This window comes from Shewanella sp. SG41-3 (assembly GCF_014164545.1).
GTDB lineage: Bacteria > Pseudomonadota > Gammaproteobacteria > Enterobacterales > Shewanellaceae > Shewanella > Shewanella vesiculosa.
In genome coordinates this window covers 386,425-444,095 of record NZ_JACJFJ010000004.1, presented here as the reverse complement: position 1 = coordinate 444,095, position 57,671 = coordinate 386,425, and the positions used below count along the sequence as shown (strand labels likewise).

At 42.7% G+C, this 57,671-nt stretch carries 57 protein-coding genes (2 of these 57 only partly in view); 26 read left to right on the top strand and 31 right to left on the bottom strand.

Annotated features, from left to right (window positions below; translation table 11 throughout):
- Positions 1-164: the 5' end (the start) of an Lrp/AsnC family transcriptional regulator gene (locus H5164_RS10360; RefSeq protein WP_124017408.1), read on the bottom strand. Its footprint begins 265 nt before the window's first position; only the first 164 of its 429 coding nucleotides appear in the window; it begins with the start codon at positions 162-164; its stop codon lies off the left edge, out of view.
- Between the two features lie 173 nt (positions 165-337).
- Here H5164_RS10360 and yjeH point away from each other — a divergent pair, with 173 nt between their 5' ends.
- Positions 338-1,621, top strand: a complete 1,284-nt coding sequence (yjeH, locus tag H5164_RS10355) for an L-methionine/branched-chain amino acid transporter (RefSeq protein ID WP_182755951.1) — start codon at positions 338-340, stop codon at positions 1,619-1,621.
- Between the two features lie 11 nt (positions 1,622-1,632).
- On the opposite strand, the gene H5164_RS10350 is transcribed toward yjeH, so the two are convergent.
- Positions 1,633-2,082: a TerB family tellurite resistance protein gene (locus H5164_RS10350; RefSeq protein WP_124017410.1), complete on the bottom strand. Its 450-nt coding sequence runs from the start codon at positions 2,080-2,082 to the stop codon at positions 1,633-1,635.
- 130 nt (positions 2,083-2,212) lie between these two features.
- Complete coding sequence (locus H5164_RS10345; protein ID WP_124017411.1) at positions 2,213-2,758, bottom strand: DUF2780 domain-containing protein; 546 nt, start codon at positions 2,756-2,758, stop codon at positions 2,213-2,215.
- Between the two features lie 169 nt (positions 2,759-2,927).
- Between H5164_RS10345 and H5164_RS10340 the strand changes: the two genes are divergently transcribed.
- The 4 genes from H5164_RS10340 (at position 2,928) to H5164_RS10325 (ending at position 8,105) form a co-directional block, all read left to right on the top strand.
- Positions 2,928-3,650, top strand: coding sequence for a hypothetical protein (locus tag H5164_RS10340; protein WP_124017412.1), 723 nt, complete (start codon positions 2,928-2,930; stop codon positions 3,648-3,650).
- A 31-nt stretch (positions 3,651-3,681) separates the two neighbouring features.
- Positions 3,682-5,130: a DUF4145 domain-containing protein gene (locus tag H5164_RS10335; protein WP_124017413.1), complete on the top strand. Its 1,449-nt coding sequence runs from the start codon at positions 3,682-3,684 to the stop codon at positions 5,128-5,130.
- A gap of 358 nt (positions 5,131-5,488) precedes the next feature.
- Positions 5,489-5,773 carry a hypothetical protein gene (locus H5164_RS10330; RefSeq protein ID WP_259395618.1) on the top strand — a complete coding sequence of 95 codons (285 nt, stop codon included), beginning with the start codon at positions 5,489-5,491 and terminating at the stop codon, positions 5,771-5,773.
- A gap of 55 nt (positions 5,774-5,828) precedes the next feature.
- Positions 5,829-8,105: a TonB-dependent receptor gene (locus H5164_RS10325; RefSeq protein WP_182755949.1), complete on the top strand. Its 2,277-nt coding sequence runs from the start codon at positions 5,829-5,831 to the stop codon at positions 8,103-8,105.
- 272 nt (positions 8,106-8,377) lie between these two features.
- On the opposite strand, the gene H5164_RS10320 is transcribed toward H5164_RS10325, so the two are convergent.
- Together H5164_RS10320 and H5164_RS10315 are read right to left on the bottom strand one after the other, a co-directional pair.
- On the bottom strand, positions 8,378-8,716 hold the full coding sequence (locus H5164_RS10320; RefSeq protein ID WP_182723052.1) for a hypothetical protein: 339 nt from the start codon (positions 8,714-8,716) through the stop codon (positions 8,378-8,380).
- A gap of 200 nt (positions 8,717-8,916) precedes the next feature.
- On the bottom strand, positions 8,917-9,900 hold the full coding sequence (locus H5164_RS10315; protein WP_182697706.1) for a LysR family transcriptional regulator: 984 nt from the start codon (positions 9,898-9,900) through the stop codon (positions 8,917-8,919).
- Positions 9,901-10,026: 126 nt separating this feature from the next.
- Here H5164_RS10315 and H5164_RS10310 point away from each other — a divergent pair, with 126 nt between their 5' ends.
- On the top strand, positions 10,027-11,232 hold the full coding sequence (locus H5164_RS10310; protein ID WP_182723054.1) for a multidrug effflux MFS transporter: 1,206 nt from the start codon (positions 10,027-10,029) through the stop codon (positions 11,230-11,232).
- Positions 11,233-11,314: 82 nt separating this feature from the next.
- Here the strand turns inward: H5164_RS10310 and H5164_RS10305 are convergent, their stop codons facing one another.
- Entirely contained in the window at positions 11,315-12,274 is a 960-nt protein-coding gene (locus tag H5164_RS10305) for a putative porin (protein ID WP_182755947.1), read from the bottom strand.
- Positions 12,275-12,385: 111 nt separating this feature from the next.
- On the opposite strand from H5164_RS10305, the gene H5164_RS10300 reads away from it, so the two are divergent.
- The 7 genes from H5164_RS10300 to H5164_RS10270 all read left to right on the top strand — a co-directional run bounded on the left by H5164_RS10300 (position 12,386) and on the right by H5164_RS10270 (position 19,384).
- Positions 12,386-12,997, top strand: a complete 612-nt coding sequence (locus tag H5164_RS10300) for a tRNA-uridine aminocarboxypropyltransferase (protein WP_182755945.1) — start codon at positions 12,386-12,388, stop codon at positions 12,995-12,997.
- Positions 12,998-13,002: 5 nt separating this feature from the next.
- Positions 13,003-13,386 carry a hypothetical protein gene (locus tag H5164_RS10295; protein ID WP_124017421.1) on the top strand — a complete coding sequence of 128 codons (384 nt, stop codon included), beginning with the start codon at positions 13,003-13,005 and terminating at the stop codon, positions 13,384-13,386.
- 47 nt (positions 13,387-13,433) lie between these two features.
- Positions 13,434-14,072: a class I SAM-dependent methyltransferase gene (locus H5164_RS10290; RefSeq protein WP_182755943.1), complete on the top strand. Its 639-nt coding sequence runs from the start codon at positions 13,434-13,436 to the stop codon at positions 14,070-14,072.
- A gap of 339 nt (positions 14,073-14,411) precedes the next feature.
- On the top strand, positions 14,412-15,719 hold the full coding sequence (locus tag H5164_RS10285; protein WP_259396787.1) for an amidohydrolase: 1,308 nt from the start codon (positions 14,412-14,414) through the stop codon (positions 15,717-15,719).
- 63 nt (positions 15,720-15,782) lie between these two features.
- Entirely contained in the window at positions 15,783-17,096 is a 1,314-nt protein-coding gene (locus H5164_RS10280; RefSeq protein WP_404948423.1) for a M16 family metallopeptidase, read from the top strand.
- Positions 17,093-18,556 carry a pitrilysin family protein gene (locus tag H5164_RS10275; protein ID WP_182755937.1) on the top strand — a complete coding sequence of 488 codons (1,464 nt, stop codon included), beginning with the start codon at positions 17,093-17,095 and terminating at the stop codon, positions 18,554-18,556. The genes H5164_RS10280 and H5164_RS10275 overlap by 4 nt, the downstream gene beginning before the upstream one ends.
- A 264-nt stretch (positions 18,557-18,820) precedes the next feature.
- Positions 18,821-19,384 (top strand): hypothetical protein, encoded by a 564-nt coding sequence (locus H5164_RS10270; protein ID WP_259396786.1) that lies wholly within the window; start codon positions 18,821-18,823, stop codon positions 19,382-19,384.
- 21 nt (positions 19,385-19,405) lie between these two features.
- Here H5164_RS10270 and H5164_RS10265 read toward each other — a convergent pair whose 3' ends face one another.
- From H5164_RS10265 to H5164_RS10255, 3 genes are all read right to left on the bottom strand, one after another.
- A complete protein-coding gene (locus H5164_RS10265) occupies positions 19,406-19,741 on the bottom strand; it encodes a DUF2956 domain-containing protein (RefSeq protein WP_182755935.1) in 336 nt (111 codons plus the stop codon).
- Positions 19,741-20,205, bottom strand: coding sequence for a tRNA (uridine(34)/cytosine(34)/5-carboxymethylaminomethyluridine(34)-2'-O)-methyltransferase TrmL (trmL, locus tag H5164_RS10260; RefSeq protein ID WP_124017428.1), 465 nt, complete (start codon positions 20,203-20,205; stop codon positions 19,741-19,743). Before trmL ends, H5164_RS10265 begins: the two co-directional genes overlap by 1 nt.
- 256 nt (positions 20,206-20,461) lie before the next feature.
- Positions 20,462-21,853, bottom strand: coding sequence for a mechanosensitive ion channel family protein (locus H5164_RS10255; protein WP_182755933.1), 1,392 nt, complete (start codon positions 21,851-21,853; stop codon positions 20,462-20,464).
- A gap of 314 nt (positions 21,854-22,167) precedes the next feature.
- On the opposite strand from H5164_RS10255, the gene H5164_RS10250 reads away from it, so the two are divergent.
- Entirely contained in the window at positions 22,168-22,326 is a 159-nt protein-coding gene (locus tag H5164_RS10250) for a YqaE/Pmp3 family membrane protein (RefSeq protein WP_124017430.1), read from the top strand.
- Positions 22,327-22,604: 278 nt separating this feature from the next.
- Here the strand turns inward: H5164_RS10250 and H5164_RS10245 are convergent, their stop codons facing one another.
- From H5164_RS10245 to H5164_RS10235, 3 genes are all read right to left on the bottom strand, one after another.
- On the bottom strand, positions 22,605-23,999 hold the full coding sequence (locus H5164_RS10245) for an ATP-binding protein (RefSeq protein ID WP_182755931.1): 1,395 nt from the start codon (positions 23,997-23,999) through the stop codon (positions 22,605-22,607).
- On the bottom strand, positions 23,999-24,685 hold the full coding sequence (locus tag H5164_RS10240; RefSeq protein WP_124017432.1) for a response regulator: 687 nt from the start codon (positions 24,683-24,685) through the stop codon (positions 23,999-24,001). The genes H5164_RS10245 and H5164_RS10240 overlap by 1 nt, the downstream gene beginning before the upstream one ends.
- Positions 24,686-24,801: 116 nt before the next feature.
- On the bottom strand, positions 24,802-26,229 hold the full coding sequence (locus tag H5164_RS10235) for a thioredoxin family protein (protein WP_182697717.1): 1,428 nt from the start codon (positions 26,227-26,229) through the stop codon (positions 24,802-24,804).
- 276 nt (positions 26,230-26,505) lie between these two features.
- Between H5164_RS10235 and H5164_RS10230 the strand changes: the two genes are divergently transcribed.
- Positions 26,506-26,997 carry a Spy/CpxP family protein refolding chaperone gene (locus H5164_RS10230; RefSeq protein WP_182755929.1) on the top strand — a complete coding sequence of 164 codons (492 nt, stop codon included), beginning with the start codon at positions 26,506-26,508 and terminating at the stop codon, positions 26,995-26,997.
- A gap of 223 nt (positions 26,998-27,220) precedes the next feature.
- A complete protein-coding gene (locus H5164_RS10225; RefSeq protein WP_182697718.1) occupies positions 27,221-28,090 on the top strand; it encodes a cation diffusion facilitator family transporter in 870 nt (289 codons plus the stop codon).
- Positions 28,091-28,172: 82 nt separating this feature from the next.
- Here H5164_RS10225 and H5164_RS10220 read toward each other — a convergent pair whose 3' ends face one another.
- Positions 28,173-28,685 carry a gluconokinase gene (locus H5164_RS10220; protein WP_182755927.1) on the bottom strand — a complete coding sequence of 171 codons (513 nt, stop codon included), beginning with the start codon at positions 28,683-28,685 and terminating at the stop codon, positions 28,173-28,175.
- 137 nt (positions 28,686-28,822) lie between these two features.
- Between H5164_RS10220 and H5164_RS10215 the strand changes: the two genes are divergently transcribed.
- Entirely contained in the window at positions 28,823-30,199 is a 1,377-nt protein-coding gene (locus H5164_RS10215) for a GntP family permease (protein ID WP_182697720.1), read from the top strand.
- A 94-nt stretch (positions 30,200-30,293) separates the two neighbouring features.
- Here H5164_RS10215 and H5164_RS20155 read toward each other — a convergent pair whose 3' ends face one another.
- From H5164_RS20155 to typA, 6 genes are all read right to left on the bottom strand, one after another.
- Positions 30,294-31,523 (bottom strand): sensor domain-containing diguanylate cyclase, encoded by a 1,230-nt coding sequence (locus H5164_RS20155; RefSeq protein ID WP_182755925.1) that lies wholly within the window; start codon positions 31,521-31,523, stop codon positions 30,294-30,296.
- Between the two features lie 214 nt (positions 31,524-31,737).
- Entirely contained in the window at positions 31,738-33,150 is a 1,413-nt protein-coding gene (gene glnG / locus H5164_RS10205; protein WP_124017439.1) for a nitrogen regulation protein NR(I), read from the bottom strand.
- A gap of 36 nt (positions 33,151-33,186) precedes the next feature.
- Positions 33,187-34,224, bottom strand: a complete 1,038-nt coding sequence (glnL, locus tag H5164_RS10200; protein ID WP_182755923.1) for a nitrogen regulation protein NR(II) — start codon at positions 34,222-34,224, stop codon at positions 33,187-33,189.
- Between the two features lie 139 nt (positions 34,225-34,363).
- Complete coding sequence (locus tag H5164_RS10195) at positions 34,364-34,888, bottom strand: DUF4124 domain-containing protein (RefSeq protein ID WP_182755921.1); 525 nt, start codon at positions 34,886-34,888, stop codon at positions 34,364-34,366.
- A gap of 133 nt (positions 34,889-35,021) precedes the next feature.
- Complete coding sequence (locus H5164_RS10190) at positions 35,022-35,333, bottom strand: pyrimidine/purine nucleoside phosphorylase (protein WP_124017442.1); 312 nt, start codon at positions 35,331-35,333, stop codon at positions 35,022-35,024.
- A 377-nt stretch (positions 35,334-35,710) separates the two neighbouring features.
- A complete protein-coding gene (typA, locus tag H5164_RS10185) occupies positions 35,711-37,522 on the bottom strand; it encodes a translational GTPase TypA (protein WP_124017443.1) in 1,812 nt (603 codons plus the stop codon).
- Between the two features lie 480 nt (positions 37,523-38,002).
- Here typA and glnA point away from each other — a divergent pair, with 480 nt between their 5' ends.
- On the top strand, positions 38,003-39,412 hold the full coding sequence (gene glnA, locus H5164_RS10180) for a glutamate--ammonia ligase (protein ID WP_124017444.1): 1,410 nt from the start codon (positions 38,003-38,005) through the stop codon (positions 39,410-39,412).
- Positions 39,413-39,623: 211 nt separating this feature from the next.
- A complete protein-coding gene (locus H5164_RS10175) occupies positions 39,624-40,094 on the top strand; it encodes an Lrp/AsnC family transcriptional regulator (protein WP_124017445.1) in 471 nt (156 codons plus the stop codon).
- A gap of 114 nt (positions 40,095-40,208) precedes the next feature.
- On the opposite strand, the gene H5164_RS10170 is transcribed toward H5164_RS10175, so the two are convergent.
- Positions 40,209-40,856 carry a DUF2959 domain-containing protein gene (locus H5164_RS10170; RefSeq protein ID WP_124017446.1) on the bottom strand — a complete coding sequence of 216 codons (648 nt, stop codon included), beginning with the start codon at positions 40,854-40,856 and terminating at the stop codon, positions 40,209-40,211.
- A gap of 58 nt (positions 40,857-40,914) precedes the next feature.
- A complete protein-coding gene (locus H5164_RS10165) occupies positions 40,915-41,139 on the bottom strand; it encodes a hypothetical protein (protein WP_011635820.1) in 225 nt (74 codons plus the stop codon).
- Between the two features lie 105 nt (positions 41,140-41,244).
- Here H5164_RS10165 and H5164_RS10160 point away from each other — a divergent pair, with 105 nt between their 5' ends.
- The 7 genes from H5164_RS10160 (at position 41,245) to H5164_RS10130 (ending at position 47,726) form a co-directional block, all read left to right on the top strand.
- Positions 41,245-42,222 (top strand): virulence factor BrkB family protein, encoded by a 978-nt coding sequence (locus H5164_RS10160; RefSeq protein WP_124017447.1) that lies wholly within the window; start codon positions 41,245-41,247, stop codon positions 42,220-42,222.
- A 5-nt stretch (positions 42,223-42,227) separates the two neighbouring features.
- Positions 42,228-43,211 carry an alpha/beta fold hydrolase gene (locus H5164_RS10155; protein ID WP_124017448.1) on the top strand — a complete coding sequence of 328 codons (984 nt, stop codon included), beginning with the start codon at positions 42,228-42,230 and terminating at the stop codon, positions 43,209-43,211.
- Positions 43,212-43,307: 96 nt separating this feature from the next.
- On the top strand, positions 43,308-43,745 hold the full coding sequence (gene dtd, locus H5164_RS10150) for a D-aminoacyl-tRNA deacylase (RefSeq protein ID WP_124017449.1): 438 nt from the start codon (positions 43,308-43,310) through the stop codon (positions 43,743-43,745).
- Between the two features lie 46 nt (positions 43,746-43,791).
- Positions 43,792-44,286, top strand: a complete 495-nt coding sequence (locus H5164_RS10145; RefSeq protein ID WP_124017450.1) for a thioesterase domain-containing protein — start codon at positions 43,792-43,794, stop codon at positions 44,284-44,286.
- A gap of 136 nt (positions 44,287-44,422) precedes the next feature.
- The gene (locus H5164_RS10140; RefSeq protein WP_124017451.1) at positions 44,423-45,016 is read left to right on the top strand and encodes an FMN-dependent NADH-azoreductase; all 594 of its coding nucleotides are present in this window, start codon (positions 44,423-44,425) and stop codon (positions 45,014-45,016) included.
- Positions 45,017-45,603: 587 nt separating this feature from the next.
- Entirely contained in the window at positions 45,604-46,215 is a 612-nt protein-coding gene (locus tag H5164_RS10135; RefSeq protein ID WP_182697726.1) for an SCO family protein, read from the top strand.
- A gap of 8 nt (positions 46,216-46,223) precedes the next feature.
- A complete protein-coding gene (locus tag H5164_RS10130) occupies positions 46,224-47,726 on the top strand; it encodes a methyl-accepting chemotaxis protein (protein WP_182697727.1) in 1,503 nt (500 codons plus the stop codon).
- A 91-nt stretch (positions 47,727-47,817) separates the two neighbouring features.
- Here H5164_RS10130 and H5164_RS10125 read toward each other — a convergent pair whose 3' ends face one another.
- The 10 genes in view from H5164_RS10125 to hutH are tightly spaced (at most 51 nt apart) and all read right to left on the bottom strand, a layout consistent with a single transcriptional unit that may run on beyond the window.
- Entirely contained in the window at positions 47,818-49,044 is a 1,227-nt protein-coding gene (locus tag H5164_RS10125; RefSeq protein WP_182755919.1) for a beta-ketoacyl-ACP synthase, read from the bottom strand.
- Positions 49,041-49,766 (bottom strand): 3-ketoacyl-ACP reductase FabG2, encoded by a 726-nt coding sequence (locus H5164_RS10120; protein WP_124017455.1) that lies wholly within the window; start codon positions 49,764-49,766, stop codon positions 49,041-49,043. Before H5164_RS10120 ends, H5164_RS10125 begins: the two co-directional genes overlap by 4 nt.
- Positions 49,767-49,816: 50 nt before the next feature.
- Positions 49,817-50,320: a hotdog family protein gene (locus H5164_RS10115; protein ID WP_182755917.1), complete on the bottom strand. Its 504-nt coding sequence runs from the start codon at positions 50,318-50,320 to the stop codon at positions 49,817-49,819.
- A 4-nt stretch (positions 50,321-50,324) separates the two neighbouring features.
- Positions 50,325-51,527, bottom strand: coding sequence for a beta-ketoacyl-[acyl-carrier-protein] synthase family protein (locus H5164_RS10110; protein ID WP_182755915.1), 1,203 nt, complete (start codon positions 51,525-51,527; stop codon positions 50,325-50,327).
- 51 nt (positions 51,528-51,578) lie between these two features.
- A complete protein-coding gene (locus H5164_RS10105; protein WP_182755913.1) occupies positions 51,579-52,199 on the bottom strand; it encodes a DUF3261 domain-containing protein in 621 nt (206 codons plus the stop codon).
- On the bottom strand, positions 52,189-53,451 hold the full coding sequence (locus H5164_RS10100; protein ID WP_182723079.1) for an NAD(P)/FAD-dependent oxidoreductase: 1,263 nt from the start codon (positions 53,449-53,451) through the stop codon (positions 52,189-52,191). Before H5164_RS10100 ends, H5164_RS10105 begins: the two co-directional genes overlap by 11 nt.
- Positions 53,452-55,851, bottom strand: coding sequence for an MMPL family transporter (locus H5164_RS10095; RefSeq protein WP_182755911.1), 2,400 nt, complete (start codon positions 55,849-55,851; stop codon positions 53,452-53,454).
- A complete protein-coding gene (locus tag H5164_RS10090; protein ID WP_182755909.1) occupies positions 55,851-56,603 on the bottom strand; it encodes an outer membrane lipoprotein carrier protein LolA in 753 nt (250 codons plus the stop codon). The genes H5164_RS10095 and H5164_RS10090 overlap by 1 nt, the downstream gene beginning before the upstream one ends.
- Entirely contained in the window at positions 56,603-57,034 is a 432-nt protein-coding gene (locus tag H5164_RS10085) for a thioesterase family protein (RefSeq protein ID WP_124017462.1), read from the bottom strand. The genes H5164_RS10090 and H5164_RS10085 overlap by 1 nt, the downstream gene beginning before the upstream one ends.
- On the bottom strand, positions 57,035-57,671 hold the end of the coding sequence (gene hutH / locus H5164_RS10080) for a histidine ammonia-lyase (protein WP_182755907.1). It continues 926 nt past the right edge of the window; only the last 637 of its 1,563 coding nucleotides appear in the window; the start codon falls outside the window, past its right edge — the gene reads right to left on this strand; its stop codon occupies positions 57,035-57,037.

The window sequence follows — 57,671 nt, the reverse complement described above, 5'->3', positions numbered from 1 at the left end:
CTCAGTAAAACCTGATAACCACGGATAACACCCGTTTGCTCCAACTTCTTGATTCGTTCTGTCACAGCGCTGCGCGATAAACTCACTTTTTCGGCAATAAACGAAATGCTCTGCCGAGCATTGAGGCGTAATTCGCTTACAATCGCTTTATCAAATTTATCCAATGATTTATATCTCAGTAATTGAGTACTATCGTTCTATTCTGTCATTATGATGGAAAGTTGTCACTTTTCCGTCATTATGTCGGTTTAGTAAAGCAACTTGAGCCAATTAACCCGCAGAATGTTTTGCTGTTTGGCCTTATAATGTCGCCACCTATTTCAGTAAGAATAAAATAATGAATCAAATGAATGCAACAATAGGCCGCTGGCAAGGTGCAGGCTTAATGGCCACCACTTTGTTAGGTACCGGGGTATTTATTTTGCCGCAAATGACCATAGAGGTAGCGGGTTCAGCCTCGTTATTAGCATGGTTACTCTTAACGGTAGCAATTATCCCTGTCGCATTAGTATTTGGTTTGTTAGCCAGTCGTTTTCCTCATGCTTCTGGTCCTGCTTACTTTATTGAAAAGGCATTTGGCGCAACCGCAGGGAGAACCATTGGACTGATCTTTTTATTAGTCATCCCCATTGGGGCACCTGCTGCAATTTTGATGACCTTTCAATTTTTAGAAGCACTGATATCAATATCAGGGCTAGGTCAATTAGCCGCAGAGTTATTGATTGTTGCTGTGTTATTGCTGCTCAATATTAAAGGTATTCAAGTGTCGGCAAAGTTACAGTTTATGCTGACACTATTGATTGTTGCGGTTGTGGCAATATTATTTGGAGCCAGTGGCTTAAATGTTGGGCAGCTAGAAAACTTTGCCCACAGTAGCCATCCGCAATTTAGTGGGGTGATGTTAGCCATGGGCATTGGTTTTTGGAGCTTTTTAGGCATCGAAGCCATGACGCATTTGGCCAGTGATTTTCGTCAGCCGGATAAAGATTTGCTGCCTGCCATGATGATGGGCACGGTATTGGTAGGGGTTATCTACTTAGCCTGCACGTTTTTACTTCTCATGGTGCCAACAGAGGGTGCCGGCTTAGCCATGATATCGGCATTTGATTATTTATTATCAAACACTTTTCTCAGTGGATATGGCGCCTATATTATTGGTATTTTAGGCATAGCCAGCGGTTTAGCCACGGTCAATGTCTATGCTGCCAGTGCCGCCCGTTTATTGTGGAGTTTTAGTAAAGAAGGTATTTTGCCGCGCTATTTCGACAAGTTAAACCCACATGGAGTCCCTTTTAGAGCCTTGTTTGCGATTTTGGGCTCAATGGCGGTGGTGATTGTTGTTACCTATTTTAGCTCGCAAGAATTAGAAGACTTAATTGCATGGAGCAATGGCGTTTTTGTGATTATTTACTTACTGGCGATGTTGTCAGCGGCTAAATTACTCAGTAAACGATATTTGCCATTAGTTATTGCAGGTTGTGTGTTTTGTATTGGTTTGGGCATTGCCCTTGGCAGTAATATGATTTACGCCACGGTATTGGTGTTAGTGATTGCGCCGTTTATGTTTTGGCAAAAAGCCCATCTTACGCGTAAGTATTTAATGAGTAATACCCAAGGCTAATTGGCCATGACTTAACGTATTTCCATGGCGATATTGCGCATTTGAATCAGTTCACTGTGTTTTAAATACAGTAAATCAGCTGTGCGGCGAATAATTTGGTCTTCATATTGCGACAATTCACCATCGGCATAGGCTAATTTCCACATCGCAAGCAGTAGTTTCTGCTTATCTTCAACGCTAAATTGACTATTGATCTCAGTGGTAAACTCAAATAATGAGGTGGCATTATGGCGGCTGAGTTTAGCTTCATTGATCAGTTCAGAGGCTTCATCTGCACTAATATGTAGTGTATTAACCAGCATTGCGGGTAGCAAAGCGGCTTCCGACGATGCCAAGTGTTCATCTGCATAGACAACTTCAAGCAACAGCGTTGCTGCAGCAAGATTGAGGTGTTTTACCTTGTCTTCTGGGCTACTTTCTTGAGTATGGGATTGGATAAAGTGCTTTAGTTTTGCGATCATAATTAGGCTGTCCAATATTACTGTTCATTTTGATGCTAGCAAAAATGATAATCCCAAGCGAATAGCTTGGGATTAAATTATGTTAACCCAAGTGTTGCTTGGGTTAACAAGTTAGGCTCTTGAAAGCAGGTTATAAGATTGAACCTAGACCTTTCATTAATAAATCCACTGTGCCTTCACCACCACTTTGCTGAAGATAGTTTTTAGCGATATCAACCATAGGTACAATGTAGTCTTTTGATATACCGAGTTTTTCAAAAGCATCATATACCATAGCGCTCCCTTGTAACGAAGAGCCTAAATTACCTGCTTTTGATAATAATCCCGACATACCATTATCCGATGATAGCGCAGGTACTGCAGCCATTAGCCCATCAGCATTGGGGATACTGTTGCTTAGCTGACTGAAATCATTGTTACCTAAATTGGTTTGGGCCAAATTAAGCAATGATCCTAATCCGCCTTCAGCTTGAGTTTGAGATAATCCAAGTTGAGACATAACGCTGCTCACTAATGCACTTGATTGCTCTGATGCTGCTGGCTGTGCAATGGCTTTAGCTTGTTCTGTTGCTGGTTTTTTAGTTATTTCAGTCACGTTATCCAACCAGCCTGCAGATGTCGGTGCCGAGAATATCAATACGGTAACCAGTACCGGTAATGCGGATGCTAATTTCATAGTGAGTGTCCTATCATGCCATTCAATGTCTAAACTTCGGGTCATTTTAGCCTGATTTACATAAATGCGACAGATGATCACGATTTTTGCTCATTAGACTTGTGCAAAATGCTTTTTTTTTGGGTATCCTAAGCGCAATATTTGTCGTTAATAGATTACTGGAACCCACATGTCATTGTTTGCAATTTTGACTGAAGCATTTAACTTTTTTCGAAACCACATCCGTCAGCTTGCCATACTGACATTGCCATTACTATTAATCCAAGTCGCTATCCAACTTTGGCTAGGTAATGAAATGATGCAGGCTGATGCTGAAAACCCACAATTTGGCGCAGTTCATGCTGCGGCAATGATGGTACTGTTGTTAGTATTTTCATTTTTAATTGCGGCTTTAACACTCTATTTAGAGCTACGCTCTCAAGGGCATGATCTTGCGCCGGGACAAATATTGAAGGCTAGCTTGCCATTTGTACCACCATTATTATTAGCTGGAGTATTTTCTGGCTTAGCCATTTTAGCGCCGGTAATGATTTTTGCTGCATTTGGCCCGTTGTGGTTAATTGGTTTATTAGTCAGCTTATATTTGTTTTCTCGGCTTGCATACGTCAACTTTATGGTGGTGGTTGAACGTTTAACGCCCCTTGAAGCGATTAAGAGCAGCTTTAAATTTAGTGGCCCTATCACGATTAAAACCATTGCAGTATTAATGCTATACGTGCCATTGTCTTTATTGGCTGGCATGTTTTCACAAGTCGCGATGCAAGTTGGCTTTCCACTGCAACTTATCGTAGAAGCGACTTTTTCATTCTTAGGTTTGTTTGTTAACATCGCTTTGTTTAGATTGTATATGGTCAATCGTAAAACTGCGGATGCTGACATCACCGAGGGATAATAGCTTGTAGACACTCAAAAAGGAGAGACCATTGTTAAATGATATTGAGTTTATTGATGGTTTCTCTACTGAGCTTAGCGACGATTATCGTTTAGCCAAAAGTTATGTCCGTGATATTCCTACTCAAGCGCTAGTGTATATTCGCAGTTTTACCCATAAGCTCACTAGCCAACTCGCCATTCCCCATGGGCTTATTTTCACTAGCCCTAATTTGTACGACCGAATTGAACAATTACATCAAGCACGATTAATCGATCCGCCAGCTGTGCGCGCATTACACCGGCTTCGCAGTGACGGTAACCGTGGTGCCCATCCAGAAAAATACCATTTAACCCAAGCACAACTCGTGACGATTGCAGAAAAGTCGATTGAGCATATTTTGCAATTGATTAAAAAACTGTACCCATTAGTACAGCAATCAGCACCTAGGTATCAATTTGACGCTTTTGACTCATTTGCTGGGCGTGATTTATGTTACCGCGCAGTGATGGATAACGACGCGCAAGCGCAGTATTTAGTTGGCATGTCTCTAAAAGCCAAAGGCTTAATGCTGCAAGAACAGGAACAGGCTTTAGCCCAAGTATTACTGGCTCGTTCTACGTTTAATGATGTAGATTCAATGACAGAAAAAACATCAACGCGAAACTCTGCCGCCGACGCGTTTGCACAAGCGGGTTATTGGTTTGCTTTAGCATCCACTCAGGATCAAGCGGCATTATTTGAGCATGGTGTGAGCTTATTACATGGATATTGTGGTCATCCAAATCCAATTGAAGGTGAGCAACTTATTGCTAAGGCTGCCGAAAAAGGCATTGTAGAAGCACAAGCATTACTGGGGTTTTTCTACCTTGTTGGCAGCTCTCAATTTAGTGTTGATCTGATCCAAGCCGAGCGTTTATTAACCCTTGCCGCCAATGCTGAAAATGCTGAGGCCATGTCAAATCTTGGAGTGTTGTTTTATCAAACCCAACAATTTGAAGATGCATTTTTATGGGTGAATAAAGCCGCGAAAGCCGGATATTCTAATGCCCAATATCATTTAGCTTTGATGCTAGTCGAAGGGCTAGGATGCGATATAGACGTACCTGCAAGCCTGCAATGGATGAACGAAGCCGCTGAGCAAGGGCAGGTTGATGCCATGCTACATTGTGGCAGTGATATTTTGCACGATGACAATGCCAGCCAACAACAACGAACTAAGGCCGAACATTACTTACACCAGGCGATTAAGTACGGCCACAATGTGAGTGCAATGATAGAGTTAAGCGTGGCGTTAGCTGACGGTATTTTAGGCCGTATCGATGTAGTACAAGCCGCATATCTACTCACACTCGCTAGAACGCATGCTAATGAGGAACACCGACAAGTCATCGAGCCATTGTGGCAATCATTAGCCATGCAAATTGACAGTGTCATCGCACTCAACCCCACTGAAGAAGAGTTAATTACCTTGCAACAGGCCAAGAGCTTACTTCTGTAAGGTAAGTTGCTGGCGGGCATGATGCTTGAATATCATGGATGTTAATCCGTTAATCCGTTAATCCTTTCAACGTTAACACTCTAGCTGCTGATATTACTCATACTACGCAGCTTAATACGCTGGCTAGATAGAGAAAGCCTGCAATGCTGTTATTTGTCTAGAGAGTGCTGAATCATTGTTAACTGAGCAGATTTTTAATGGAATGAGTATTAAATAAGTTTTGTTACTAAAAGCCACTAGACGACAGACTAAAAAATCAAGTAGGGTGAGAGCATAAATTAGGATCTATTAAATCAATCATTCGGATAATAATCCGATTAAGATGAATTTGACCCGTAGAATAATCATGACTCACTCAATGTTTCAGACTCACAAAAAGTGGCTATGGCTACTGCTCGGCGTATGGCTGATTGTAATACAATCATTCGCGCTGCTGCATTCTGCTGAGCACGGTCTGGAACATCAGCATACTCATTGTATTGTGTGCGATTTTGGTCATAACCTAAATGCCGGTCCATCATCTTTGCGCATGCCGCCGATGGGATTGCAACAGCCGGAATATATTGCGCATACACCTTATCAACAACCTAGCTTGTCGGTATTACGTCACTTCAATGTTCGTGCTCCTCCCAGCCTTTTTTAAGCAATATCACAATATAAAAATTTATAATTTTTTGCTTATCTAAAGGAAAGGCACAATGAAACTTGCATTATCTTCTATAGCGCTAGCAGTTGCTGGCGTATGTTCACCGGTTATGGCTGCGCAACTACAAGGCCAAGTCACCGACCCACAAGGCGCACCTATTGTTGGTGCTCAAGTCAGCATTGATGGTGGCCCTCGGACAATGACTAACTCACAAGGTCAGTATCAGTTAACCGTTGCCGATAATAGCCATGTGCATTTGCACGTAAGTGATGATAATTTTAAGCATGTTGATCAGGATTTGCAGATAACTACAGGTGTGATTAAACAGGATGTTTCACTCAAGCAGGCCATAATGGAAAATATCGTGGTCACTGCATCACCTCTTGCGCGTTCGGCACTCGAAAGTACCACACCAATAAGTGTACTTACCGAAGATCAGCTTAAACTTAATATCGAACCCACGCTCGGCGATACCCTAGAAAAACTCCCCGGTGTACAAGCTTCCCACTTTGGTGCTGGGGCCAGTCGTCCTATTATCCGTGGTATGGGCGGCCCTCGTGTGCAAGTACTTGAAAATGGTCTCTCTGTAGGTGACGCATCTACTGTATCTGCGGATCACGCAGTAACCACTGAGGCTGCATCGGCACAACAGATTGAAATTCTTCGCGGTCCTGGCACTTTGCTTTATGGCAACGGCGCAATTGGTGGCGTGGTCAATGTGGTCGATAAGCGATACCACGAGGCGCCTGTCGATGGCGTTTCAGGACAACTTGGTACTCGCTACGATACTGCCAGTAATGGTCGTACATTCAACGGCGATATTGATGGTGGCAATGGTCAGTTCAATTGGCATTTAGATGGTACTCATCGCGTTACCGATGATGTTGATATCCCTGGTAATGCAATTGTCGATATGCCCGAAACCCATGGAAAACTCGATAACAGTAGCTTGAAACTCGATGACTATGCTGCCGGTATTGGTTATACCGCGGATACTGGATTTGTCAGCGTATCAGGTGCTCGAACCGAATCTAACTACGGTATTCCTGGCCGCGGCGAGGCTGATGCTGCGGATATCACCATCGATTTAAAGAAAACTGCGTGGCAGTTACACAGCGGCTTATTAGACCCATTTGCTGGTTTTAGTAAGTTGCGTTTTGATGCTGGTTATACTGACTATCAACACTCAGAAGAAGAAGATGGGGTTGCAGGCACCACTTTCTTTAATAAACAAAGTGAGGCGCGCTTAAGCCTGAACAATAACCCTTGGGGTGAATGGCAAGGCACCATGGGATTGCATATGGTTCACCGTGACTTTTCTGTTGAGGGCGAGGAAGCGCTCACGCCAAACAGTAAAACAGATACTTTGGCAGCTTTTATTGTTCAGGAGCGTAAAGTCGGAGATTTTCGTTTTGAACTCGGTGGACGTATAGAACATTATCGCTTGGCGCCAGAGGGGATGATCTTAGAGACTATTAATGGTGAGCAAAACTATCAAGCTGAAGATTTAGTCGACAATGATTTGACCTTGTCGGCAGGAATGGTTTGGGATTTCGCACCGTCGTACAATTTAGGTTTGTCCTTGACTCGAGCTCAGCGTTCTCCAACCGCCGAAGAGCTTTACAGCTTCGGACCTCACGATGCTACGCAAAGCTTTGAGATCGGTTCACAGTTTACCATTGTAAACGGTCAAATTATGACTGACAGTGGTAATAACGACAAAGAGATCGCGAATAATATCGACCTAACCTTACGTAAATTAGAGGGGGCATGGACTGGTTCATTAAGCATGGCTTATAACAGAGTGAACAATTTCTACTACGAGAAAAATACCGGTTTAATTGCCTCTGATATTGTTGGCGCTGATCCAGAAGGTGATTTACCTGTATATCAATTTACCCAAGGTGATGCTGAGTTATATTCACTTGAGGCTCAGGCCACTATCCCATTCAATGATAATTGGTCGTTAGATATGTTCAGTGATTACACTCGCGGCAAATTGGTTGATGGTGGTAATTTACCGCTCATGCCGCCTATGCGTATAGGCTCAACGTTAAACTATGATCAACAGCAATGGCACGCGGAAATTGCCGCGATTGGTTATGGTAAACAAACTGACACAGCAGAAAATGAAACTGAAACAGCAGGTTATGCTTTAGCAAATGCAGCGGTTACCTATCGTTTATACACGAATTCGGGTGATATGTTGCTTTATGTCAAAGGAAATAACCTGTTGAATCAAGAAGCAAGACCACATACTTCATTACTTAAGGACTATGCTCCACTAATGGGCCGTAACGTGATGTTTGGTGTCACTTATAACTTTTAGTCTTTACTGCTTGTATACAAAATTAACTTAATCCTAAAGCGAAGTCTCTGACTTCGCTTTATTTTTAAGTTTGCATTTTGATCTCTTCATCAGCGGCGCAAAGGTTGCTTGCTCACATTTGGGCTATCACGACATTCGCTTCGTGCTAAAGATCTGCTGCGTTTGGCAATTAGCGATAATCAAGATAACAGTTACATCAACTTAGGCAGCAGTCATGTTAATTAATGATCGCAGCCGCTAATGGATCTTCACTACGCGCAACCTGCGGTTCGTTAATCTGCTTGATGCTCAAACGTACGTCCATTGCGTTGTGATTGATTGGGCTTAGCACGACTGAACATATCAGCGTATGGCGCTGTTTGTTCGCGCTGCACATCCGCACGGCCTTGGTAGATATCGCCTTGTTGGGATTGTGCTTGTTTTCTCTGCAATATTTTTTTACCTAGCAACTGCAAAGTAATAAAGCTTAATAAGCCTAACAACAATAAAAACGGTAATAACACTATGGTAGTCAATGCGATGGCAAACAGCATCAGTAATGTCAAAATAGGGTTCATGCTAGTGAACCTGTTTTTCAAATTGGCAGTGTGGAATGATTGATTAAATCTCATAGTAGCTCCTGGGTACACTTAGCCTGAAAATGGGGTCTAAAAAGGTTACCTATAAATCAGTAACGATGATTTAAAGTACAGTCTGCATTGCTGAGACATAATATGTCACGTTAAATTCGGTTAATGTTTACGCTTTGGCGCTCAACTATCTAAGGTAAATACTTGCTAATGACCCGCTTGAGCGGGATCGAGTAAAAGTATCAGTAATCATTTTTACTCATGTGTTGATTCGCGATAGCTCGTTCGACACTGTTGAAAATAATATTACGAAACCATTGATGCCCTGGTTCTTGGTTATTTCTTTCATGCCATAGAAACACATAAGCCATTGGCATAAATTCAAACGGTAAGGGAATAGAAACCAGTGAATAGAGTTTTTGAGCATGATGAGCAAAACTTGATGGTAAGGTAAAAATTAAATCAGTATTCGCGCAGACGCTGGCCGCACCATAAAAGTCTGGTACTGTAGTCGATAGATGACGATGTAAGCCTAAATTGGCCAGATGATAATCGAGAGCCCACCAATCGTTGCCTTCACATCTAACCTGAACATGAGACATGTTAAGGTAGTGAGCTTGATCCCATTGACCCGCTTTTACTTGCTGTAAAATAGGATGATCTTTACGTACTAGGCAAACTTGATGGTCGTTAAATAGTGTTTGTGATTCTATACCTTCGGGTACTTTTTCAATATTGACATCAGTTTGTGGATAAATATCTCTGCCAGCCAGGCCAAAATCGATTTGCCCTTGCTGTAGATCTTGCATAGATTTTTCGGTCCAGACATAGGAATCTAATTTTATTGACGGTGCTTGTTGCAATAGTGGCCCGATAAAATAGGGGATTAAGGTTTCATAAGCACTTTCAACCATAGATAATGAGAATTGGCGGTTACTGGTCGCGGGATAAAAAGTGGGAGGCTGGGTAAGTTGATATAAGTTTTGCAGCACTAACGGCAGTTGCTGTCTTAATGCATCTGCATGAGCTGTGGGCTTTAAACCGTGCGCTGTGCGTTGAAATAGTGGGTCATCTAATGTTTCTCGCAAACGATTTAAGCTTTTACTCACCGCCGATTGACTAACATGCAATCGATGAGCTGCTCGAGTAACACTTTGCTCCTCAAGTAATACTTGGAGAATGACTAATAGATTAAGGTCGACCCGAGCCAGATTGTCTAAATTCATGTGATATTCTCAAATGGAAATTCACTTTGGATTTTATATCATTTTCATTCATACCTCCATTTAGCTTATTATAACGCCCTATTAAGGGTGACCTTTGTGCATTAAAAATTTAAGAGAAAGAAGTTTATGCGTCGTAACTTATTGCCACTGTTAATGTTTATGGTGCTGTTAAGCCCATTAGCTATTGATATTTATCTGCCGTCTATGCCTGCAATGGCATTGGAATATGGTGTCTCTAACAGTGAAGTACAGTCCACCTTAGTGTTATTTTTATTTGCGATGGGCGTAGGGCAAATTTTAATTGGTCCACTCGCCGACCGTTTTGGTCGTAAACCTGTCGCGTTATTTGGGATTGTGCTTTATGGCATTAGCAGTTTATTGGGTGCTTACTCGGTTGAATTTGAATGGTTGCAGATTGCTCGAGTTTTTCAAGGGTTAGCCGCATGTTCAACCTCTATTGTGGTCTTTAGCGCGGTACGTGACTGCTATTCCCGCAAAGAAAGCGTGTCGATGTACAGTTATCTAAATGGTGCTATTTGTGTGGTGCCCGCGCTGGCTCCAACATTTGGTGGCTTATTAGCCTTACAGTTTGGCTGGCGTTCTACCTTCATTTTTATGGCTTTGTATGCCATTTTCGTGTTGTTTTTAGTGGGGTTCCGTTTCCCTGAAACGCGTCCATTAAATACCGACAGCACAGGACCTTTATACCGTTGGAGTCGTTATAAGCCGGTTATTGGTGACCCACACTTTATGTTTTATGCCAGTTGCTGCATGATCGCGATGGCATCGATATTATGTTACGTGTCGTACTCACCTGTGTGGATAATTGGTCACTTAGGCATCTCAGAATTAACCTTCAGTGGTCTGTTTGGCCTTAATGCTGCCATTAATATTGTCGCGTGTTTTGCCGCTCCAGTGTTGGTTAAGCGTATTGGGAATAGACCTGGCGTAGTGGTAGCTTTGTCGTTAATGCTGCTTGCTGCGGTTATTGAAGCAGCGGTTTACTTTGCCGGTCCACAAGCAGGCTTAGCCGCCGCAATAGCGTTTATGGCTCCGATGATGATTTTGTGTGTTGGCTTTGCTATTTTACTTGGTCCTGCAACCAGTATGGCATTGTCAGCTTTCGGTGAGCGAGCAGGTACTGCGACGGCTATGCTGGGATGTATTCAAATGAGTGGGGCATCAATACTGACGGCGTTGATCCAACTAACCGATATACCTGCGCCTTATGCCATCGCACTAGTGATGGGCGGTTTTAGTTCGGTATTGCTGATTATTATGGCAATGAATCGCTTAAGTCATTTGCATCAAGAACAATTACAACACGATTAATTAAGCTTTAGTAACATCACCTTTAACCCGCAGAATGCTAACCACATTCCGCGGGTATTTTTTTGCTTCAATATGGTGAGACTTAAAAGCGGGCGTTAATTGCTACGCCAAAATTAGTTTCTGAATCACTATTATATTCACTATTCTCGAAATAATGTTCTAGCGAAAACTTAGCCGAGAACACATCTGAAAAATGCCAGAAGTAACGTGTATTTAAACCAGTTTCAGTGATGTTGTTGCTGTGGCTACTTTGATTTGAGTCATCAATATTACTGCTGCTGAAATCAGTATTTACATCTGCCCGGTAGTAAGTCGCACCCACAGACCATGCGTTATTGATATACCAATCTGCAAACACTGCAACAGTATAAATGTCATTTTCAAAGTTTAATTTAGAATCTTCCACTATAGTCGGAGTAGGTCCATCAACTTGGGTGAGAATTTCGTTGTTGGTATATTGTGGGTTTTGATAACCTACAACCCCAGTTATAAACACTCCAGCGGTTGATTGTAATGGAATAAAATGTTCGTAAGTTAACGTTATAGCATCAATATCTTGGCTAAAATATGATTCAAATTCATATTCTAGATATGCGCCATTGTTAGATTTTGATTCTGAGTTGGTAGCGTAGTTCAAGGATAACTTTGAGTGTTCGCTAAAAAAATACCCTGCAATAATCTCGTATGTTGTGGTGTCAGATACAGCATTATCTGTACTTAACTGGGTGACTCCAGCCCCCAAGAACCATTTTGAGTCAAAAACGTATTCTCCAGAGATATTATATAAATCTTCGATGTCAGTCGTGGCATATCGCGCTGAAATAGTTGAGCCTTGATTAAAGAACGCAGCTAATTCGTAGGGTTTTTCAGCTTGTTCAACCGCTTTAAAATAATAGTGATAATTGGCGTTAAATAGGCCATCCGCTTCACCTGATGAGTCTAAAAAACCGATTTCTGCTTCGTGATGGTAGGCATTATTTTGAGAGGCATAAACGGAACTTGTGGCAAATGCGAGCATTAATGCCACAGACATCTTTGTCATAGTTCTTGTCATAATTCCTGTCATAATAGTGGTTCTTCCTTGAGATGTTATGGTGTAAAGCCAAGCATATTGAACTTAACTTTACATGTTTGCAACAAGATAAGACAAAAAATGAGCAGAAGTTATTGTATATATTGCCAATACCCACAGTCGGCTTGCGTGTGTCATGCGATCAAACAGGTATCTTCAAATACCGAGGTAGTGGTGATGCAGCACCCATCTGAAGTGGGTCATGCTAAAAATACCGTGAGGTTATTGAAGCTGGTGATGCCGCAGATGAAAATTTACGTGGGTGAGGCTGCCACGGACTTTATTGAGCTGCAACATTATTTAGCTGCGCAAACGAAGCCGATTTATGTGGTTTACCCTAATGAGCACAGTCAAACTGTCGCCGAGGCTGGAGCGAGTGAGGCGGCGATTATTATTTTAGTTGACGGTACTTGGCGTAAAGCATTCCGCATGTTGCAGCTCAATCCGTGGTTACTTAATTACCCTTCATTGCATCTAGAATGTGAAGATGAGTCGCAATATGTTATTCGTAAAGCGAAACGCAGCGACAGCCTGTCAACCCTCGAAGCGGCTGCCTACACTCTGGTTGCATTAAATCCTGCAGCAGACATTGCGCCAATATTTGCAGTGTTTAACGCAATGGTGCAACATAAGTTAACGGCTATGCCAGCTCTGGTTCGTGAGCGTTATAACGGCGATAAACTCAAAGGATAGACCATATGAAAAATCGGCTGATAGGCTCATTGATTTTGCTCGTTACTGCGAGTTCATTAGCGTTCGTTACCGTCGCGGCAGATAAGCCACATAAAAAAATGACTTTGGCTGAAAAGGGCGAGCAAGCACGTCAAGAGTCGGCTGAACTTGAACAAACACAATTGCAAAAAGCGCGTGAGGCTGCCAAAGCCACCGCGGAACGTGAACAAAAAGCATTAGCAAAAGTGCAGTCTAATGACTGGGAAGCACAACAGCTCGAAAAAGCCCGAGTCCAATCTGATGAGCGTTTAACCCGTCAGCAAAAGTATTTACAACAAGCGCAAGAGGCTGCAACTCAAACTCGCAAAATCCCTAAAGAAACCAGTATTGAGCCTGTTCAATCTGAATAGTGTTAGTGCGTTAATTATCTGTATTTGGCTTATTTTGGAGCATCCCTTTGTCGTCTTGTCCTTTATGTCACCATGACACCGTAGCTTTTCATCAAGATAAAAAAAGAGCTTATGTTCGTTGTCCGCAGTGTTTTATGGTATCGGTTCCAACGGCGTTTTATTGGGATGAAGCCGCTGAGAAAGCTCACTACGATTGCCACCATAACGACTTTGCCGATGCGGGTTATCAACATTTTTTATCCCGCACCTTAACTCCGTTATTGACCCGCGTAAAACCGAATGCAAATGGATTAGACTTTGGTTGCGGCGAAGGGGCGGTATTAAGTCAAATGGCTGCAAAGCATGGTATTAACGTTGCTAATTATGATTTGTTTTATCACCCAGATACTCGAGTACTAAGTCAGCAGTATGATTTTGTCTGTTTAACCGAAGTGATTGAACACATTGCCGATGCACAGGCGTTAGTCGAGCAATTAAGCCAATTAGTGCTCCCAGGTGGCATATTGGCCGTGATGACCAAGCGGGTGTCGGACCTTGAGGGATTTATCAACTGGCACTATAAAATCGACCCGACTCATATTACTTTTTACGCCCTAGAAACCTTTGAATGGATAGCGCGGCAACAAGGCTGGCAGCTTGAGGTGATCGACAGCGACGTGGTATTTTTTCACCTGCCCGCTTGTTAGTATTGGCTCAGTCATGGTTGATTGAGTTGCATGATGAGTTATAAATATCAGCTCGGGATATCAACCTTTATTGGACAGGCCTCAGTATCACTAATAATGCTGCCTTGACTTGCCATAGGCTCACTATGGGTAAAGTTTGATGTGAAATAGGCCAAATATTGTTATTTGCCCTCACTTATCCCACTTCTTAAGCCAAATGAAAGTTCATAAGCTTAATCGCGACCATTGCGCGTTAATAAATAGATACAATTGACTTGTTAGCAATTGAGTAAAAAATTTAACAAAATTGTCATTTCAAGGTAGTTTTGTTGTACTCATATAATAACCAATGGAATGGACATGCGCCTGACCTCTCTCGCTTTAGTATTTGCAAGCTTATTTGCCCCCAGTGTTTACAGTGCATCAACCATAGCAAGTGTGCCCAATGCCGCAGAGTTAAGCGCTGAAGTTGAAAGTAAAGTGATTGCATGGCGCCGCGATTTTCACCAGCATCCTGAATTATCTAACCGAGAGTTTCGTACCAGTGAGGTGATTGCAAAACACCTTAAGTCCTTGGGACTTGAAGTGCAAACCGGTATTGCCCATACCGGCGTGGTAGCGATACTCAAAGGCGGTAAGCCTGGGCCTTTAATTGCTTTACGTGCCGATATGGATGCCTTACCCGTAACTGAAGTCGTTGATTTGCCTTTTGCATCTAAAGTCACCGATACTTATCGCGGTCAAAAAGTTGGCGTCATGCACGCGTGTGGTCATGATACTCATGTTGCCATGTTGATGGGCGTTGCCGACAATTTAGTGAAGGTAAAAGACAGTTTGGCTGGTGACGTAATGTTTATCTTTCAGCCTGCCGAAGAGGGTGCTCCAGAAGGTGAAGAAGGCGGCGCAGAGTTAATGCTCAAGCAAGGTTTATTCGCCAAGCGTAAACCCGATCAAGTCTTTGGAATGCACGTTACGTCGAGTATGCCCTCTGGCGTAATAGGCTTGCGTTCTGGCCCTGCGATGGCAAGTGAAGATTCATTTACGATTAAGGTTACTGGCAAGCAAACCCACGGCTCGCGTCCTTGGAGTGGTGTTGATCCTATTGTGGCATCAGCGCAAATTATTAACAGTGTGCAAACCATTATTAGTCGCCAAGTTGATATTACCAAAGCACCTGCAGTGGTGAGTTTTGGGGCCATTAATGGTGGAATTCGATCGAACATTATTCCCGATGAAGTAGAGCTCATCGGAACCATTCGTACCTTTGATCAACAGATGCGTGCCGACATTAAAGTTAAATTGGCCGAAGTGGCTGCTAATGCGGCTAAAACCCTAGGTGCTACGGCGGTAACTATTATCCAATCTGGTTACCCAGTAACCGTTAATAACCCAGAATTAGTCAGTAAAATGCGCCCTGTTATTGCTTCTGTGGTGGGTGACAATATGTTAATAGAGCCCGGGCTAATGACTGGCGCGGAAGACTTTTCGTATTATGCGCTGCAAACGCCGGGGATGTTCTTTTTCTTAGGTGTGACACCAGCGGACCAAGATATCAGTCAAGTTGCCAGCAACCACTCACCCGCATTTTATGTTGATGAAAGTGCCTTGAGAGTAGGTGTGCAAACCATGACGCAAGTTGCCTTAACCGCATTAAGCGTCGCACAATAAAACCCATTTTAGATAAACCTTTGGATGATAGCTCAAAAGGAGCGAGATATGACCCGTAAGATAATGGCGTTGCTGATGACGATATGCGTACTAAGTGCGCCTGCCGTGTCAGCAACACAAGCTGAAGACATCAATAGCTTTACCTTAGACAATGGCATGAAGATTATGGTGCTGGAGGATAGCTCTATCCCTAATGCCAACATGTATATTTTTTGGAAAGTCGGTTCGCGCAATGAAGTGCCTGGTATTACTGGCATTTCACACTTTTTTGAACACATGATGTTTAACGGTTCTAAAAAGTTTGGCCCGAAAATGTTTGATCGCACAATGGAAGCTGCTGGTGGCGCGAATAATGCCTACACCACAGAAGACATGACAGTGTATACAGATTGGTTTCCTGCCAATGGTTTAGAAACCATTTTTGATTTAGAAGCTGATCGCATTGCCAACCTCGATATTAACTCTGAGATGGTAGAAAGCGAGCGTGGTGTGGTGCAGTCAGAGCGCACTACCGGTCTGGAAAACTCTAACTGGCGCACGATTCAAGAAGCGCTGAAAAGTGTTGCCTTTGCTGCACATCCATATAGCTGGTCAGTGATTGGTTATGAGTCGGATATTGCTGCTTGGACCTTAGAAGATTTACAGCAATACCATAAAACCTACTATGCCCCAAACAATGCGCTAGTGGTCATTACTGGTGATGTGAAGTTAGCCGAAGTGAAAGCATTAGCTAATCAGTATTTTGCGCCTATTCCTGCCCAAGCACCGCCAAAAGCAGTGCGTACTATTGAACCGCAACAGAATGGTGAACGCCGAGTCTTTGTTAAAAAAGAGTCTGTGAGCACACCAAACATTATGTTGGCTTACCATGTACCCGCAACTAGCCATGCTGACTACTATGCATTGGATTTGTTAGCGTCAATGCTCAGTGAAGGTAATAGCTCACGTTTTTATCAAGCTTTAGTCGACAAGCAATTAGCGGTTGCTGCCGAAACTTACATGCCGATGTCGTTCGACCCTAATTTATTTTATATTTTAGGTGTGGCGAATGCAGGCGTGAGCGCCGAGACGTTAGAGCAAGCCTTAATTGAGCAAATTAACCTTATTGCCACCCAGGGTGTGACTCAACAAGAGCTTGAAAAAGTCAAAAATATTAAGCTAATGGATTTTTACCGCACCATGGAAACCATTAACGGTAAAGCCAATACCTTAGGCACATACGAGCTGTATTTTGGGGATTACACCAAACTGTTTAATGCCCCAGAAGCGTATAACAAAGTGACTCCAGCTGACATCCAGCGTGTTGCACAAACCTATTTAATTAAAGCGAATCGAACTGTCGGTGTGCTCGCTGCGACTGAGGAGTCTGACAAATGAAAACTATAGCTCACACCCAAATTAACCTATCGTTATCGGCCATCGCGTTAACTTGTAGTTTAGCCATAAGTGGTTGTGCGACTTCGCAGCAATCAACGGCCGATAGTGCCTCTGCTAGCCCAAGCGCTGTCACGGCGAGTTTTGTGATGCCAAGCTACCAATCTATTACCCTAGATAATGGTTTAAAAGTGACCTTGATGGTACAAAAAGAAGTGCCATTAGTGACCATTGATGCCGTGGTTAAGGCCGGGGCGGTGAATGATCTTACCTCTGGTATGGCGTACATTACCTCACAAAGTTTAATGCTAGGTGCTGCGGGCCAATCTAAGGCAGACATAGAGCAGCAACTAGACTTTATGGGTGCCAGTATTGATACCAGTGCCGATCTAGAAGGCAGTTATATTCGTGCCAATATGATGAGCAAAGATGTCGATACCGTGCTCGCTATTTTTAGTCATGTATTACGTCAACCAGACTTTGATAGCGCCGAATTTGATAAGCTAAAACAACGTGAAACCGTCGGTTTATCACAGCAAAAAGAAAGTCCTCGAGCCGTGATCGGGCGCTACTTCAATAAGTTAGTTTTTGGTGAACATCCTTATGCTAATCCGGTATCGGGTAATAGTGACACTATCGCTAAACTGTCTGTTGCAGAGTTACGCGCTTTTCATAAAGGCTACTATCAACCAAACAACATGACCATTAACGTGGTGGGTGATTTTGATGTCGCTGAGATGACCGCCAAGCTTAATAAAGCCTTCGGTGATTGGCAGACCACAGAAACAGTGGTTCAACCTGACTTAAGCCAAAACTTACCGACATTAACTCAGCCGCATGTATTGTTGGTCGACAAGCCTGATGCAATTGAAACCACTTTTTTAATTGGTGGCGTGGGTATTCGTTATGACAATCCAGATTATGTTGGGTTAACTGTCGTTAACACTATTTTAGGTGGTCGTTTTACCTCATGGTTAAATGATGAATTACGCGTCAATGCTGGTTTAACTTATGGTGCTCGTTCTGGTTTTAGCCCTTATGCGCAATCTGGCGTTTTTCAAATTAGTACGTTTACTAAATCATCAACAACAAAAGAAGCCATTGATTTAGCCTTAAAAACCTATGCTCGACTATGGGAAAAGGGCATTGATCAAACTACTTTAGATTCTGCTAAAGCCTATGTGAAAGGCCAGTTTCCACCTAAATATGAGACCAGTGGTCAATTAGCTGGTTTATTGTCTGACATGTACTTGTATGGTTTTAATGATGATTTTATTAATCAATTCCAAGCCAAGGTTGATGGGCTTACTGTTGCAGATACACAACGTTTGATTAAGCAATATTTCCCGCAACAAAACTTACAGTTTGTGTTGATTGGTAACGCTGACAACATTGCTGATGTTGCAGCGCAGTATGGTGAAGTCACTAAAGTCGACATCACAGCAACAGGCTTTGGCCAGTAGTTGCGAGTCAGTTAGTTAATTCGTAATATCCTATGATGGCTCACATAAGTGGGCCATTTTTTATGGATCTAACTGATAATGTGATTAAATTTAGACGCTAAACGTTAGCAGCTAAGTTCATCGAGTAAGTTCATTGAGTAAGTTCATTAACTCAATTCTTTGAGTCAATGAGTTCGCTGCGCCTAAATAGAGGCCGATAGGGTTAGCTATATTGAGTTTGGTCTGTTTGCAATGTGAAAGGATATGTTAATAAGTGGAGGTTTGATGAACGCAAAATATCGATCAATAATACTGTTGACAGCGATCTTGTTACTAATGCATTCAACGGCCTCTTATGCAGGCAAAGTGACTTTAGATATATTTTGTAGTCAATTAGCTGGCGAGTGGCAGGGCAATGCAGCTAATCCTAATACAGTTGCTAAAAAGGTAAGTACTTCGGTAATGTGTTCGGCTGATCAACGGAATTTATACATTAGTGTTAGCCGTGGTAGCCGCTTTTCAAACAGCGAGACCTGGTGGTTTAGACAACAAGAAGATCATATTTTATTGCTGTATGCCAATGGCGTCACCGACGATATATCACAACAGCTGACCCTGTATGAGCAAGCGGGCAGTTATTCATTTCTAGGTAAAGGTGAAATAAATCAGCGTCCTGCATTAGTGCAGTTACAGTTTGATCCCGTGATTGGTGATGCAGAACCGACAATAAAAGGCTGGCAGTGGCAGCAAAACGCCCATTATTTAGATGACGACAGTGATCAGTATCAGGTCATTAGAGCTATTAGCTTACTTAAACCGTCGGCAGAGGTTGCGCCGCCGACAGATTAGAAACTAATTTAAATCATTCAATTAGCGATAAAATAGATAAGCTGCAAATCCAGCCCAACTCAAGAGTAATAAGGCGGCTAACGACCATGTTAGTGGGTTGAGTAGACTCTCTTGCTCATTGTAAGACATATCCGCATCATCATTGCTTGGAATCGCATGTTTGTTTTTCTGTTGCTGTTTACGCGCTTTATCACGTTCCCGAGCTTTCGCTTTTTCACGTTTTTTGTATTCCGCTATCCCTTTTTCAATCCCCGCGGCAATCAGCTTAGTTTGTTCTTTAACTTGTCCAGGCTTTTGAGTGGCCTTGGCAATCGCTAAAGCATCATTCTGGGTTTCTGGGGATAGCGTTTTCTTCATTATTCAGCGCCTGCAAAATCCAGTTGACGCCATGCTTCGTAGCTAATGATGGCAACTGAATTTGATAAGTTTAAACTACGACTATTGGCGGTCATTGGAATACGTAATCGCTGCCCCAGTGGGGTTGCATCAATAATATCCATTGGTAAGCCACGGGTTTCAGGGCCAAATAACAAGACATCATTTTCTTGGAAAGCAATTTGAGTATGAGGACGACTACCTTTAGTGGTACAGGCAATAATCCGTTTTCCTGCCATCGCCTCTAAAAAAGCGGCATAGTCTTTATGGCGAGTGACGCTGGTCATATCGGAATAATCAAGTCCAGCACGACGGAGTTTCTTTTCTTCGAGATCAAAACCCAATGGCTCAATCAAATGTAACTGTGAGCCATTGTTGGCACATAGACGAATGATATTTCCGGTATTTGGAGCAATTTCGGGTTCATAAAGGGCAATATGAAACATAGCAACCTTAGGTACGAAGCATAAAAAGAGGGACGAATTATACCTTAAGCAAGGTTTTTCTGCGAGACGTTATCAATGCCGACTTGGTGAAATGGGCGGTATAGCACGAATGATCATCCTTGATGGAGACTTAGCGCCAACTGTATTTGAGGCAGTCACAGTTAATTAAAGACCAGTTATTTATTGATACTTTAGCAGCCGATTCTACTGCTGTTATCGCCAATATTAGTCTGAATATAGGTTGTGAACATCGTTATTAGATAATATTGGCACCATTCTCTGGATCGCGAGATTGCGCTGCCTGTCGGCGTATATCATCAGTATCGCTGCTGATATCAACGCTAGCATCATCATGGACTTCATCGGATAAATCCGAAATTTTTTGCTCATTTGGTAAATTAGCTTGCTCCGTTATTGGTTGGCCACTTAACTGAGTTTGGTCTTGCTGATGTCTGCTGGAGACCAATTGTATCCCTTGAGGGAAAATGCGTTCGCGAGCATCATCTGGCATGCTGATTTTATTCGCTTCATAAGCGCGTACCAGTAAGCGCATTAAAATTGAAGCCACTTTTGGAACACTATGAGTTTCTGCATTAACCCAAAAATACACTTGCAGGTTAATAGTGGAAGAACCTAGGTTGGTTATCAGTACCTGCGGCTCAGGATCTGCTAGTACGCCGTGGTGAGCCATCATGATCTCCATGGCGATGTCCTGAGCCTTACGAATACTGGTATCGTAGCCGATACCAATCATAAAATTGCCCCGTATTCTTGGGTTTGCGGTCAGGTTTTTAATCACGTTTTTATAAATTGTGGCATTGGGAATTTGGATGTGGTTGCCATCGTAGTCGACTAACGTAGTGGCCCTTGCGGTGACTTTTTTTACAATGCCTAATTGACCTTCCACAGCAATGACGTCGCCTAATTTGAACGGGCGCTGGACACTGAGCAGTAAGCTGGAAATAAAGTTTTCGGCGATGTCTTTAAAGGCAAAACCTAAAATGAGACCTATTACCCCAGTGCTACTAATAATGGCAACGGCAAATTGAGTTAAGCCAGCGAGACGCAAAAAGATATACAGCCCTAATAATATGATCAGCATACTAAAGCTGCGCTGCATCACTAAACGAATAAGCTCACTCTGTGTGACCCAAGTTAAGGGCTGAATAAGCAGGCGAGCAATAGGGCGAGAAAGCCAAAAGAGTAGCAAAAATATTGCCAGTCCTAGGGCTAAGCTGGGCAAATACTGTAAGGTTTTGGCCCAAAACTGCCGTGCATCTTGCTGCAGAGGAGCTAAAGATAACGGCTCCATAGCGCGTAATTGAATATTATCTACAACCTGAGTCACACCAGGTAAGGCGGCGATGGTTTGCAGTATGCGTTCTTTACTGGCTTGCTCGGTGACGGAGCCATGCAGATTGACGACAGAGCCTTGTATTTCAATGTCGATTGCACTGCTTGGATCGTTAATTTGTATCAGTTGTTTCACCGTGTTGGGTGAGGGGGCTGCCTGGGCATAAGTAGGCGCAAAGCTGGTCAAGCAAACAAAAGTAGTGACTAAACTCCATAGGAGAATCCATCGACTTAATGTTGAGCATGAGCGGTGCTTGCAATGAGGAATGCTGTTTAAAAAAAATCGACAAATCATAAGATTACCCGCTAGGTACAAGCCCGTCTTTATTCAATACTAGCAAATAATCGTCACCGACACCAAAGCTTGTAAGCGTTATCCGTTAATGTTTTTCAGCATGCAAAAAGGGCTTTTTTCTACTAAAGGCATACTAATAAGTCAATATATGCGGTGTTGTCGTTGCTTAAAAAATGATGCTCATTAAGGGTAATAATAGCAACACTTGCAATAGTGGTCTGGTAATTGCGTTGTACTTTATGACCATCAATGTAAGTTAGTTAATACACGCTGGGGGGAACCGCTAACCTCAGTCATTCAAAATGGAGAATATCATGGATTTATTACGTATTATAATCGCAATTTTACTGCCGCCACTTGGGGTTTTTCTACAAGTAGGGCTAAGTAAAACCTTATTATTAAACATAATTTTAACCTTGCTAGGCTACATTCCAGGGATAGTTCACGCAGTATGGGTGATTGCTAAACGTTAGTAGCGGTCAAGATAAGTATGCCTAAAGGTTAAGCGGCTCAGGCTGCTTACATTAATCGGAAAATGTTGCCAGTTAAGGGTAATTTTTACCTAAATACATGCTTATCGTTGAATTGCTTTTCTATTAAATGTTTACAACGTTAATTTAGCTGTGTCGGTTTATGAAACTGAGCTGTTATTGATGTTTGCTTGTTCCCTGCGTGTGCAGGGGTTTTAGATAATGCCATTATTCAGGACGATAAGCATGCACAGGTTAAGTTATTGTCTTTTTTAGCTAGCCTAATTTATCGGTAAACTGATACTCAGTTTAAGGCCTTGGCGCTTGCCCGTCGGGCCAATCAGATTTTCTGCCACTATGTTGCCCTGATGTAGCGTAATGGCAGCTTGGGTGATTGCCAAGCCTAATCCCCAACCGCCACTTTTTCTATCTCTAGCGGTATCTGGGCGATAGAAAGGTTTAAAAATAGCTTCAAGTTCTTTGGGGTCGATACCAGGACCGTCATCTTCTACTGTAATGAGTATATGTTTACCCGTCTGGACCGCACTGATGGTTATTTGACTGTTGGCATAGCAAATTGCATTACGCAGCAGATTTTCTATGGCGCGCGAGAGTGTCTTTGGGTGAAGAGGTAATTGCAGTGCCTCTGGTATATCAATTTGTAATAGCTTCCCTTGCTGCTCCGCTTCAAATTCAGCGTCATCTAACACTTGGCTTAGTGACTCGGCTAATTCGAGCTCGATTTTATTTTCATGGCTGGCCAAGCTAACCCGAGATAGGGTAAGTAGCTCACTGATTAATGCTTCAAGCTGTAAAGCTTCATAGCCAATACGTTCTAGTTCTTCACTTTGCTGACCTTTTTTACGGCCGAGGGCCAAGGCTAATTGCAGTCTAGTGAGCGGCGTGCGCAGTTCGTGAGAAATATCACCCATTAATCGTTGCTGATTGTTAATCATGGTTTGTACTGCGTCAGCCATGCCATTGAACGCTTGGGCTAACTGGCCCATTTCATCACGTCTACTCGCTGTGGCTGCATCAACTCGGCTCGATAAATCACCTCTTGCGAGGGCATTAGCGCTGTGTTTAAGCGAGCGTAATGGTTTACCTAAGTACCACGCCAGCAAACCACATAATAACCCAGATAATAAAATGGCTAAGCCTGCTGTGAGTAATTTATTATCGGCAAAGAATAAAAACCATGGCCGAGGATGACTATCGGGTAAACGGCCAAATAACTGATAGGCTTTATCATTGACCTCAAAAGAATAGGGGCCAAAAATAAATTCATCTCTAAATTGGTGGCTAATGGGCTGATCTGCCTCTTCGGCCATCAACTGAAAACGTCTAAATTCGCGTGATACTCGTTGAGTATTTAATACTTGTCCTTCGCCGTCGGTTAAATATACCCGCATAGGACCATGGTTGCGGCTTCCATCCTTATTGCGACTACGATGCAGACGTTGGAGGCTTTTGCCTTCGAGTAACTGTGGTTGCTGTTGTATTCGTTCGGCGATGTTTTTTAGCACCTGCTCTAAGCTAGGTGGTAAAGGTGAGCGATCATGGCTTTGCTGTAATAGCGGCAATAACGACACTAGAGCAATAATTAACGAACTGCATAGCCAAAAGCCGAGCAATAATTTAAAAAACAGCCGATTAAATGGATTGTTTTTCAGCATTACGGTATCCAAATATAGCCTTTACCGCGGAGGGTTTTAACTCGTGGGCGGCCGTCTTGGCGTTCAGGTAATTTTTTACGTAAGTTAGATAAATGCATATCTAAGCTACGGTCAAATGGCATTAATTTTTTGCCTAATACATTTTCGCTTAACGAGTCTTTGGTCACCAGTTCGCCAGATTTTTCAACTAAATTGAACAGCAAGGAAAATTCGGTACCAGTAAGGATAATCAGTTGCTCATTGCAATAGGTTTCTTGGCGGGTCGGATCGAGTCGTAAATCACCAAACTGCATCATTTCATGGGCTTGGCTATCTTGTTGGGTGGTTTGTGCACGCCGTAATATGGCACGAATTCGAGCGACTAATTCGCGATCATTAAACGGTTTTGGTAAGTAGTCATCGGCGCCGATTTCAAGACCGACAACCCGATCGATTTCATCACCGCGGGCGGTGAGCATCAATACTGGAGTTTGTTTGCGCTGCCGTAAAGCTCGCAATACTTCAAAGCCATTAAGCTTGGGTAGCATAACGTCAAGAAGGATTAAATCGAAGTCTTGCTGTTGTGCCATCATCAGCCCTTGCTCACCATCGTAAGCTTGGCTTAGTGCAAATCCTTCTAACTCAAGTAATTGGCTGAGTAGATCGGATAAACCAATATCATCGTCGATAAGTAAAATGCGATTCATAACTGTCCTCTGGCACAAAGAAAATCTGTATGTTGACGTTAACATACAGATTTTTCGATCAATTGAGCTTATCTCATGCCAAGATTAAATCATATCAACATTGCACAGTTTTACATTTACCCCGCTTTATTTTGCACTATGTAGCGTTTAATTCTGGCAATGATAAAGGTCAGTATAATTGATCCGAGGATCAGGCCGACCGAGAAGACCGCATTTTGTAGAGCATTAGGATTAAACACTAACATGCTGCCTAAACCTAACATCATTATGCCTGACATCAGTTTAAGCACTTCACCTTCTTTTTCGGTGAGTTTGCGTTTACCTAATGTCATTGAGAAGACAATCACAATAGCGGCCAGTGGTATAACGTAAACCACATTATAAGCGATGAGGTATAAGTAACGTTGCATGGTATCGAGATCTGATAATGACAACACTGAGGTGTAAATCATTGGAAAGCCTGCGGTGCAGAGCAGCTCGTAGGTATTAGCTAAAATTGCCAGAATAGTTGAACCTAAAATCATTGTAGGTAATGAACTGGCTTTAGATAATTTCCCCATACGTTTAATAAGCGAACCACGGTTTTCCACCGACATGGATAAGCTAACGTCGCCTCGGCCATAAAAGTAATCTTTTATATTGACGATTGCTGCTATCAACGCCAATACCCCCGCACAAGTGATAATGATACCGCCATCACCGCCGCCGAGTACTTGGAATAAGTTAAGCCAAGCGCTCATAAATACGAAGTAGATAAGACCGGAGAAAAATACAAAAATACCGCCCACCAACAGCATACGTTTGCGGCTGCCTGCATTCACCATAATGCTCAGTAAAAATAGCAGCACGAAAAAGGCGCACGGGTTAAAGGCATCAACACCAGCTAACACTAAGGTTAGAACCGGCAATGACATTTCTTCTGGATGTACAGCGCCAATGAGTGGAATGTCGACAGGTTGAACCGTTGGCGCAGGGGCTATGTCGCTGGCTTGGTCAAATGACATACCACATGAGCCTTCGGCTTGTGGATCGTCGCTATTGTCACTACAGGTTTCAAACAGTGGTGCGCTTGCAACTGGCGCAGCTCCGAGGAAATCATCAAGCTTATCACCAATATCTGCTTTACCACCTTGGCGTTGGTAGCAGTTAACCAAGCGCTCTAGAATGAAACGTCCAGTCACTTCATGGCTGTTATAACCCACTACGGCCTCACCACAAATAGCAAAGTAGGGCACCGATTTGGGTTCAACACCTGTTTTTTGACCCATTTCCATGAGTTTATCAACATTGCCGGGTTCACTAATGACGTAGTCGTGTAATTCGATCCAGTCAAAACGTTCGCCTAGAGCATCAATAAAAGGATGGGCTTCACGACAATGAGGGCAGGTTTTCGACCAAAAGAAATGCAGCTTTACCACTGGCTGCTGGTTTTGCTGAGTATACCAAATTGAGTCGTCTGTTGAGGCCACGGTACTGGCTATTGAGCTTGGAGCTAATATCAATACACAAAGAAGTAACAGTAATTGGCCAATCAATCGGTTCATAATTTATTCCATTAAAGCGCTAATAGTTAGATTTTATGCCCTAATATGATTACTGTAAGGATCAAGTCTGAATTACGTTAACTGGCTCGCATTACTGGGGTTTTTATCATTCAATATGCCAACTTGATCATGAATTACTGGCGCTAAAGTGCTATGAAAAACCTTCTTTACATAGGTTTACTCTGTCTTAACCCTCATTGACATTGCATTCGGTAAACTGAGTATCAAATCTGCTGAGGCAGACAATAAATCCCATACATACCGAGGAACTTAACAATGAAAACATCATCAATCATCAAAACGAGTTTAGTGGCCTTAGTGGCAAGTTCAGCGTTATTAGCCAGCCAGTTATATGCGGCAGAGACTACTGACAACACGGTAAAGACAGAGAATGTCGCCGCTAAAGGTGATCGATATCATGGTCATAAGGGTGGCATGCATAAAATGCTACGCATGTTAGATTTAACGGATTCACAGCGAGCTGATGTCAAAGCCGTGTTAAATAAATATCAAGGTAATCGTCCTGAGCGCCCAACGAAAGAACAGCGAGCTGCGCACCGAGCTGATATGCTAGCGTTAATCACTACCGCTGGTTTTGATGAAGCGAAAGCCACTGAAATGGCCCAAGCAAAGCAACAGCAACACATGCAAAAAATGTTGAACCACTTGAAAATGCAGAATGAAATTTATCAACTATTGACCCCTGAACAGCAACAAATGTTTCAAGATAACTTTCAACAAGGTAAAGGCCACAAGCCACGTCGTTAATCAGTTGCTAGTTCAGCATGGTTAAAGCAACATAATCGCCATTACCTTTGGGTAATGGCTTTTTAGTTAATGCCTATATGGAGTGGCATTGTCTCTGTTGCGACTTTATATAAGGTCTTGGTGCAATTTAAGATTATTTAATAAAACATTACCCAAAACAGCCAGCTAACTTGCTATAGTAAGGTCTGTTAAATTATCTGTAAAAAGAGTCGACAACGTCTTTATGAGTACATCATCTGAATATGACTTTTGGGTCAAATTAGCGAGCCGCGCTTCAGTCGCTACAGCACTGTGCCTTATCGTGATCAAATTATTGGCTTGGTTGTATTCAGGCTCTGCCAGTATGTTGGGGTCATTAACGGATTCATTTGCTGATGCACTCGCGTCGATAGTTAATTTTATTGCCATTCGATATGCCATTGTTCCTGCGGACAAAGATCACCGATATGGTCACGGAAAAGCTGAGCCATTAGCGAGTTTGGCGCAAGCTGCGTTTATTTTAGGCTCGGCGTCGCTGTTATTATTGTATGGCGGCGAAAAGTTAATTCATCCAGTACCAGTTACCAATGCCATGAGTGGTATCGTGGTCACTATTATTGCGATAGTCATGACATTTGCCCTTGTTTTGTTGCAACGACATGCTTTGAAAAAAACTAAGAGCTCGTTAGTTGAAGCTGATTCATTGCATTATAAGTCGGACTTATTATTGAATGCGGCTGTGTTGTTCGCCCTAATATTGGCGCAATATGGCTGGTGGTGGGCCGATGGTTTGTTTGCGGTGTTCATTGCATTTTTTATCGGTAATCAAGCGCTTGGGTTAGGTTATCGTTCAGTTCAAAGCTTGCTTGATCGCGAATTAGACACTGAGACTCGTGATAAAATTAAAGCCTTAGCTAAGCAAGATCCTCGCGTCCAAGGCATTCATGATTTACGTACTCGCCAGGCTGGGAAAACGACCTTTATTCAGTTGCACATGGAATTAGCGGGTAACTTATCATTGCATGATGCCCATGAAATAGCAGATAAAGCAGGCTTGACGATTAAAGCGGCGTTTGATGATGCAGAGGTGATTATTCACCAAGATCCGGTGTAGAGAGATTAGAGAATCGCAATCAATGCCAGCTCAACAATATTTGTGTTTAAGCTGGCACAGGTTAGCGTTCAGACGTGTTAGCTTAAAATCCCTGATCACGAAATTGTGCTAAAGCTTGCTGCACTATGTCTGTAATACTGGCATCAATATCGACGGTTACCACTAATGGTTCATTAGTGGGTTCTTCTAATGTGGCAAACTGACTATCGACCATGTTCTGTTTCATAAAGTGGCCTTTTCTTGCCATTATCCGCGCTAAAATCAGTTCATAGCTACCCTTTAAATATAAAAATCCGACCTGTTGATTACCTTTACGGATTTGATCTCGATAAGATTGTTTGAGTGCTGAACAGCCAATGATCACCGTTTTATGTTGGGTTTCAAATTCGAAAGCCAAATCTCGAATACGTGATAACCAAGGTGCCCTATCGGCATCGTTTAGGGGTTCTCCTCGAGCCATTTTTTCTATGTTGGCTTGCGGATGCAGATCATCACCGTCTACAAAAGTGGCATTCATCACTTTTGCTAACAGTTCGCCTACGCTGCTTTTACCACATGCGCACACACCCATTACAATAATGCATTTCCCTGTCATTCTCTTACCATTCCTTAATATAAGCTTATATAATTAAAGGCTTATTTTTTCAGCTCAGTTTATGCCTTGAGTTTACTGATCTCATTGAGGTTTGTGAATTCGAATTAGCACTCTCATTAATCTCTTTGGAATATAGTATGGACACAATAGTACCAACCGCAGACCCGACTTACTTGCTGATGATCGCTGCGCTAGCCATTATCGCGTTATTAATACTGATTATTAAAATGAAACTGCACGCTTTTGTGTCATTAACATTGGTGTGTGTGGCAACAGCACTGGCCAGTGGTATTAATAGTGATCAAGTGGTGCCAACAATGATGGCGGGTTTTGGTGGCACTTTAGCTTCTGTTGCCTTGCTTGTTGGTCTTGGCGCTATGATAGGGAAGATTTTGGAGGTAACTGGCGGTGCGAAAGTGCTTGCTGATAGTTTAATTTGCCGTTTTGGTGAAGAAAAAGCCCCATTAGCCTTAGGTATTGCTTCGTTATTATTTGGTTTCCCAATATTTTTTGATGCCGGCCTAATTGTGATGATGCCGATCATTTTTAGTGTAGCTAAACGCTTTGGCGATTCACCTCTTAAGTATGCTTTACCGTCTGCCGGTGCATTTGCCGTGATGCATGCGTTTGTTCCTCCACATCCTGGACCGGTAGCGGCTGCAGATTTACTCGGCGCTAACATTGGTTTATTACTCTTTGTTGGCATGATGGTGGCGATCCCCACTTGGTATATTGGTGCTTATTTATTTGGGTTATATGCGGGTAAAAAATTTGATATTCCCGTGTCAAAAGTGTTCCTCAGTACAGCTCCGATTATCGATGTCGATAAGATCCCGAACTTTGCCACGGTAATGTCGATTTTGCTGTTACCTGTGATACTCATTTTTATGGACACTGGGCTAAACACCTTAGCCGTTGCTGGCGTTATCGATGGTAAGTCACCAATAGTTGAATTACTGCGAATGCTGGGTAAGACGCCAATTGCATTACTGATTACCTTATTAGTATGTTTAGTGGTATTTGCCAAAGACTATGGTATGCAACAGCTCGAGAAATTGTGTGGTGACTCATTAGGGCCTATTTGTGCGGTTATATTAGTGACGGGTGCTGGTGGCATGTTTGGTGGCGTATTACGTGCAAGTGGAATTGGTCAGGCATTAGCGGATGCATTGTCACATACAGGTATGCCACTAATCGTTGCGGCATTTGTCATTGCCACCTGTCTTCGGGTGGCACAAGGGTCGGCAACCGTGGCATTAACCACAACAGCGGCGTTAATTGCGCCTATGGTAGCGGCAACCGCTGGATTAAGTGCTTTGGATTTATGTTTTATTGTTATTGCCATTGCAGGTGGTTCAACGGTGTTATCACACTTTAATGATTCCGGTTTTTGGTTGGTTGGACGTTTAATGGGAATGGATGAAAAAACCACCTTAAAAACGTGGACTGTTATGGAAACCCTACTGGGTACTATTGCCTTTATCATTGTGGGTTCACTAAGCATACTGTTATAAATATCAGCCAGTGATGGGGTTGATATTTTCGATACTAAAAAGCCGCAGTAGCGGCTTTTTGTTCATGTAATATAGTGTGTTAATCGCCTTTAGATTATGTAAAAACAAGTTGATTAGTTATTTGGGATCGAGCTTGCTCTAATGCTGAATCTGCCCGCAAAATAAAACTGTCGATAGTATCATCGGCTTGCCAGTTCGACACGCCAACACTGGCGCTAAAACGAATAGGCTTATTGGTTTCTGGTTCTATTAGCGATGTATCGTCGTTGCTATGGCGAATATTCTCGGCAATATTTAAGACTATCTTTTTGCTATTAGCTTGGATGATGGCAATAAACTCATCACCACTCCAACGAGCGATTAAGTCGACTTCACCTAGATTGTTTTGGCAATGTTGAGCAAAATTAACTAAGGCTTTATCACCCATTTTATGGCCAAATAAATGATTAATTTGCTTTAAATCGTCTACGCCGATCAATAAACAATAAAGGTGCTCACGCTTAAGATTAGTATCGGTTATTAATCGCTGACTAAAATGCAATAGCCCTCGTCGATTCAGCACCTTGGTAAGGTAATCAATATAGATTTCCTTATTGAGTAAGTCCTTTAGCAAATAAGATTCAGTAATATCGATCATGGTCATTTGAGTGGCGGGTTGTCCCTCCCAACTGATAACAGTCTCCAGTATTTTTACCCATATGAGACGACCACTTGAATGCAAGCACTGGATATCGACAGTCTGAGGTGTAATGGTATTGGCTAGCAATGCATTGCTAGCCTCTATTCGCTGTGCTTGATAACTAGGTTCAATGATACCCATAATCGATTTGAGTGACATAATACTTTGGCGATTAGGGTAACCAAGTAGGGTCGCGAGTGTTTCATTACAATATAACGGGCTAAAGTTGCGATGCACCAAAACACCTTGAACAGATCCATTGGCTAACTGTTGATAGCGATGCTCACTTTGTACAACAGCTTGTTTGAGTGCGGTGACTTCGGTTAAATCAACAATCGTTATTTGCAGTGCTGTTCGACCTTGCCATTCGACAAGGTGTTCAATGGCTAATACATTAATCGTCATACCAAGACGGTTACGATTAATGTAATTTCGCACCTGAGGCTTTTCAATTCCACTCATTAATGCATAGTAAGTGTGTGCTGCGAGATCCTGTAGTTCAGGATCGATTAACTCTAAAATACTTTTCAGCGCTAAGATTTCTTTAGCGGTTTGATAACCGAAGATTTTTGCATAACTATCATCTGCATACAGTGGTATAAAGTCTTGATGAATAACCACACCAAAAGGAGCATCAGAATTCACAATCTGTCCTTAGTTGAATATTACATTTTAGGCCGCAATTTTCATGGTACGTATACTATTGCTTCTGCAGCCAAGTCAATGCCATGTGTAAATGCGGTAACGTCGACTATTTGAGATCATGTTTTATATTAGAATTAGACAAAAATAGTGCTGCCACAGCAATAAGCTTAACAATGTTATAACATCATTATGGCTATATTGTGTAGTTCTGCTTTTAGTCCATTGATAGCTCTTTTAATTTACGTGTCAGAGTATTTCTTCCCCAGCCGAGGCGTTTAGCGGCTTCTTGTTTATGGCCTTGAGTATGTCTTAACGCTGTTTCAAGTAAGATACGCTCAAATTCAGGCTGAACTTCAGTTAATAAATCACTTTCACCCGCAGCAAGCTTTTCATCAATCCAATCTGTTAACGCGGTTTGCCAATCACTTGCTCCAGCTGTTTTCTGTTGGCTGCTAACCGGATCTTTGAGTAATTCTGGTGGTAAATCCTGTGGTAATATTTCTTGTCCAGAAGCCATTACAGTTAACCATCGACACGTATTTTCCAGTTGTCGCACATTGCCTGGCCAAGGTAAATTAGCCAGTTTTACTGCGGTGGCTTTGGTTAATATTTTGGGCTCTACGCCAATTTCTTTTGCTGCTGTGGTTAAAAAATGATTAGCGAGCTGGGCAATGTCTTCACGACGCTGTGATAATGGCGGTAGGTGAACTCGAATCACATTGAGACGATGAAATAAATCTTCACGGAAGGTGCCTTTTTGTACCAATACTTCAAGATTTTGGTGGGTTGCAGCAATAATGCGAACGTCCACTTGCACAGCTTGATGGCCGCCAACACGATAGAATTGTCCATCAGCAAGTACTCGTAATAACCGAGTTTGCACATCTATTGGCATATCACCAATTTCATCTAAAAATAAGGTACCGCCATTGGCTTGCTCAAAACGACCTTGGCGCACATTCGCAGCACCTGTAAATGCTCCTTTTTCGTGACCGAAGAGTTCTGATTCAATCAAATCTTTTGGAATGGCTGCCATATTAAGCGCAATAAAGGGTTTTTCCTTACGCGGACTGTGTTTGTGCAATGCCCCGGCAACGAGTTCTTTACCTGTACCCGATTGACCATTGATCAATACACTAATTGACGAACGAGATAAGCGACCTATGGCCCGAAAAACTTCCTGCATCGCTGGTGCTTCACCAATAATTTCAGGGGTTTTAATCGAAGTATCTATCACCGGCTGAGGTGTTTGCTCTGTGGCATGAGTCAGTGCGCGTTCTACTAAATTAATCGCCTCGTCGATATCAAACGGTTTGGGCAAGTATTCAAATGCACCCGCTTGATATGCGCTCACCGCACTGTCTAAGTCAGAGTGAGCTGTCATGATGATCACTGGAATATGCGGATAATGCAGCTGTAAGCGATCCAGTAAGGTTAACCCATCAGTCCCTGGCATGCGGATGTCTGACACTATGACTTGTGGTTGAGATGCCTCTAAGGCTTGCCATAAAGATTCTGCAGCAGCAAAGCTGGCTGTTGACAGTGATGCGCCTTTAAGAGCTTTTTCGAGTACCCAACGGATCGAACTATCATCATCGAGGATCCAAACTTGTTCACTAATGTTCATGTTACTACCTCATTCTGCCTACATAGGGCATGCTAGTTATTGTAATGGCAGATTAATAATAAATTCGGTATGACCTGGAACCGAAATACAATCGATGCGACCGCGGTGTAATCGGGCAATGTTGTGTGCAATGGATAAACCTAATCCAGACCCTTCATCACGACCGGTAACCATAGGGTAAAAAAGGGTATCCAATAGTTCAGATGGAATACCTGGGCCGTTATCAATAATCGACAATGCAAGTACCACTTTATAGCGGTGGGTTCCAATCGTGACCTGATGCTGGGTGCGAGTGCGGATAACAATATCTCCGCCACAATGCTCTAAAGCCTGAATGGCATTTTGGACAATATTCAATACAGCCTGTTGCATTTGATCTGAGTCCATTTCAATGTCAGGAATGGACGGGTCGTAATCTCGTTTTAAATGGATATTGTCTGGCAGCGCCATTTCAATCAGTTTAAGCACTTTTTCAATGACTTGATGAATACTTTGTTGTGTATGCTGTGTCGGACGTTGCGGGCCAAGTAAGCGGTCTACTAGATTACGCAACCTATCTGCTTGTTCGATGATTAAGGTGGTAAATTCTTTTAAATCAGGTGAAGTTAGTTCTCGAGATAATAACTGTGCCGCACCACGAAGGCCGCCTAGTGGGTTTTTAATTTCATGAGCTAAGTTACGGACCAAAAATTGTGCAGCTTGCTGTTGCGCGTCCATATTCAGCTGTTGATGAATGCGCCGCTGTTGATCCACTTGACGCAGTTCTAAGATGCTGATGTTATTATCATTTTCAATTGGCATCAAGGTAATATCAACAGTGTGATGCTGACCATCAAGGGTAATCAATACGGCAGTATTAATGGTGAGCCCTTGGCCGGCATTAACGGCATCGCGCAATAACTGTGGCTCAACTCCCATAAGCTGATAAAGTTCAGGAAGCGTTTGTTCTAATAGCTTGTGGTTACCGACCCCCAATAATTGTTCAGCAGCAGCATTGGCATAACATGGCTTGAGCTGATTATTAATAACCAGCACAGCGGTAACTAAGTGATTGAGCAGGTTATTTGTGTCCATTAGCCGTCCTAGTATAGGGTTGCACTATCATATTGCACCGAATTGGTGCAATTCGCAACCCGAAACACACAAGCTCTCACTAAGATAAGTAGTCACACATATTTTTTTAAGTTAATGAATAAACTGATTTTTATCTTATTTACTTGGACTTTCTTGCGGGTCCAAATACAGATGCTTGGTGAAGAAATATCTTTCTAGGAGAGCTTGATGCAAGGACTTTGCCGCTTTGTGTTACAACATTAACAACCAGTGAGTGTTCACCTCGGTTAATGCCGGTTAATGTAAATATATTTGATGCTTGAGGTGGTGCAGTGACAATACCATCAACCAATAATGTCATCATCACACCGCGAGGCAGTTCCGGAGAGACACTTACTGATACAGTGAACGCGCCGTTATTATCTCGAATCGTTGCCTCTTCTTGAGGAGAGGTGATTGAGATTGAGTAGCTAATTGGGGCTTCTTTTGGCTCAGTGGTGTTGATTTTGGTGGGAGTGTTAATGGTTATATTATTCTGCGTATTTTCTTTTAGATCAACAGCTTCAGCATTCTTTTTTGCTTCATCTGAGTAATGCACTTTACCATTTTCATCGACCCAGCGGTAAACGGTTGCGAGGCTTTGCGCGCTTAATAATAATAAACCAATAAGGATGAGAATACGCATAATGCACTCCATAAAACGATAGTCTCAATTAGAGTAGACGTTTTTATAAAAAAAATCAGCTTAAACTGTGTTGTTTAAGCTGAATGTAAGCGGGCACTATTAAATCAATATTGTTTATTAAGGTGCAATAACCCTATATATATTGGCAGCAGTACTCTGAAATTTGTGCCGTACGGATACTAAAGCTCACATTTGGTGCAAGCTGAAAGTGTGTACCTGTAGCATAGACTGCCCATTCAGTTTGACCAGGCAATAACACTTCAAATTCGCCTGAGATGACCTGCATTATTTCACCTTGAGCAGTAGCAAATTCATATTCACCAGGCAACACAACACCTAAAGTTTGTTTACTGTCATCAGCCAACACCACACTTCTACTAATCACTTTACCGTTAAAATACACATTGGCTTTTTTAGCGACGCTTACCTGTTGCAACATACTCATATATTCTCCTTAAAAATCATCTTGAGTCGAATCTATCTGCGTTTACGTAAAATATCTAGTTAAATGTTTTCATCTTGTATCATTAGCGTCGCTTCGCTGTTAGGGCATGACTTCTTCACAGCTAGAATCGCTTCGCTACTAGGGCGTGACTTCTTCACAGCTAGAATCGCTTCGCTGCTAGGGCGTGACTGCGTCACTGCTAGCGTCGCTTCGCTGTTAAGCTGTTGACTTTATAGCCTCTAGCCGCGAAGCGTACTAGCAGCGCAGCGTCCTAGGCTCTTTTGCATTTAGCATGTAGAGACCAGACAACAAAAAGCCCAGATGCAGGCATCTGGGCTTTTTAGGTCTTAATGAGTGTTGCCACTCATTAATGGTAATTAACTGCGGTTATTACGCTTACGCTCGTTTTCAGTTAAGAATCTCTTACGAACACGGATGTTCTTAGGAGTTACTTCAACTAATTCATCATCATCGATGAATTCAAGAGCTTGCTCAAGTGTCAGTGTAATAGGAGTCGTCAATACTTGTGCTTCATCAGTACCTGATGCGCGCATGTTAGTTAGCTGCTTACCTTTCAAACAGTTTACTGTCAAATCGTTAGAGCGAGCATGAATACCCACTACTTGACCTTCATACACTTCAGCAGCGTGACCAATAAACATACGACCACGGTCTTGTAATGCGAATAAGGCGAATGTTAGTGCCTTACCTGTTGCGTTTGAAATCAATACGCCGTTAGCGCGTTGACCAATATCGCCACCTTTGTGTGGACCGTAATGATCAAATGAATGATAAATTAGACCAGTACCAGATGTTGCAGTTAAGAATTCGGTTTGGAAACCAATTAAGCCACGGCTTGGGATAACGAAGTCGATACGTACACGACCTTTACCATCAAGCTGCATGTCTTTCATTTCGCCTTTACGAACACCTAATTTTTCAATTACGGTACCTTGATGATCTTCTTCAACATCAACAGTAACTGTTTCGTATGGTTCACATAACTCACCATCGATTGTTTTTAGAATAACTTCTGGACGCGATACAGCTAATTCATAACCTTCACGACGCATGTTTTCAATTAGAATCGATAAGTGTAATTCACCACGACCTGAAACGCGGAAACGGTCTGGACTTTCTGTTTCTTCAACGCGTAGTGCTACGTTGTGAACTAATTCAGTCTGTAAACGTTCAAGAATGTTACGTGAAGTAACGTACTTACCTTCTTTACCCGCGAACGGAGAAGTGTTTACTTGGAATGTCATCGTTAGTGTTGGTTCATCAACAGTTAACGGTGGCATTGCTTCTACTGCATTCACAGCACAGATAGTGTCAGAGATTTTAAGCTCGCCTAAACCTGTGATGGCAACGATGTCACCAGCATTTGCAATTGGTACTTCAGTACGATCAAGACCCATGTAACCTAATACTTGGCCCATTTTACCGTTACGTGTCTTACCGTCAGCGCCAATAATGGTCACTTGTTGGTTAGTCTTAACGCTACCACGGGTAATACGCCCAATACCGATTACACCCACGTATGAGTTATAATCGATTTGAGAAATTTGCATTTGGAATGGCGCTTCTGCATCAGCATCTGGGAAAGACACTTTCTCAACGATAGTTTGGAATAGCGGCGTCATATCATCGCTCGCTACATCTGGATCTAAGGTTGCAAAACCATTTAATGCCGAAGCATAAACGATTGGGAAATCGAGTTGTTCGTCAGTGGCACCTAAGTTAACGAATAAATCGAATACTTGGTCAATAACCCAATCTGGACGAGCACTTGGACGGTCAATTTTGTTGATAACAACAATTGGCTTAAGGCCTTGAGCGAATGCTTTCTTGGTTACAAAGCGAGTTTGTGGCATAGGACCATCAACTGCATCAACCAATAGTAATACTGAGTCAACCATAGATAGAACACGTTCAACTTCACCACCGAAATCGGCGTGACCAGGAGTATCTACGATATTAATACGGTAGTCGTTCCACTGGATGGCTGTGTTCTTTGCCAGAATGGTGATCCCACGTTCTTTTTCAAGATCGTTAGAATCCATAACCCGCTCAGTAGCTTCTCCACGAGATGCAAGGGTTCCTGACTGCGCCAACATTTTGTCAACCAGGGTTGTTTTGCCATGGTCAACGTGGGCAATAATGGCGATGTTACGTAAATTCTCTAGCACGGATAAACCTCTAAACCAGCAAATAAAAAAAAAGGATCTAACAGTAGTTATTGGTTATAGCTACTGTAAAAAAGCGTGCCATTCTACTTCACAGCAGCTTTTGTAGATAGGATTATTTTTGAACACTTGTAAATCTATCGCTTGCTATGGATTAAAAAACAGCATAAAACGTTTATATATTAAGCATAACCATACTGTAATACAAAAATGTGACATTGTTTAAAATAGCCATATTTACAGGGTGCACTATTATGGACTTTTGCACCATGATGAAACATAGTGGTGCTCGAAGATGGTGCAGATTTATTTTTTTGAAGATTTGATAGAAGTCTCATATCAATAAAATCAATTAGTTAGCGAAGTGGCATGAATATCGCTTATTACAGACCATTATGCACAGATTCGTTTTCCAGATGCACCATCTGGCGAATACCAAGATTATATTAAGGGACAACCCTTTACCCTACCGGAGGCTTGAGAATGTCAGTTGAATCAGTTTTAAAACAACTTGTAGAGTTAGAAGTTAAGTTTGTAGACTTACGCTTTACCGACACTAAAGGTAAAGAGCAGCACGTTTCTATTCCTTCTCATCAAGTAAATGAAGAATTTTTTGAAGACGGTAAAATGTTTGATGGCTCTTCAATCGCAGGCTGGAAAGGCATTAATGAATCTGACATGGTACTCATGCCTGATCCTACAACGTTTGTACTTGATCCTTTTACTGAAGAAACAACCGCACTTATTCGTTGTGATATTTTAGAGCCTGGTACCATGACAGGTTATGATCGCGACCCACGTTCAATTGCAAAAAAAGCTGAGCAGTATCTCATTTCTACTGGTATCGCAGATACAGTATTGATTGGTCCAGAGCCTGAATTCTTCCTATTTGACGATGTCCGTTTTGGTACTGACATGTCAGGTTGTTTTGTTAAAATTGATGCTAAAGAAGCTTCATGGAACTCAGCTAAAAGCTATGAAGAAGGTAACACTGGTCACCGTCCAATGGTGAAAGGTGGTTACTTCCCAGTTGCGCCAGTTGACTCTTCACAAGACTTACGTTCAGCAATGTGTTTAGTGCTGGAAGAAATGGGTCAAGTGGTTGAAGCGCATCACCATGAAGTGGCAACAGCCGGTCAAAACGAAATCGCTACGCGTTTTAACACATTGACTAAAAAAGCGGACGAAATTCAAATTCTTAAGTATGTCGTTCATAACATGGCTCATGCTTATGGCAAGACGGCGACATTTATGCCAAAACCAATCGTTGGCGACAACGGTAGTGGTATGCACGTGCATCAATCTTTGTCTAAAGATGGCGTAAACTTATTTGCTGGTGATAAGTATGCTGGTTTGAGTGACCTTGCTCTTTATTACATTGGCGGCATCATTAAGCATGCTCGTGCATTGAATGCATTCACTAACCCAAGCACTAACTCTTACAAGCGTTTAGTGCCACATTTTGAAGCGCCAGTTATGCTTGCGTATTCTGCTCGTAACCGCAGTGCTTCAATTCGTATTCCAGTGGTACCAAGCCCTAAAGGTCGTCGTATCGAAGCGCGCTTCCCTGATCCACATGCAAACCCATATTTAGGTTTTGCAGCATTGCTAATGGCTGGTCTTGACGGTATTCAAAACAAGATCCACCCAGGCGAAGCGATGGATAAAGATCTATATGACTTACCTGCTGAAGAAGCGGCTGAAATTCCACAGGTTGCGACTTCATTAGAAAACGCACTAGAAAATTTACAAGCGGATCATGAGTTCTTAACTAAAGGCGGCGTGTTCAGCGAAGACTTTATTCAGTCTTATATTCAGCTTAAAACAGCAGAATCTGAGCGTGTAGCACGTACTACTCATCCACTTGAGTTTGAAATGTACTACAGCTTGTAATGACTCAATTGCTTCGGCAATAAATCAGTCAACAAAACCCGATAATCACTTATCGGGTTTTTTTATGTGAAAAAATAACAATATTGTCAGGCTTATTTTTTGTAGTGCGCAATTGTTTGATATTTTTGTGAATAACGTAAGTTTTTAGAGGATTTCACTCAAGAGTGTGATATTTATACCGTTAATCACTCACTCAAAAACGATGTGTTCAATGGATAAGAAAGACCTCAAGCTATTAGAAATACTGCAACGTCAGGGCCGAATGGCTGTTTCTGAATTAGCCGACAAGGTTAATATGTCAGATACTCCTTGTTTGCGACGAGTCAAAAAGCTTGAACAAGATAAGGTTATTTTAGGTTATGGTGCGCAAGTTGATCCGCTAAAGGTAGGCTTGAATGTGGTGGTTTATACATCGGTTCGTTTAACTGAGCATACTGATCAATCAACCGCATTATTTGAATCTACTATGGCGCAACTCCCACAAGTGATGGAGTGTGCAGTAGTGACTGGGGCGTATGATTATGTGCTCAAAATAGTTGCTAAAGACTTAGTTTCCTATGAGCACTTCATCAAGAAATCTCTTGGTAACCTCAAGTTTGTCGCGAGCATTGAAACCACAGTGGTACTAAAGCAAATTTTTAGCCGCACTGCGTTACCGGTAGATGAATCGCCGATCGATTGATCTACCCTTGAATATCAATCAGTTCAACAATCTCCAAAGCAGCTGTCAGAACATCATAGATGACGAATGTAGAGACAGTGCTTTTGGGTATTGAATTGATGTTTTTGCTAATGGCTAGCCTTGCTCCATTGACTCAATAAACTTATTTGATTCAGCGATTGATTTGTTCATGTCGTTAATCAGGCTGGATATGTCGGTTTGTAAATTGGCAAAATCGCCTTTAATGGCCCCAATCGCTTGTGCGTTTAGGTTATGTTTTAAATACAACATATTGTCTTTCATTGCCGTTAAAATGGGTGGCATTTTGGCTTCGGCACGACGCATGCTTTTGACCAGCGAGTTATATGAACGCTTGGTCTCATTGAGTTTGTTGGTGCTGTTGCGGCGTAAACTGGCTTTGCTAATTTCTTCGATTTCAGTTTGCCATTCGTCAAATAATGCATCAGCGACATCTTCGACTTTCTCGATGCGATTGCTGACTTCATCAGCTGCAGATTGAGCTGACTCATACTCATCTTTGGCTTTATTGTAGGCATCTTCTAAATCACCGCCATCAAATGCCAATAATGCCTGCATTTCTGCCAACGCAGAACTAAACTCCTTTTGAGCGTCTTGTTGCGACTCTTTAGCGCTTTGTACTCTATCAACCATAATGTCGCGCTTGTGATAGCCGACTTTTTCCATTGCACCGTAGTAGGCGCTTTGACAACCGCTCAACAGTAAACTGCTACTTAATAGTGCCAGTGATATCCATTTTTTCATCAATGTGTCTCTTTTATTGTGTGAGGCGAAAAAGACTTCGCTGAGGTTAATTATTTGATTAACTGCCTGATTTAAATTTTGCAGCGTCGATGATGCTCCACAAATGGAATAGACCACCAATGATTGCAGGGATCACCAGCACAAAAAAGAAATAGCAAACGGCAGTAATGCAGAAAAATAATAAAGCCGCTAAGATACGCCCTTGTAAAAGCTGCCCTAAACCCGGGAAAAACAAACTCGCGACAGCTGCGAGCACATTGCCCGCCGAACCTTGTTGTGACATCAATTTGCTCCATTATTCGATGACTAATATGTTATAACATTGTACGAAGTTAGTGACTTAATACAAATGTTATCTCCACTAACGAGGTATTAAATAAGGATTATTATGCCCAAAAAGTTTAATTACAGCCCTATTGTGGCTTTTTTGAGTGGGATTTGGCAGTTTCTACTCCATCTCAAACAACGGCTGACAGAAGATCAAATTAATATCCGCGCAGGGCATTTAGCTTATGTGACCCTGCTGTCATTGGTGCCTATGATCGCCGTCACCATGTCGATGTTATCGGCTTTTCCGGTGTTTAAAGGCATTAGAGGTAACATTGAAGGGTTTATTTATAATAATTTTATCCCTGCTGCAGGGGATACGGTTCAAGTTTATATTAATGAGTTTGTTGCCAATGCATCTAAAGGCACCTTTGTCGGTATTATTGCGTTAGTGTTCGTTGCTATTATGCTGATTTCCGCTATCGATAAAGCGCTCAATAATATTTGGCGAATTACTGATAAACGCTCATATGTTGTTTCTTTTTCAATGTATTGGATGGTATTGACCCTAGGTCCCGTGCTCATTGGTGCTAGTTTGGTGGCAACCTCATATGTTGTGTCATTAGAGGTGGTAACTGGCAGTGAGTTGTCTGGATTAGTGCCGTGGATTGTTGAACGCCTGCCGTTACTGTTTTCTGCGGCCTCAATATTACTGTTGTACATGGTGGTACCGAATAAAAAAGTGCAGTTTTCACATGCCTTATTAGGGGCCATTGTTGCAGCCGTTTTGTTTGAAGCCGGTAAAAAAGGCTTTGCGTTTTATGTGACTCAATTTCCAAGTTACGAAGCGATATATGGGGCGCTGGCGGTTATTCCTATTTTATTTGTTTGGGTATATTTATCGTGGATTATTGTTTTGCTTGGTGCTGAAATTACCGCGGCTTTACCAGAATATTTAGAGGGCTTATCTGTCATTGCAGAAGATCTTAAAGCCGAAATATTTTCAGAGACTGAAAAGCAAAGCCTACACAATGTGCATGATCCTTTAGTGGTTGATAAGCCGTCTACTGGATCGGTTTCCTCAACTGATAAGTATTAATCTTGATGACTGAATTACCGCTATTTATTCAACAGCAATTTGTTGATGTGGGTAACAGTCATCAATTACATGTTGCTGAATATGGTTGCGAAAAGGGCCCCGCATTATTGTATTTACACGGCGGCCCTGGTGCAGGTTGTTGCCGGAGTGAGCTAAGCTTATTTGTTAGTACAGGGTTTCATATTTATTTTGTTGACCAACGCGGCGCGGGACGCTCGTTACCATCTGGGTGTCTATTGCACAACACAGTAATGGATTTGGTGGCTGATATTGAAACGCTAAGGTGCACCTTTGACGTTGAGCAATGGTATTTAGCCGGAGGTTCTTTTGGCGCGACATTGGCTTGGTTGTACAGTGGTTTGTATCCTAGCCGCGTGATCGCTCAAGTGTTATGGGGAATGTTTATTCCCTCTCAACTTGGCATAAATTGGTTATATGGACCTAATGGTGCAAGCCAGTTTTTTAATACTCAATATGCACGATTCATTGATGTTCTTGAGCCCAAGCTTACAACGGCTTTACCACAGGCCGATACACATAGTCCGGCCATTGCTATTGATCACCTTATGAATGCTTACCAAGTTGTTCTCAATCATCATAATCCACAAGTAGTTGAAAATGCAGTGCAACACTGGCTTATGTGGGAATATGCATTAGCGCAGCCAAGTCAGTTTATGGGCGAGGTCGCCCAACCGTTAAGCTGCGCGAAAATAGGTCATCATTATGTGCAACAGCATTTTTTTGATGTGTATAGCCAATTTAAAACACTTGCAAGCGCTATTGAGGCCACAACAGTATTAATCCAAGGTGAATATGATTGGGTTTGTCCTCAACATATATTAACGGCGTTTATTGAAGAGTGTGGTCATCAATCTATAGATTATCAGCATGTTAGCGCGGGATATCATGCCTTAACGGATCAAGCCGTTTTTCAAGCCGTTACCCAAGCCATTTTACGTTTAGATAACGCGGCATCTAAGTTCAGCTAATAAACAGCTTCATTTAATAATAATTTGTTAATGTTGTTCTATTTAATATGATGTTATCCAAAAAATGTCGCTAAATAGAATATTTTTAGGATGGTTATGATTGCATTAATTCAACGTGTTAAACGCGCATCAGTCTCGGTAGACGACGCAATAGTCGGCAAAATTGACCAAGGCTTATTAGTGCTACTCGGTGTGGAGCGCGAAGATAATATTGATAAAATGGCTAAATTAGCCATGAAAGTCATTAACTATCGGGTGTTTAGTGATGAAAATGGCAAGATGAATCTAAATCTGGCTCAAGTTGGTGGCAAATTATTAGTGGTGTCACAATTTACCTTGGCAGCTGATACTGGTAAAGGTTTAAGACCGAGTTTTTCTTGTGCCGCAACACCCGAGCAAGCAGATAGTCTTTATCTGGCTTTTGTGGAGTATTGCCGTCAACAAGGGGTTATGACCGAGACGGGTCAATTTGGTGCAGATATGCAGGTCGAGTTGGTCAATGATGGCCCTGTAACCTTCAATCTGCAGGTATAGCACAGTTCTATTGTCATCATAGATCAACCATCGGAGGGATGCCGTTATGATTGATATGTCGTTCACTGAAGCACAATCAGACGCTAAGGTGACAGCCTTACTCAAAACCTTGTGTGAAACTTGGCACAACACTATTCCTGTCAGTAAATTTATGGGGATTACTCCAGTATTGTTCAATGGCGATAGCTTAAAGGTGACCGCACCAATTGAGCCCAACATTAACTTACATCACACCATGTTTGCTGGCAGCATTTATACTTTAATGACCCTAACTGGATGGGGAATGGTGTGGTTACAGCAGCAGTTGTCACAAGCTCATGGCGACATTGTCTTGGCTGATGCGAAAGTAAGGTATTTGAAGCCTGTTACTAAACAGCCTTATGCTAAAGTGATTTGGCCTTATACCGATTTAACTCCATTAACCAGAGGTCGACGCGTCAAGATGACTTTAGAGGTCGCCTTGTATTGCGATGAGATCATGTGCGCTACGTTCACTGGCCAGTTTGTGTCTTTGCCACAACAATCATCTAGTGTAGATTGAGTTAATATTTTTCTATTTTATCGAATGTTATTGCGAAATTAATGCACTTTTCTTCTTTTTTATAGACTAATATACTGGCTCAATTGGTCAGGCGTGTAGCCATATGACCTAACAAACATATGGGTGAGACTTAACAATGGCAAAAGTATTAATTTTAAAATCAAGCGTTCTAGGCAGTTATTCACAATCTTCAGCATTAGTTGATTATTTAAATCAACAATGGAGCAGCAAAGGTGCGCAAATTACTGTGCGTGATTTAGGCAGTGAACCAGTACCAATGTTAGATGGTGAAATTGCTTCTGGTCTTCGTGGTGGCGATGATTTGTCTGAGCGTCAATTAGCTGCATTAGCCCTATCGAACGAATTAGTGGCTGAAATTAAAGCTCATGACACTATTGTTATTGCTGCACCAATGTACAATTTTAGCATACCAACTACGTTAAAAAGTTGGATCGATTTCATTGCCCGTGCTGGCGTAACTTTTACTTATACCGATACCGGCCCAGTTGGCTTGATTGAAGGTAAGCGTGCCATTATAGTGACCACCCGCGGCGGGGCTCATAAAGGTGGCACCACAGATCACGTAGTGCCTTATTTAATCACAGTACTTGGTTTTATTGGGATTACTGATGTTGAAACCGTTTATGCTGAATCATTAAACATGGGCCCAGATGCTGCAGAAGCTGGCATAAGCCAAGCTAAAAAAGCGATTGACGCTATTACACTCTAAGTTAACCCGAGTTCAGGTTAAGTTAAGTCAATTTTCGAGTTAAGAGCACCTAAACCCATTGCGGGTTTAGGTGTTTTTTTATGCTAATTGTGTCTATTACCTTTGATAGGCGGTTGATCTATTTTTGGTTAAATTTTTTCGAGATTAAAGCGTGTTAAGCGAGGCGATTGCTGCCTGGCAATCTAAGCAAAATTCGCTCAACAATGAGTAAAATACTTTTAGTCGACCCTTTGGTAACCTTGTTGGCCATTTCTACAGCGTTATTGGCTTTTTTATATAGCGTAACGACACAACGAAACTAGATCACTCACGGTTTGAGCTATGGACCAATAGTTTGTTGCTAAAACAGCTTTCATAGCTCAACAGACTCTAGATTACTTCTGTTACTGAGCATTTGCCTTTGTGATACTTATACTACTATTAAAAAATTAATTTACTCATTGAATGAACCTAAAGCTCATTTTGAACCGTATTGTGGCGGCTATGGCACAAAATGTAATAGGCTCACTTATTAATGATGCCTGAGGGCGCTATGGGCAAATATAAAATAGTGACTATAATGATTTTATGCTGATTGATATGAACTTATGCATTTAAAAAGAGTAGCGATTGCAATAGTGCTGATTTTTATCACCTTAGGTCTTGTGCCTATATTGATGGTGGTTAGCCAATGGTCTGCCAATGAGCAGGCATATGGCATTAGTAGCAATGACAGCGAACAGCTGAGCTTTAGTTGGCAAGGCGTTGACAAGCACATTCATCACTTTCCTGCCTCTTCTGCAGGATACACTTATTTATTTATGGGTTTTTTATCGTGCTCTGAAATTTGCCCGATAAGGATCCAACAAATGATGCAATTGGAGCAACACATACAGCAGGATGCTTTGTTAACTGGAGCTGAGGTGCAATTTATGTTTGTGACGATTGACCCCAACAATGACACTCTGGCAGTTCGTAAAAGCATAATAGATGATATCTCACCGCGTTTTGTGAGTGCGTCATTGTCTGACGATGCTTTACAGCAACTGGATAGACGTTTATCTGAGAATATTAACCTTGAGCTCGCCAGCATTAATCATGTCGGCAAGTTGTTTTTATTGTCGCCTAATGGGGCGGTTAAGCGGATCTACACGTCGAAGCAGCTTTCAACTCAAAAAATGTTGCTTGAACTTAAGCAAATTATTTCCTCTGAAACTTAGGTATGTCTATGAGTGATAAATACACAATTGAACTGTTAAAAAAACACGATTCACACATATATCAAATTTTAATGTTGCAAGCGCCATTACTGTTTATTAGCGGTTTCTTTGGCGCAAAAATGCTGACTTTCAGTACCTTTTCGGCAGTCGCGATTTTAGTCATAGTACAGCTTAGCTATAGTCTGCTAAAGGGGACTGAGTTATTTGCCATTGTTGGTGCTGTGATCATGATGACCGTCTCGGCGTTGCTGATCCAAAGCCAAATGGGCATGATTGAAATGCATTTTCATATTTTTGCTTCTATGGGGGTGTTTTTAATTTACTTACGCTGGCAGCCTTTACTGGCCTCGCTTCTTACCGTTGCAGTACATCATATTGGCTTAACCTATATTCAGCTGCAAGGTGTGAGCTTGTTTGATACTCCAGTGATGATATTTGCCGGCGATTGCAACTGGACCATCATGTTGGTCCATGCATTATTTGCTGCCGCCGAAACCTTTATTCTTATTCGTATTGCCTTTTTTATGCGCACCGATGCCATTGCCAATCAACGTATTGCCGGTGCCATCGAGCAGATATCGTCTAATAAAGATTTATCGATACGCTTATCTTCTGCTGACACACCAGCGGAGATATCCTTTAATTTAATGCTCGAAGAGTTGTCGCAGCTATTTAATGACTATCGCGATATTGCCGTCAAGATGGGCAGTACTTCAGATAATTTGATGAGCTTGAGCGAGCAAGCTCAGCAGGGGGTTCAACAGCAAAATGCTCAAGCTGGAATTATTGCCGAATCGACTCAACATGTGATCGATAGTTTTCAGCAAATGGCTCACGATAGCCAAGTTTCAGCAGATCAAGCAAGAGAGGGGGCAACCTCAAGTATTGGTGATCGTCAAAGTGCATTAAATATCATGAAAGACATGCAGGCGCTAGAAACCAATATGACTGAAGTGACCGAGTCGATGACTGATTTAACTCAAGATGTCACTTCGATCACCACTTTACTTCAGGCGATCCGCAGTATTTCAGATCAGACTAACTTACTGGCATTAAACGCAGCCATTGAAGCGGCGAGAGCGGGTGAGAGTGGCCGAGGTTTTGCGGTTGTGGCAGATGAAGTTCGTACTCTAGCAAAACGGACTAGTCAATCGACCGATAGCATTGAAAAAGTACTCAGTCGTTTGAATGTCAGCATGTTAAAAACCGTTGAGTCAATGGATCAAGGTAGGCAGCGTACGAGCCAAAATGTACAGCATACAAATAATATTGCCCAAGGGTTAGATCAACGTTCTGGTCAGATTGGCCAAGTGGCGACTTTGAGTAACAATGTGGCTAATGGTACCCAAGAGCAAGCGGGCAGACTGACTCAAATTGGTGCGGAGATTTTAGATAATGCCAAAGCGGTAGTGCTGCTATCGGAACAGGTGCAAAAATTGGCCGGTGGAGCGGTAGAGATGAAACGAATCACCGAAGATTATCAAGCTAAAGCAGCTGCTTATAAAGTGTAATCCACAATAAAACAGGCGAATGGATAACTTTCGCCTGTTTTATTATTTGCTTGTCGCAGATAGCAAGTTGGGCTTATACAGCTTGCTGCGATCAGCGCCAGCGTTTAAAGATTAATGAAGTATTAATGCCACCAAACGCAAAGTTGTTGCTCATAATATAATTGGTGTCTATGTAGCGTATCTCGTCTTTAATATAATCGAGTTGTGCGCACTCAGAGTCAATATCCGTGAGATTAAGCGTTGGCGCAAACCAACCCTCATTCATCATTTCGATACTGGTCCAGGCTTCCAATGAGCCACAAGCTCCTAGAGTATGGCCGGTATAACTTTTAAGTGATGAGATTGGTGTATTAGCGCCAAAGACCGCATAAGTTGCAGTCGTTTCGGCTACATCTCCCCGATCTGTCGCCGTACCATGAGCACTGATATAGCCAATTTGTTGTTCGGATAATTTGGCATCCGTTAAGGCTAAACGAATCGCCACCTCCATCGTTTTGGCATTGGGTTGGGTGACATGCTGGCCATCTGAGTTTGTGCCAAAACCAATTAACTCAGCATAAATTTTAACGCCACGCGCTTGAGCATGCTCAAGCTCCTCCAATATTAGTGTACACGCACCTTCACCGATAACTAAACCGTCTCGTTGGCTGTCAAATGGGCGTGGTGTTAGCTCTGGTTGATCATTTTTGGTGCTGGTGGCAAATAAGGTATCAAATACTACCGCTTCAGTCGGGCAAAGTTCTTCAGCACCGCCGGCCAACATAATCGTTTGCATACCGTACTTAATCGCCTCGTAGGCGTAGCCTATGCCTTGGCTGGCTGATGTGCATGCACTACTGGTGGTATGAATTCGGCCCTGTAAGCCAAAAAACACCCCCACATTGACTGCCGTTGTGTGCGCCATCATACGGATATAGCTGGTGGCGGTTAAGCCAGACATTTCGCCGGTTTTTAACATCTCACCAAATCCAATAATGGGATCGGTGCTGCCAGTTGATGAACCATAAGCGACTCCAACTTGGCCAGAATTAAGAATAGGATCATCTAATAACCCCGCATCCTCTAACGCTAATTCACTGGCTCGAGTGGCCATTAGAGACACTCTACCCATTGAGCGAATTTTTTTGCGTGAATAGTGCTTAGGAGTAACAAACTCAGTGACTGGTGCCGCAAGACGAGTATTTAAGCCTGGGTATCTGTCCCATTCATCCATGCGAATGACACAATTATGTTTAGCTAATAGGCTCGCTTTAATTTGCTGCCAGTCTTGGCCTAATGCAGAAATGCCGCCAATTCCAGTCACGACCACACGCTTCATATCATGCCTCCATTAACTGAGATCACTTGACGGGTAATATAGGCGGCATCATCTGACATTAAAAAGTTAGTCAGGCCAGCTATTTCACTGGGTTTACCCATGCGTTTCATCGGCACTATTTGGTTAACCATTTCGGTTGGAATATCGCTGACCATATCGGTTTCAATTAACCCTGGGGCAATGCAATTGACAGTAATTTTGCGCTTTGCCAATTCAAGAGACAGCGCTTTAGTGGCTCCAATAATCCCCGCTTTTGAGGCGCTGTAATTGACTTGACCACGGTTGCCTGCAATGCCAGATACTGATGCGAGAGTGATAATGCGCCCGCCTTTACGTGCTTGTACCATCGGCATCACCGTTGGGTGAATAACATTATAGAAACCATCAAGATTGGTGTGGATCACGCTATCCCACTCCTCTTCGGTCATGGCAGGAAAGGCGGTGTCACGATTGATGCCAGCATTAAGAATTACCCCGTAATAAGCACCATTTGCGTCAATGTCCGTTTCGATAGCAAGCTTAACTGCTTGGCGGTCAGCAATATCAAATTGCAATACGCTAACTTGAACACCAAGATCTAATAAGGTTTTTTGTACTTGCGCCACTGCGGCATGATTGCTGTGAAAGTGCAGCGCAATATCAAAGCCATTTTCGGCTAATTTTATCGCGATGGCTTTGCCTATTCCTCGGCTTGAACCGGTAACTAATACTCTATTATTCAAAATGTCTCTCCGTGATTTATTCGAGGAACTCCAATAGGATGTAAAAAGGTTTATTGATCATGCTTAGCCGTGGCTTGGCTTTCATCAATATAAGCTTGGGTATCTTTGGGTTGGAACACATTGATATTGGCTTGTGCTATTAAGGTATCTTGATGATAAATATGGCAATCAAATACCGCTAATCCCGACTCTTCTTGGTACAGTCTAGTCACTTGAGTGCGATATGACTGGCCTAAGGTAAAAGTGTCTATATGCATTTGTAGCTTGCGGGTACCGAGTAAAAAACCGGCTAGGATAGCTTCGTTGTCTAGTCGTGCTTCGATGCCTGCTAATGCCGCCACGCTCTGAGCCATATACTCTATCGCAACGTAATTAGGCACCCCATTGATTTTGCTATTAAAAAAAGCACTGCTAGGGCTGATATAGGTTTCTGTGGTTAGGCTATCTTGACGATGCTCTAACAGCTTATCGATTAAGATCATCGGCGCACGGTGCGGAATAAAATTGCTAACATCTTGCGCTAACATAGCAGCATCGGCTGTGAGTGTAGACATGAAACTAGGCATCCTTTCGACAAAAAATAAGGCTGGCATTACTACCGCCAAAGGCAAATGAATTACTCATAATGAAATTGAGTTCACTGAGCCCAGTATTACTGTGGGCATTAATCAAGGAGATTTGCGGGTCGTTATCATCAAATTGGCCATCCCAGACATGAGGAGGTAGGCGCTTACTATGATTAAGGGGACTTAATAACAAATAGCAAAAGGCTGCTTCAATGGCTCCAGCAGCTCCCAAGGTATGGCCAGTTAGTGGTTTAGTTGAGCTACACAGTGGTGATAAATGGTTAAATACCGCATTTATTGCGCGAGACTCCATGGCATCATTTTTAGGTGTGGCAGTGCCATGCAGATTGACATAATTAATCTGCTGCGGCGAAATATTAGCGGCAGATAGCGCCAATTGCATAGCGGCAATTGCGCCATGTCCTTGGGGGTGTGGCGCTGAAATATGATGTGCATCGGCAGACTCGCCTATTCCCGCCAGCATTACATCGCTTTGGCCGCGTTCTAAAGTGAATAAGGCTGCACCTTCACCAATATTGATCCCATCACGATGGCGACTGAATGGATTACAATGACCTTTGGATACCGACTCTAATGCAGCAAAGCCATTAACGGTTAGTTGGCATAAACTGTCTACGCCACCCACAATCACCATATCGCATAAATTGGCATTGAGTAATCGTTGGGCACTGGCAAACACTTTGGCGCTTGATGAACACGCTGTAGAGACGGTATAACAAGGGCCTGATAGCGAAAATAACTGCTTAAGATACTCACTAGTACTGCCCAGTTCCTGCTGTGAATAATGGTAGCTTGGCGGGAAATTGCCATGTTCAAGCTTATATTTTAACGCCGCTTCGCCTTTAGAAATACCTGAGGTACTCGTGCCTAACACGACGCCAATCCGATCGGCTCCAAAACGTTGCTTGGCTTGCTCGACGGCAGGGATAAGCTGCTGAGCAGCGGTGTTTAATAAACGATTATTCCGACAAGCAAACAGGCTTAAATGATCGGCGATAGCGATTAAACGTTTATCATCAACGCAACCGACTAATGTTGGCGCATTGAACAGCAAATTATCGCGCCATTGCATGGCACTGACATCACCATTAATGAGACGTGGCAACACTTCTTCAGGCGAGTTGCCCAGAGGTGTACACAATCCAATGTGAGTTATTGCAATGCGACTATTCATATTTGCTTATATGGCCTATTTATCACTGTCTGTTTATTGGTGGCACACTGATTATTCAATCGGGTTAATTTGCAGGTGAATATCAGCTGCATCGATGTCAACATTCACTTGTGCCAACCAAGGATCAATATTGTTGTACGTTAATGTTATTGACGCGCCATTATCATCGACCAGTTGCTTACATAGTGCCATATCACAGGATATTGTTACCAAGTTTCCACCACTCAATTGTTGATTAACTTGCTCTGTTGGCCAGTAAATTAACTGCATTATAGCCATCAAGTATTCTGCTTTAAACTGTTTACCCAATAACAAACTTTGCTCACTTTGCAGAGTTTGCCCATCGTACACTAGAGTGAATAACGCTTGCCCAAGCGGGGCTAATCCCACTAATGTCATCCGTTGTGAATTAACGTCAAGCTGGGTTAATAACTCATGGCTATCTTGGCCACGGGTAAAGTTAACCATTTGAGTTAAATTAATGTCTCGATGCTGAACATCAGTTAATACCGACGAGGTTGGATTTAAGCAATATTGTGCTTCACTCGTTAGAGGGACACAAGTTTGTCTGGCTATTTGCTGGCTACAAGCGGTTAAAAAGCTTAGCAGAAACAGGGCCACAACACGGCGTGATAACACATCAATAAAATGCCCAAATAAGTTAAGCAACATTGGGCTCCCGACATAACTCGACAATGGTATTGAGGCGGCGTTCAGACTCTTTTACAAATGGGTTATTCATGTCCCAAGCATAGCCGGCTAAGATTGAGCAAATCATTTGTTTAATGGTGTTGTTAGCTTGTTGATAGAAAATGACATCTTGAAATCGACCATCATACCAAGCTTGGACATAAGTTCTAAAGGTATTAACCCCTTGCATTAATGGCTCTGAGTATTGGCTATCCCAATCAATTTTTTGGCCATTAAGTTGCTTATGTAAACATGCTACAGCCATAGATGCTGATTGCATTGCAATCGTTACCCCTGATGAAAATACCGGATCAAGAAACTCGCCTGCATTACCCAATAAAGCAAACTTGTTGGTTGCTAAAGTGGTGACGTTGGCCGAATAACCTTTTAGGGTGGCACAGGGCTGAACGATATTAGCCTTGGTCAGCAAGCGTTGCAGTACCGGCTCTTCATTGATGATAGTTAACAACTGTTGTTCAAGACTACCGGATAAACGTTGGAGTAAATGCGGTTCAGCGACCACCCCAATTGAACACCGATTATTGCTAAAAGGGATTAACCAGTACCAAATATCCTTATGCTTGGGGTGCACGCTAATGAGGATCTTATTGCGATCAAAACTAGGATCGCTGATGTTGTCCTCAATATGAGTAAAAATAGCACTTCGTGGGGGTAAAGTTGACGATTGTTCTAGGTTTAACAATCGTGGTAATACTCGACCAAAGCCACTGGCATCAAGCACAAATTTAGCATTCACCTGATACTGTGATCCTTGCTCGTTGGTTACGGTTAAGCGAGGATCGTGAGTTAAATCAATTGCATCGACTTGATGTCCAAATCGAATCTCAACCCCTTGGCTTATTGCTGTATCAGCTAAGAGTTTATCAAAATCAGCCCGCTGAACTTGAAAGGTGGTACCCGGGCCTGGAGTAAACTTATCGGTAAAGTCGAAGGTGGTATAGCGACCTTGGTGGCTAAATGCTGCGCCATTTTTAAACTGAAACCCAGCATTATTAACGGCTTCGAGCATGCCGGCTTGTTCAATAAATTGCATGCAACAGGGGAGTAAGCTTTCGCCAATTGAAAAACGCGGAAAATGTTGTTTTTCAATCACCACAACGCGATGGCCCTGCTGGCGTAACAAGCTTGCGGCTATAGCACCTGAAGGGCCGGCGCCAATGATGGCTACATCAACATCCATGTTGCTGATTTTATGTGTCTGATGGCTTAACATTTACACTGTTTTCCTTGTGATAAATGAAATAAATGGTGCGAGTAAAAAGGAAAAACTGATCCCAAATAATAATGTAAGACCAAAAAAGTGAATCGCATGAGTTTGACTCAGCGCCAGCAAACCAAAAGCCAATAGTGTTGAACAGGCTGACATAAAGATAGCCATCATGACTCCGCGACTGGTGTGTTTGGCTTCGGCGAAAAAGAGACTGTAATCGATACCAATTCCCAGCACTAAAATAAGCGCTAAGGCGTGAAACAAGCTAATGCTTGAACCAACTAAGCCTAAACACGCCAGGGTGAGCAGTACTGATAACGCGGGTACTGAAACAATGGCTAATGCTAGCTTAATGCCGTATTTAATACTGAAGAGTAGGCAAGCCAAAGCAAATACCCACACTAATAACTGCAATGTTAGTTGACGATATTGGCCCATTAAAGCCGATATATCACCGACTTTATCAATTAACTGCACCTGCCCCAAAGACCAATCGTGGCGAGTCAGTCGTTGCTCAATAGAGGTTAATGAGTGAATGCCACCTAACAATACAATTGCGCCATATTGCTGGGTTTGGTCTGTGGTCGATACAGCACCAAGCCATAAGGCACGTAAGTCATCATTGGCTAGGGCTAACATCTCTTTTGGGGTTAGATATTTTGATTTTGCATGATCAAGTTGTTTCAGCAGGCTGGCATTTATGTTGTCATCTAGGCCCATGTTGCTAATGATTTCGTGCAAATGTTGCTGATAAAGTTGTTGCTGTAACTCATAATTGTGGCGTTGACTGGCAATGCTGGGCATAAAGCGGCTTAGGCTAATGGCTTGGTCTAACTCGCCATCGCTAATGGCTTGATTAAGCACAGGTGTCAGTTGTTCTAAGGTCTGCAATAAACCTTGTTCATTGTTACTGCTGACTAAAATAAATTGGTTGTCTGTGCCGCCGCTAAGTAGTTGTCTAAGCTGGTTTTCTTCTGTGGTGATGGCTGCAGGACTTTGCTGTAATTGGCGAATATCATCATTAGCGTCTGCTTTGGATAAGCCAAAAAATAATATAGCGGTTAAACACAGCAGCAGTGCCGCTATGGTGATTTTTTGCCACCATTGCGGCGCAGTAAAAATGCGTTTTAATAACGTTAGATAACCTTGGGCTAGGGTTAATCCAGGTGTTGGTTTAAGCGCATGGTTGCCCAATAATGGGAACACCAGTAGTAGGGTTAGGTACGCACCTATTAAGCCAGCGGCGCAAAATACTGCCACCTGTTGCATCCCTGGAAAGGGGGTAAAACCAATAGCGATAAAGGCACTGGCACTGGTAGCAAGAGCGAGAGTGAGCGCCGGAAAAATACGCCTTAAGGTGTCACTGGCGTTGTCATTGGGGTGAGCCTGTTTTTCACAGTAAAAGTGAAAGCTGTAATCAATCGCTACGCCAATTAAGCTGGTGCCAAATACCAATGTCAGTAAATGCAGCTCGCCAAAAAGGCTTAAGGTGGCGACTAGCGCAAACACCACACCGCTCGTTAAGGTAAGTAGTGCCGCGAATAATGGCATCACCGATCGAAATGCCAACCAGACCAATAAGATAATCCCCAACATGGAAATTAAGCCAATGCGGCTGATCTCTTGTTTGGCTGACTCGGTGGCAGCAATGGCATGAAATAACGCCCCAGCCTTAAGAAAGCTCACTTGGGAATATTGCTGGTTAATGTGACTCAATGCAGATTCCAATGCTTGAATTTGCTGTTGCTGAGCGTTGGGGCTAAAGGCGCTGTCACGGCCTTTGGCCATCACAATCGCCGCCACACCGTCGGCAGTATCTGTGAGTAAAATACCCTGTTGGCTGCGCAGCGCATTATTGGGCGATAACGCCAGTAAGTTGGCTGGAAACATCAGTAATGGATCATTGCTGAGCAGTTGGCTGTTGGCAAAACCAAATGTGCTATAAAGTTGGCTTTGGGCTGCGTTAAGCAGTTGGCGCCAATTATCGGTTTCAATGGCCTGCGCTTGCTCTGGTGTCAGTAAGCCAAAGCGATGTTCGAAGTAGACTTTAGCTAAGTGTTGTAGATTATCATCTGCGCCGCTGCGAACGGCAGTAAAGGGTGATTGATTGGATTGATTGAGCGATGTCATCAGCTGCTTGGCTGCGCCGATAGCTTGGGTTTCGTTTGGGGCAATTACCGCAATATACACTTGATTAGCCAGTTGCTGTTCTACCTTGTTTAAGGCTTTCTCGGTAAGCTTATCTTGTTGTAGGTGCGGCAACATGGCCAAAATATCAGTCTGAATATGTGCACCTTGCTGCCATTGCACAAAGCCTATGACTATCATTGCTAACAGCAATACTCCCCATAAGGCAAAACGCCCAATGGGAGATAACACTGCATTAAGCGATAATCGAAGCATTATTGATTGGACTCACTGCCAAGGCTAAAAAGCTCGAGTTCAGTTGTGCTGAGCGGCCCTTGCTGGGCATCAAGAAATTGAATTTGAGTATAATCGCTGATATCGGCCTGGCTGCTGGTGATGATTAATGAGCGTAATAGAGTATCGCCACTGAGCGTGATATTGCCCATGGATGAGCGTAGTTGTGGGTCTTTAGCTTGCAAGCCGAGTTGCCATGGCGTGCCTGCGTTGTAATTAGCGGGCATAAATAAGGTGAAATCCGCACTTAAAGCAGCAATATTACCCGCCATAATTGCTTGCAGTAACCGCGGTACTTGCTGTGCGATTGGACTACCACTGGCCATAGCATTCAGTTGTTGCACCTTGCCTTGGCTGTTTTGCTGAATTAACTGCTGATCTTTTAGCACCATCAAGGTGCTAAATGGTCGCAGCTGCTGCCATACTAACCCTTGCGTCGGACTAAAAATAAATTGTCCCTGGCTGAGCAAGGGCTTTTTTAGCACCTGTAAGTGACGCCGCTGAATAAACTGCCCTCTGGTATCAAGTTGTAAATTCAGTTGTTGCGCTAGCGCACTGAGGGCCTCTGTGGTGGCGGGTTGAGTATACAACGCCTGAACATCTGCCAGTTGTGCTTGAGTCAGTGGTTTATTACTGCTTGCTAGTGAATGTTCATTGGCGAAAATACTGCCAAGAGGCAAACATAGGCAGATCACTATCCAAACCTGAGTAAACATGCCTTTGCGAGTATTCATTAAGCTTGGCTCACATCAAGTAATCGACGAATTTTTTCCTGAAATACTTCAGGGGTGACAAAGCATAATTCTTCGGTCGTAATATCTACCGCAGCTTGAATGGTATAGCCTTTCGTTATCCGCGCATTGGTTTGGGCATCAACAATTTGGTAGTTAATGCGTAAACGATTTTCCCATTCAACAATGGCGGCGATCACTTTGATTTTTTGATCAAAAGTGCTGCTTTTAACATACTTTACTTGCACATCGACAATCGGCCATGCATAACCCGATTGTTGCATAGTACGGTAGTTATAACCGAGTTTATCCAGCAATAAGCAGCGCACAACTTCGAAGTAACGTAAATAATTACCATGCCAAGTGATGCCCATCGAATCAACATCGTGAAACGGGATCACCATGTCCATTTCGGTCAGTAATAAACCTTTCATTTAGCACACCTCCCACAGACCCAATTGAATCTTTTCCACTGTTTGGCGCAATACCGTCTCTAAAGGACGGTCTTCGGTTAGCAGTTCAAAATCTTCGCTGACTTGGGCTAAGGTCGTTGCAAGAGAGGGGGTTAATGAACTCGCATCGAGTTCTTGCTGCATAATACGCAGTTGAATACCTTGGCTCATGGCTAACAATGCCGCGGCAGCGACTTGTTCTGTGAGCTGTAAAATACGCATACAATCACGTGCAGCTATGGTGCCCATGCTCACTTTGTCTTGGTTGTGACATTCTGTTGAACGTGAAAACACGCTGGCTGGCATAGTGTTTTTTAATGCTTCAGCAGTCCATGCTGATACGCCAATTTGCACGGCTTTAAAACCGTGATTAATCGCGCGGCGCTCACCTTCTGCAGCAGATAAATTAGCTGGTAAGCCATTGTTAAATTTAGGATCCATCACTAAGGCCATTTGGCGATCGATTAAGTCGGCGATATTGGCTACGGCATTTTTCATCGCATCCATGGCAAAGGCAATATGGCCACCATAAAAATGGCCACCATGGAGAATATGTTCACCTTCGGCATCAACAATCGGATTATCGTTAGCGCTGTTAAGTTCGGTTTCAATAAACTGT

Coding starts and splice junctions, on each gene's coding strand:
- H5164_RS10280 (WP_404948423.1), top strand. CDS start 15,783: ATGGCGTTGCTGATGACGATATGCGTACTAAGTGCGCCTGCCGTGTCA.
- H5164_RS10175 (WP_124017445.1), top strand. CDS start 39,624: ATGGATAAGAAAGACCTCAAGCTATTAGAAATACTGCAACGTCAGGGC.
- H5164_RS10110 (WP_182755915.1), bottom strand. CDS start 51,527: ATGAATAGTCGCATTGCAATAACTCACATTGGATTGTGTACACCTCTG.
- H5164_RS10350 (WP_124017410.1), bottom strand. CDS start 2,082: ATGATCGCAAAACTAAAGCACTTTATCCAATCCCATACTCAAGAAAGT.
- H5164_RS10240 (WP_124017432.1), bottom strand. CDS start 24,685: ATGAATCGCATTTTACTTATCGACGATGATATTGGTTTATCCGATCTA.
- H5164_RS10235 (WP_182697717.1), bottom strand. CDS start 26,229: ATGAACCGATTGATTGGCCAATTACTGTTACTTCTTTGTGTATTGATA.
- glnG (WP_124017439.1), bottom strand. CDS start 33,150: ATGAACATTAGTGAACAAGTTTGGATCCTCGATGATGATAGTTCGATC.
- H5164_RS10320 (WP_182723052.1), bottom strand. CDS start 8,716: ATGAGATTTAATCAATCATTCCACACTGCCAATTTGAAAAACAGGTTC.
- trmL (WP_124017428.1), bottom strand. CDS start 20,205: ATGTTTCATATTGCCCTTTATGAACCCGAAATTGCTCCAAATACCGGA.
- H5164_RS10275 (WP_182755937.1), top strand. CDS start 17,093: ATGAAAACTATAGCTCACACCCAAATTAACCTATCGTTATCGGCCATC.
- H5164_RS10130 (WP_182697727.1), top strand. CDS start 46,224: ATGAGTGATAAATACACAATTGAACTGTTAAAAAAACACGATTCACAC.
- H5164_RS10090 (WP_182755909.1), bottom strand. CDS start 56,603: ATGAATACTCGCAAAGGCATGTTTACTCAGGTTTGGATAGTGATCTGC.
- H5164_RS10225 (WP_182697718.1), top strand. CDS start 27,221: ATGAGTACATCATCTGAATATGACTTTTGGGTCAAATTAGCGAGCCGC.
- yjeH (WP_182755951.1), top strand. CDS start 338: ATGAATCAAATGAATGCAACAATAGGCCGCTGGCAAGGTGCAGGCTTA.
- H5164_RS10145 (WP_124017450.1), top strand. CDS start 43,792: ATGATTGATATGTCGTTCACTGAAGCACAATCAGACGCTAAGGTGACA.
- H5164_RS10160 (WP_124017447.1), top strand. CDS start 41,245: ATGCCCAAAAAGTTTAATTACAGCCCTATTGTGGCTTTTTTGAGTGGG.
- H5164_RS10105 (WP_182755913.1), bottom strand. CDS start 52,199: ATGTTGCTTAACTTATTTGGGCATTTTATTGATGTGTTATCACGCCGT.
- H5164_RS10230 (WP_182755929.1), top strand. CDS start 26,506: ATGAAAACATCATCAATCATCAAAACGAGTTTAGTGGCCTTAGTGGCA.
- H5164_RS10170 (WP_124017446.1), bottom strand. CDS start 40,856: ATGAAAAAATGGATATCACTGGCACTATTAAGTAGCAGTTTACTGTTG.
- H5164_RS10340 (WP_124017412.1), top strand. CDS start 2,928: ATGTCATTGTTTGCAATTTTGACTGAAGCATTTAACTTTTTTCGAAAC.
- H5164_RS10310 (WP_182723054.1), top strand. CDS start 10,027: ATGCGTCGTAACTTATTGCCACTGTTAATGTTTATGGTGCTGTTAAGC.
- H5164_RS10135 (WP_182697726.1), top strand. CDS start 45,604: ATGCATTTAAAAAGAGTAGCGATTGCAATAGTGCTGATTTTTATCACC.
- H5164_RS10345 (WP_124017411.1), bottom strand. CDS start 2,758: ATGAAATTAGCATCCGCATTACCGGTACTGGTTACCGTATTGATATTC.
- H5164_RS10300 (WP_182755945.1), top strand. CDS start 12,386: ATGAGCAGAAGTTATTGTATATATTGCCAATACCCACAGTCGGCTTGC.
- H5164_RS10250 (WP_124017430.1), top strand. CDS start 22,168: ATGGATTTATTACGTATTATAATCGCAATTTTACTGCCGCCACTTGGG.
- H5164_RS10165 (WP_011635820.1), bottom strand. CDS start 41,139: ATGTCACAACAAGGTTCGGCGGGCAATGTGCTCGCAGCTGTCGCGAGT.
- H5164_RS10100 (WP_182723079.1), bottom strand. CDS start 53,451: ATGTTAAGCCATCAGACACATAAAATCAGCAACATGGATGTTGATGTA.
- H5164_RS10220 (WP_182755927.1), bottom strand. CDS start 28,685: ATGACAGGGAAATGCATTATTGTAATGGGTGTGTGCGCATGTGGTAAA.
- H5164_RS10190 (WP_124017442.1), bottom strand. CDS start 35,333: ATGAGTATGTTGCAACAGGTAAGCGTCGCTAAAAAAGCCAATGTGTAT.
- H5164_RS10125 (WP_182755919.1), bottom strand. CDS start 49,044: ATGAAGCGTGTGGTCGTGACTGGAATTGGCGGCATTTCTGCATTAGGC.
- H5164_RS10255 (WP_182755933.1), bottom strand. CDS start 21,853: ATGATTTGTCGATTTTTTTTAAACAGCATTCCTCATTGCAAGCACCGC.
- H5164_RS10285 (WP_259396787.1), top strand. CDS start 14,412: ATGCGCCTGACCTCTCTCGCTTTAGTATTTGCAAGCTTATTTGCCCCC.
- H5164_RS10325 (WP_182755949.1), top strand. CDS start 5,829: ATGAAACTTGCATTATCTTCTATAGCGCTAGCAGTTGCTGGCGTATGT.
- H5164_RS10095 (WP_182755911.1), bottom strand. CDS start 55,851: ATGCTTCGATTATCGCTTAATGCAGTGTTATCTCCCATTGGGCGTTTT.
- H5164_RS10155 (WP_124017448.1), top strand. CDS start 42,228: ATGACTGAATTACCGCTATTTATTCAACAGCAATTTGTTGATGTGGGT.
- glnA (WP_124017444.1), top strand. CDS start 38,003: ATGTCAGTTGAATCAGTTTTAAAACAACTTGTAGAGTTAGAAGTTAAG.
- H5164_RS10215 (WP_182697720.1), top strand. CDS start 28,823: ATGGACACAATAGTACCAACCGCAGACCCGACTTACTTGCTGATGATC.
- H5164_RS10195 (WP_182755921.1), bottom strand. CDS start 34,888: ATGCGTATTCTCATCCTTATTGGTTTATTATTATTAAGCGCGCAAAGC.
- H5164_RS10085 (WP_124017462.1), bottom strand. CDS start 57,034: ATGAAAGGTTTATTACTGACCGAAATGGACATGGTGATCCCGTTTCAC.
- H5164_RS10305 (WP_182755947.1), bottom strand. CDS start 12,274: ATGACAAAGATGTCTGTGGCATTAATGCTCGCATTTGCCACAAGTTCC.
- glnL (WP_182755923.1), bottom strand. CDS start 34,224: ATGGACACAAATAACCTGCTCAATCACTTAGTTACCGCTGTGCTGGTT.
- H5164_RS10270 (WP_259396786.1), top strand. CDS start 18,821: ATGAACGCAAAATATCGATCAATAATACTGTTGACAGCGATCTTGTTA.
- H5164_RS10245 (WP_182755931.1), bottom strand. CDS start 23,999: ATGCTGAAAAACAATCCATTTAATCGGCTGTTTTTTAAATTATTGCTC.
- dtd (WP_124017449.1), top strand. CDS start 43,308: ATGATTGCATTAATTCAACGTGTTAAACGCGCATCAGTCTCGGTAGAC.
- H5164_RS10315 (WP_182697706.1), bottom strand. CDS start 9,900: ATGAATTTAGACAATCTGGCTCGGGTCGACCTTAATCTATTAGTCATT.
- H5164_RS10115 (WP_182755917.1), bottom strand. CDS start 50,320: ATGTCTACACTCACAGCCGATGCTGCTATGTTAGCGCAAGATGTTAGC.
- H5164_RS10265 (WP_182755935.1), bottom strand. CDS start 19,741: ATGAAGAAAACGCTATCCCCAGAAACCCAGAATGATGCTTTAGCGATT.
- H5164_RS10330 (WP_259395618.1), top strand. CDS start 5,489: ATGTTTCAGACTCACAAAAAGTGGCTATGGCTACTGCTCGGCGTATGG.
- H5164_RS10295 (WP_124017421.1), top strand. CDS start 13,003: ATGAAAAATCGGCTGATAGGCTCATTGATTTTGCTCGTTACTGCGAGT.
- H5164_RS10140 (WP_124017451.1), top strand. CDS start 44,423: ATGGCAAAAGTATTAATTTTAAAATCAAGCGTTCTAGGCAGTTATTCA.